At 62.2% G+C, this 57,671-nt stretch carries 46 protein-coding genes, 1 tRNA gene and 8 pseudogenes (2 of these 55 cut by a window edge); 32 read left to right on the forward strand and 23 right to left on the reverse strand.

Translation table 11 applies throughout. The features are described 5' to 3' along the window. From modB to H9K75_RS06730, 4 genes are all read left to right on the forward strand, one after another. Positions 1 to 640, forward strand: the 3' portion of a protein-coding gene (gene modB / locus H9K75_RS06715) for a molybdate ABC transporter permease subunit (protein WP_187725180.1). Its footprint begins 38 nt before the window's first position; 640 of the gene's 678 nt are visible here — the last part of the coding sequence; the start codon falls outside the window, past its left edge; its stop codon occupies positions 638 to 640. Next, the gene (gene modC / locus H9K75_RS06720) at positions 637 to 1,743 is read left to right on the forward strand and encodes a molybdenum ABC transporter ATP-binding protein (RefSeq protein ID WP_187725181.1); all 1,107 of its coding nucleotides are present in this window, start codon (positions 637 to 639) and stop codon (positions 1,741 to 1,743) included. The genes modB and modC overlap by 4 nt, the downstream gene beginning before the upstream one ends. Positions 1,744 to 1,964: 221 nt before the next feature. Then, entirely contained in the window at positions 1,965 to 2,594 is a 630-nt protein-coding gene (locus tag H9K75_RS06725; RefSeq protein ID WP_187725942.1) for a TRAP transporter small permease subunit, read from the forward strand. A 20-nt stretch (positions 2,595 to 2,614) separates the two neighbouring features. Beyond that, on the forward strand, positions 2,615 to 4,456 hold the full coding sequence (locus tag H9K75_RS06730; protein ID WP_187725182.1) for a TRAP transporter large permease: 1,842 nt from the start codon (positions 2,615 to 2,617) through the stop codon (positions 4,454 to 4,456). A gap of 171 nt (positions 4,457 to 4,627) precedes the next feature. Here the strand turns inward: H9K75_RS06730 and H9K75_RS06735 are convergent, their stop codons facing one another. The 4 genes and pseudogenes from H9K75_RS06735 to xseB all read right to left on the reverse strand — a co-directional run bounded on the left by H9K75_RS06735 (position 4,628) and on the right by xseB (position 9,103). Next, positions 4,628 to 5,710, reverse strand: coding sequence for a TRAP transporter substrate-binding protein (locus H9K75_RS06735; protein WP_187725183.1), 1,083 nt, complete (start codon positions 5,708 to 5,710; stop codon positions 4,628 to 4,630). A gap of 271 nt (positions 5,711 to 5,981) precedes the next feature. After that, on the reverse strand, positions 5,982 to 7,868 hold the full coding sequence (gene dxs / locus H9K75_RS06740; RefSeq protein WP_187725184.1) for a 1-deoxy-D-xylulose-5-phosphate synthase: 1,887 nt from the start codon (positions 7,866 to 7,868) through the stop codon (positions 5,982 to 5,984). 83 nt (positions 7,869 to 7,951) lie between these two features. Then, entirely contained in the window at positions 7,952 to 8,857 is a 906-nt protein-coding gene (locus tag H9K75_RS06745) for a polyprenyl synthetase family protein (RefSeq protein WP_187725185.1), read from the reverse strand. Positions 8,858 to 8,864: 7 nt separating this feature from the next. Next, positions 8,865 to 9,103, reverse strand: a pseudogene (gene xseB, locus H9K75_RS25035) (exodeoxyribonuclease VII small subunit). A 334-nt stretch (positions 9,104 to 9,437) separates the two neighbouring features. On the opposite strand from xseB, the gene H9K75_RS06755 reads away from it, so the two are divergent. From H9K75_RS06755 to H9K75_RS06775, 5 genes are all read left to right on the forward strand, one after another. Then, on the forward strand, positions 9,438 to 10,580 hold the full coding sequence (locus H9K75_RS06755) for an aromatic ring-hydroxylating oxygenase subunit alpha (RefSeq protein WP_187725186.1): 1,143 nt from the start codon (positions 9,438 to 9,440) through the stop codon (positions 10,578 to 10,580). Positions 10,581 to 10,645: 65 nt separating this feature from the next. Then, positions 10,646 to 11,557 carry a DMT family transporter gene (locus H9K75_RS06760; protein ID WP_187725188.1) on the forward strand — a complete coding sequence of 304 codons (912 nt, stop codon included), beginning with the start codon at positions 10,646 to 10,648 and terminating at the stop codon, positions 11,555 to 11,557. Between the two features lie 151 nt (positions 11,558 to 11,708). Then, a complete protein-coding gene (locus tag H9K75_RS06765) occupies positions 11,709 to 12,611 on the forward strand; it encodes a sulfurtransferase (protein ID WP_187725189.1) in 903 nt (300 codons plus the stop codon). A 94-nt stretch (positions 12,612 to 12,705) separates the two neighbouring features. After that, positions 12,706 to 12,984: a BLUF domain-containing protein gene (locus H9K75_RS06770; protein ID WP_187725190.1), complete on the forward strand. Its 279-nt coding sequence runs from the start codon at positions 12,706 to 12,708 to the stop codon at positions 12,982 to 12,984. Further along, complete coding sequence (locus tag H9K75_RS06775) at positions 12,978 to 14,186, forward strand: hypothetical protein (protein ID WP_187725192.1); 1,209 nt, start codon at positions 12,978 to 12,980, stop codon at positions 14,184 to 14,186. Before H9K75_RS06770 ends, H9K75_RS06775 begins: the two co-directional genes overlap by 7 nt. A gap of 100 nt (positions 14,187 to 14,286) precedes the next feature. Here H9K75_RS06775 and H9K75_RS06780 read toward each other — a convergent pair whose 3' ends face one another. From H9K75_RS06780 to xdhC, 8 genes are all read right to left on the reverse strand, one after another. Next, complete coding sequence (locus H9K75_RS06780; protein ID WP_187725193.1) at positions 14,287 to 15,723, reverse strand: NAD-dependent succinate-semialdehyde dehydrogenase; 1,437 nt, start codon at positions 15,721 to 15,723, stop codon at positions 14,287 to 14,289. A 265-nt stretch (positions 15,724 to 15,988) separates the two neighbouring features. After that, positions 15,989 to 17,467 carry a DEAD/DEAH box helicase gene (locus H9K75_RS06785; protein ID WP_187725194.1) on the reverse strand — a complete coding sequence of 493 codons (1,479 nt, stop codon included), beginning with the start codon at positions 17,465 to 17,467 and terminating at the stop codon, positions 15,989 to 15,991. Between the two features lie 110 nt (positions 17,468 to 17,577). Further along, entirely contained in the window at positions 17,578 to 18,453 is an 876-nt protein-coding gene (gene ypfJ / locus H9K75_RS06790; RefSeq protein WP_187725196.1) for a KPN_02809 family neutral zinc metallopeptidase, read from the reverse strand. Positions 18,454 to 18,675: 222 nt separating this feature from the next. Beyond that, entirely contained in the window at positions 18,676 to 19,242 is a 567-nt protein-coding gene (dcd, locus tag H9K75_RS06795; protein ID WP_187725197.1) for a dCTP deaminase, read from the reverse strand. 137 nt (positions 19,243 to 19,379) lie between these two features. Then, the gene (gene guaD, locus H9K75_RS06800; RefSeq protein WP_187725198.1) at positions 19,380 to 20,678 is read right to left on the reverse strand and encodes a guanine deaminase; all 1,299 of its coding nucleotides are present in this window, start codon (positions 20,676 to 20,678) and stop codon (positions 19,380 to 19,382) included. Between the two features lie 88 nt (positions 20,679 to 20,766). Further along, complete coding sequence (locus H9K75_RS06805; RefSeq protein ID WP_187725199.1) at positions 20,767 to 21,873, reverse strand: BMP family ABC transporter substrate-binding protein; 1,107 nt, start codon at positions 21,871 to 21,873, stop codon at positions 20,767 to 20,769. Between the two features lie 126 nt (positions 21,874 to 21,999). Beyond that, complete coding sequence (locus H9K75_RS06810) at positions 22,000 to 23,226, reverse strand: urate hydroxylase PuuD (protein ID WP_187725200.1); 1,227 nt, start codon at positions 23,224 to 23,226, stop codon at positions 22,000 to 22,002. Positions 23,227 to 23,466: 240 nt separating this feature from the next. Next, positions 23,467 to 24,288, reverse strand: a complete 822-nt coding sequence (xdhC, locus tag H9K75_RS06815) for a xanthine dehydrogenase accessory protein XdhC (protein WP_226858581.1) — start codon at positions 24,286 to 24,288, stop codon at positions 23,467 to 23,469. A gap of 319 nt (positions 24,289 to 24,607) precedes the next feature. Between xdhC and H9K75_RS06820 the strand changes: the two genes are divergently transcribed. Next, positions 24,608 to 25,060, forward strand: coding sequence for a hypothetical protein (locus H9K75_RS06820; RefSeq protein ID WP_404826433.1), 453 nt, complete (start codon positions 24,608 to 24,610; stop codon positions 25,058 to 25,060). Positions 25,061 to 25,088: 28 nt separating this feature from the next. Here the strand turns inward: H9K75_RS06820 and uraH are convergent. Continuing rightward, positions 25,089 to 25,438: pseudogene (gene uraH / locus H9K75_RS06825) on the reverse strand (hydroxyisourate hydrolase). Between the two features lie 94 nt (positions 25,439 to 25,532). Between uraH and H9K75_RS06830 the strand changes: the two are divergent. The 4 genes and pseudogenes from H9K75_RS06830 (at position 25,533) to H9K75_RS06845 (ending at position 30,318) form a co-directional block, all read left to right on the forward strand. Next, positions 25,533 to 26,210, forward strand: coding sequence for a GntR family transcriptional regulator (locus tag H9K75_RS06830; RefSeq protein WP_187725202.1), 678 nt, complete (start codon positions 25,533 to 25,535; stop codon positions 26,208 to 26,210). Positions 26,211 to 26,223: 13 nt separating this feature from the next. Beyond that, positions 26,224 to 27,182 (forward strand): annotated as a pseudogene (gene puuE / locus H9K75_RS06835) (allantoinase PuuE). 30 nt (positions 27,183 to 27,212) lie between these two features. Then, positions 27,213 to 28,988, forward strand: coding sequence for a 2-oxo-4-hydroxy-4-carboxy-5-ureidoimidazoline decarboxylase (uraD, locus tag H9K75_RS06840; protein WP_187725203.1), 1,776 nt, complete (start codon positions 27,213 to 27,215; stop codon positions 28,986 to 28,988). 61 nt (positions 28,989 to 29,049) lie between these two features. Beyond that, positions 29,050 to 30,318: a M20/M25/M40 family metallo-hydrolase gene (locus tag H9K75_RS06845; protein ID WP_187725204.1), complete on the forward strand. Its 1,269-nt coding sequence runs from the start codon at positions 29,050 to 29,052 to the stop codon at positions 30,316 to 30,318. Positions 30,319 to 30,347: 29 nt separating this feature from the next. On the opposite strand, the pseudogene H9K75_RS06850 reads toward H9K75_RS06845, so the two are convergent. Then, positions 30,348 to 31,322, reverse strand: a pseudogene (locus H9K75_RS06850) (LysR family transcriptional regulator); the annotation flags it as partial. 127 nt (positions 31,323 to 31,449) lie between these two features. Between H9K75_RS06850 and H9K75_RS06855 the strand changes: the two are divergent. From H9K75_RS06855 to H9K75_RS06875, 5 genes and pseudogenes are all read left to right on the forward strand, one after another. Beyond that, the gene (locus H9K75_RS06855) at positions 31,450 to 32,658 is read left to right on the forward strand and encodes an MFS transporter (protein WP_187725205.1); all 1,209 of its coding nucleotides are present in this window, start codon (positions 31,450 to 31,452) and stop codon (positions 32,656 to 32,658) included. A gap of 251 nt (positions 32,659 to 32,909) precedes the next feature. After that, positions 32,910 to 34,396, forward strand: a pseudogene (locus H9K75_RS06860) (nucleobase:cation symporter-2 family protein). 201 nt (positions 34,397 to 34,597) lie between these two features. Beyond that, positions 34,598 to 36,894 (forward strand): annotated as a pseudogene (locus tag H9K75_RS06865) (NADP-dependent malic enzyme). Between the two features lie 172 nt (positions 36,895 to 37,066). Then, entirely contained in the window at positions 37,067 to 37,711 is a 645-nt protein-coding gene (locus H9K75_RS06870) for a TetR/AcrR family transcriptional regulator (protein ID WP_187725206.1), read from the forward strand. A gap of 35 nt (positions 37,712 to 37,746) precedes the next feature. Then, positions 37,747 to 39,461, forward strand: a pseudogene (locus H9K75_RS06875) (acyl-CoA dehydrogenase family protein). Positions 39,462 to 39,708: 247 nt separating this feature from the next. Here the strand turns inward: H9K75_RS06875 and H9K75_RS06880 are convergent. Next, a complete protein-coding gene (locus H9K75_RS06880) occupies positions 39,709 to 40,656 on the reverse strand; it encodes a hypothetical protein (RefSeq protein ID WP_226858582.1) in 948 nt (315 codons plus the stop codon). On the opposite strand from H9K75_RS06880, the gene H9K75_RS23660 reads away from it, so the two are divergent. The 3 genes from H9K75_RS23660 to H9K75_RS06890 are packed head-to-tail and all read left to right on the forward strand — an operon-like array spanning position 40,646 to position 43,268. After that, on the forward strand, positions 40,646 to 40,912 hold the full coding sequence (locus tag H9K75_RS23660; RefSeq protein WP_226858583.1) for a hypothetical protein: 267 nt from the start codon (positions 40,646 to 40,648) through the stop codon (positions 40,910 to 40,912). The two genes, H9K75_RS06880 and H9K75_RS23660, sit on opposite strands and share 11 nt — an antisense overlap. Continuing rightward, entirely contained in the window at positions 40,864 to 41,523 is a 660-nt protein-coding gene (locus H9K75_RS06885; RefSeq protein ID WP_187725208.1) for a response regulator transcription factor, read from the forward strand. Before H9K75_RS23660 ends, H9K75_RS06885 begins: the two co-directional genes overlap by 49 nt. Then, positions 41,520 to 43,268 (forward strand): sensor histidine kinase, encoded by a 1,749-nt coding sequence (locus tag H9K75_RS06890; protein WP_187725209.1) that lies wholly within the window; start codon positions 41,520 to 41,522, stop codon positions 43,266 to 43,268. Before H9K75_RS06885 ends, H9K75_RS06890 begins: the two co-directional genes overlap by 4 nt. A 180-nt stretch (positions 43,269 to 43,448) precedes the next feature. On the opposite strand, the gene H9K75_RS06895 is transcribed toward H9K75_RS06890, so the two are convergent. The 3 genes from H9K75_RS06895 to H9K75_RS06905 all read right to left on the reverse strand — a co-directional run bounded on the left by H9K75_RS06895 (position 43,449) and on the right by H9K75_RS06905 (position 45,341). After that, the gene (locus H9K75_RS06895; protein ID WP_187725210.1) at positions 43,449 to 44,030 is read right to left on the reverse strand and encodes a YceI family protein; all 582 of its coding nucleotides are present in this window, start codon (positions 44,028 to 44,030) and stop codon (positions 43,449 to 43,451) included. A gap of 113 nt (positions 44,031 to 44,143) precedes the next feature. Next, positions 44,144 to 44,734, reverse strand: a complete 591-nt coding sequence (locus tag H9K75_RS06900; RefSeq protein WP_187725211.1) for a YceI family protein — start codon at positions 44,732 to 44,734, stop codon at positions 44,144 to 44,146. A 40-nt stretch (positions 44,735 to 44,774) separates the two neighbouring features. After that, positions 44,775 to 45,341, reverse strand: a complete 567-nt coding sequence (locus H9K75_RS06905) for a cytochrome b (protein ID WP_187725212.1) — start codon at positions 45,339 to 45,341, stop codon at positions 44,775 to 44,777. Positions 45,342 to 45,654: 313 nt separating this feature from the next. On the opposite strand from H9K75_RS06905, the gene H9K75_RS06910 reads away from it, so the two are divergent. Next, positions 45,655 to 45,744: transfer RNA gene (locus H9K75_RS06910), tRNA-Ser, on the forward strand. Between the two features lie 88 nt (positions 45,745 to 45,832). On the opposite strand, the gene H9K75_RS06915 is transcribed toward H9K75_RS06910, so the two are convergent. From H9K75_RS06915 to H9K75_RS06930, 5 genes and pseudogenes are all read right to left on the reverse strand, one after another. Next, entirely contained in the window at positions 45,833 to 46,624 is a 792-nt protein-coding gene (locus H9K75_RS06915) for an enoyl-CoA hydratase/isomerase family protein (protein ID WP_226858584.1), read from the reverse strand. Between the two features lies 1 nt (position 46,625). After that, entirely contained in the window at positions 46,626 to 47,591 is a 966-nt protein-coding gene (locus tag H9K75_RS06920) for a Bug family tripartite tricarboxylate transporter substrate binding protein (protein ID WP_187725213.1), read from the reverse strand. A 62-nt stretch (positions 47,592 to 47,653) separates the two neighbouring features. Continuing rightward, the gene (locus tag H9K75_RS23665; protein ID WP_264293988.1) at positions 47,654 to 48,163 is read right to left on the reverse strand and encodes a zinc-binding dehydrogenase; all 510 of its coding nucleotides are present in this window, start codon (positions 48,161 to 48,163) and stop codon (positions 47,654 to 47,656) included. A 226-nt stretch (positions 48,164 to 48,389) separates the two neighbouring features. Continuing rightward, positions 48,390 to 48,656: pseudogene (locus tag H9K75_RS25045) on the reverse strand (alcohol dehydrogenase catalytic domain-containing protein); the annotation flags it as partial. 4 nt (positions 48,657 to 48,660) lie between these two features. Further along, positions 48,661 to 49,845, reverse strand: coding sequence for a CaiB/BaiF CoA transferase family protein (locus H9K75_RS06930; protein ID WP_187725214.1), 1,185 nt, complete (start codon positions 49,843 to 49,845; stop codon positions 48,661 to 48,663). 185 nt (positions 49,846 to 50,030) lie between these two features. On the opposite strand from H9K75_RS06930, the gene H9K75_RS25460 reads away from it, so the two are divergent. The 9 genes from H9K75_RS25460 to H9K75_RS06965 form a co-directional block, all read left to right on the forward strand. Beyond that, positions 50,031 to 50,705 (forward strand): acyl-CoA dehydrogenase family protein, encoded by a 675-nt coding sequence (locus tag H9K75_RS25460; protein WP_404826411.1) that lies wholly within the window; start codon positions 50,031 to 50,033, stop codon positions 50,703 to 50,705. Beyond that, positions 50,702 to 51,190, forward strand: coding sequence for an acyl-CoA dehydrogenase family protein (locus H9K75_RS25465; protein ID WP_404826412.1), 489 nt, complete (start codon positions 50,702 to 50,704; stop codon positions 51,188 to 51,190). The genes H9K75_RS25460 and H9K75_RS25465 overlap by 4 nt, the downstream gene beginning before the upstream one ends. 34 nt (positions 51,191 to 51,224) lie before the next feature. Further along, a complete protein-coding gene (locus H9K75_RS06940; protein ID WP_187725947.1) occupies positions 51,225 to 52,289 on the forward strand; it encodes a hypothetical protein in 1,065 nt (354 codons plus the stop codon). A gap of 20 nt (positions 52,290 to 52,309) precedes the next feature. Next, a complete protein-coding gene (locus tag H9K75_RS06945) occupies positions 52,310 to 53,461 on the forward strand; it encodes a CaiB/BaiF CoA transferase family protein (protein ID WP_187725215.1) in 1,152 nt (383 codons plus the stop codon). 81 nt (positions 53,462 to 53,542) lie between these two features. Continuing rightward, a complete protein-coding gene (locus H9K75_RS06950) occupies positions 53,543 to 54,247 on the forward strand; it encodes a TetR/AcrR family transcriptional regulator (protein WP_226858585.1) in 705 nt (234 codons plus the stop codon). 194 nt (positions 54,248 to 54,441) lie between these two features. Further along, a complete protein-coding gene (locus tag H9K75_RS06955; protein ID WP_187725216.1) occupies positions 54,442 to 55,464 on the forward strand; it encodes a ligase-associated DNA damage response exonuclease in 1,023 nt (340 codons plus the stop codon). Further along, positions 55,461 to 55,730, forward strand: a complete 270-nt coding sequence (locus H9K75_RS23675; RefSeq protein WP_226858586.1) for a hypothetical protein — start codon at positions 55,461 to 55,463, stop codon at positions 55,728 to 55,730. The genes H9K75_RS06955 and H9K75_RS23675 overlap by 4 nt, the downstream gene beginning before the upstream one ends. A gap of 175 nt (positions 55,731 to 55,905) precedes the next feature. Then, a complete protein-coding gene (locus H9K75_RS06960; protein WP_226858587.1) occupies positions 55,906 to 57,129 on the forward strand; it encodes an ATP-dependent DNA ligase in 1,224 nt (407 codons plus the stop codon). Between the two features lie 17 nt (positions 57,130 to 57,146). Then, positions 57,147 to 57,671 carry the 5' portion of a ligase-associated DNA damage response DEXH box helicase gene (locus tag H9K75_RS06965; RefSeq protein ID WP_226858588.1) on the forward strand. The gene runs 2,076 nt beyond the window's last position, so the window shows 525 of its 2,601 coding nt (coding positions 1-525); it begins with the start codon at positions 57,147 to 57,149; its stop codon lies beyond the right edge, outside the window.

The raw sequence follows: 57,671 nt of genomic DNA on the forward strand, positions 1-57,671 counted from the left end.
CACGCTGCGGCTCGCCGGACTCACCACCCTGCTGCTGCTCGTTCTGTGCACCCCGCTGGCGTGGTGGCTCGCACACACCCGATCACCGCTGCGCTCGCCGATCTCGGCCGTGGTCGCGTTGCCGCTGGTGCTGCCGCCCACGGTGATCGGCTTCTACCTGCTGATCCTGCTGGGACCGCAGGGCTTTGTCGGTCAGACCATGCAATCGATGGGCATGAAGCTGCTGCCATTCAGCTTCAACGGCCTGTTGATCGGCTCGCTCATCTACTCCCTGCCGTTTGCCGTTCAACCGCTGCAACGCGCATTCGAGGCGCTGGGCCGTCGCCCTATGGAAGTCGCTGCCACGCTGGGCGCCGCGCCGCTCGACCGCTTTTTCAGCGTCGCCTTTCCGATGGCACGCACCGGTTTTCTCACGGCGGCGGTCATGACGTTCGCGCATACCGTCGGTGAATTCGGCGTGGTGCTGATGCTCGGCGGCAACATCCCGGGCCAGACGCGGGTGGTTTCCGTGCAGATCTACGACCACGTCGAGGCACTGGAATACGCGCAGGCCCACTGGCTTGCGGCCGGCATGCTGGTGTTCTCGTTCATCGTGCTGCTGTCGATTCATCTGTTGCAACGCCCGCAGCCGCGCTCATGAACAGCCACGACACCCCCGCCTCCAACGAACGGCGTCTTCGGGCACGGTTTCAACTGGCGCGCGCTAATTTCGGCCTGGACGTCGATCTGGATTTGCCGGGCCATGGCGTGACCGCGCTGTTCGGCCCGTCAGGCTGCGGCAAGACTACGTGCCTGCGCGCCATGGCCGGTCTTGAGCGCGCGCAGGGCAGCATGCGCGTGAACGACGAGGCCTGGCAGGACGACGCGCGCGGCCTCTGGATGCCCACGCACAAACGCCGACTCGGCTATGTGTTTCAGGAAGCCAGCCTGTTTCCACACCTGAGCGTGCGGCAGAACATCGAGTACGGCATGCGCCGCACCCCCGCGCCCGAACGCAAGGTGGCGCTCGAGCAGGCCGTGGAACTGCTCGGCATCGCGGCGCTGATGGACCGCCGCCCCGACACGCTCTCGGGCGGTGAGCGCCAGCGCGTGGCGATTGCCCGCGCGCTGGCGGCCAGCCCGCAACTGCTGCTGATGGACGAGCCACTGGCCGCGCTCGACGCCCAGCGCAAGCTCGAGGTCCTGCCCTATCTCGACCGCCTGCATCGGTCGCTCGACATTCCGGTGATCTACGTGAGCCACTCCCCGGACGAGGTTGCGCGACTGGCCACGCACATGGTGTTGATGGACGCGGGCCGGGTCATCGCAAACGGTGCGACGCAATCCCTGATGTCGCGCCTCGACCTGCCGCTCGCGCATGGAGACACCGCGAGCGCGCTGATCCGCGCTGCGGTGCTGAGCCACGACCCGGCGGACCAGTTGCTCACGCTCGAGAGCGCCGCCGGGCTGCTGCACCTGCCGACCGCACGACCGCACGCCATCGGCGAAACCCTGACGCTGCGCGTGATGGCCCGCGAGGTGAGCCTTTCGCGAGCGCCACTGCAAGACAGCAGCGTACTCAATTCACTGACGGCGCGCATCAGCGCGATCACGCCGGAAGGCCCGGGGCAGGTGCTGGTGAGCCTCGACGCATCGGGCGTCACGCTGCTCGCGCGCATCACGAGCCGCTCCTGCCGGCAGCTTGCGCTTGCGGTCGGCGATACGGTTCATGCACACATCAAGGCCGTGCTGCTGCTGGATTGACCCAAATATTTCAGGGCATTGGGCAAGCCGAAGCCGTTGCGTCACTGACAGACGATGTCCGGTGTTCTGTGCAGAACTACCTAGGGGAATGCACTGTCATGTCCCGTCACCCCAGCACCTAGACTGCTCACTACAATTGCGATCCGCGTGACCCGGTCATCCGCACCTCTGATCGAGGAGGAATGTCCGTGCTCGACGCCCAAGCCTTTCCCGGAGAACAAATGCAGGCTTTACTTGCCCTATCCCGAGCCATCGACCGGCTCAACGCCTTCATCGGCAAATACTCGATCTGGCTGATCTTTGCCGCAACCTTCGTGAGTGCCGTGAACGCGGTCGTCCGGAAAGTCTTCGACTACAGTTCGAACGGCTTTCTCGAAGTCCAGTGGTATCTCTTCGCCTGGTCATTTTTGATCGCCGCCGGCTACACGCTGCTGCATCGCGAGCATGTGCGCATCGACGTGATCAACAGCCGCCTGTCCAAGAAGACCCAAGTCTGGATCGACATCATCGGCTTCGCCTTTTTCCTCACGCCACTGTGCCTCACGATTCTGTACCTGAGCTGGCCGGTGGTCATGCAGATGTACAACTCGGGCGAAATGTCGGGCAACCCGGGCGGCCTGATCCGCTGGCCCGTGTGGGCCGCGATCCCGGTCGGCATCACCCTGCTGCTGCTGCAGGGCATCTCCGAACTCATCAAGCGCATTGCCTTCCTGACCGGCGACGGCCCCGATCCGATGGGCAAGCTCTCCGACAAGAGCGCCGAAGAGGAGCTTGCCGAGGCGCTGCGCGCCGAGGCCGAGCGCAAGGAAGCCGAAGCCGCGGCCGCCATGGCGGCTCCTGCAAAACGATAACGACAGCGGGAGTCTGACGAATGGAATTCATTACAACGAACTACGCCCCGATCATGTTTGCGGGGTTGATCGCGTTTCTGCTGCTGGGTTTCCCGGTGGCATTCAGCCTCGGCGCCGCCGGCCTTGCCTTCGGTTTTCTGGGTATCGAACTCGGCGTGTTCCCCTCCTCGGTGATGGCATGGCTGCCGCAGCGCCTCATCGGCATCATGGCCAACGACACCTTGCTGGCCGTGCCGTTCTTCACGCTCATGGGCCTGATCATGGAGCGAAGCGGCATGGCCGAGGACCTGCTCGACACGGTGGGCCAGGTGTTCGGCCCGCTGCGCGGCGGCCTCGCGCTCGCCGTGATCTTCGTCGGTGCCTTGCTCGCGGCGACCACCGGCGTGGTCGCCGCTTCGGTGATCTCGATGGGTCTGATCTCGCTGCCCATCATGCTGCGCTACGGTTATGACCGTCCGCTGTCCGCTGGCGTGATTGCCGCATCGGGAACGCTCGCGCAGATCATTCCACCATCGCTCGTCCTGATCCTGATGGCCGACCAACTCGGCAAGAGCGTTGGCGACATGTACAAGGGCGCGTTCATTCCCGGCTTCATGCTGATGGGCATGTATGTGCTGTGGGTGGTGATTCTCGCCATCTTCAAGCCGCAGGCCGTGCCAGCACTGCCACCCGAGGCCCGCATCTACCGCGAAGAAAATGGCAACGCAGGCTACACCTCGCTTGCCGTGGTGATGCTGGTCTCGACGGGCGTGGCGATTTTCCTCGCATCCCACATGGCCGACGTGCACACCTGGTGGCAAGGCAAGGAAGTGCTGGACGTTCCGACCGACGAGAAGGTCGTCACCGCGATGTGCGGAGGCACCTTCATAGCGTTCGTGATCGCGAGCCTGAACAAGGTCTTCAAGCTCGGCCTGCTCTCCAAACTGGCCGAACGCGTGACCTTCGTGCTGATCCCTCCGCTGCTGCTGATCTTCCTCGTGCTCGGCACGATTTTCCTTGGCATCGCAACACCGACAGAAGGCGGCGCGATGGGCGCGATGGCGGCACTCGTCATGGGCTTCGCGCGCAAGCGCCTCAACATGAAGCTGCTCAAGCAGGCGTTGGCATCGACCACCAAGCTCGCGAGCTTCGTCATGTTCATCATGATCGGCGCAACCACGTTCAGCCTGGTGTTCCAGGCGGCCGACGGCCCCAAGTGGGTCGAGCATCTGCTGACCGGGCTGCCCGGCGGCCAGATCGGCTTCCTGATCGTGGTGAACCTCATGATCTTCTTCCTGGCCTTCTTCCTCGACTACTTCGAGCTGTCGTTCATCGTCGTGCCGCTGCTCGGCCCGGTGGCCGACAAGATGGGCATCGACCTGATCTGGTTCGGCGTGCTGCTGGCGGTGAACATGCAGACCTCGTTCATGCACCCACCGTTCGGCTTCGCGCTGTTTTTCCTGCGCTCCGTCGCACCGGACAAGCCTTATGTGGATCGCATCACGCACAAGGTCATCCAGCCCGTCACCACGATGCAGATCTACAAGGGCGCGATTCCCTTCGTGCTGATCCAGTTGATCATGGTGGGCGTGCTGATCGCGTTCCCGGGCATCGTGACGGGAGCGCTCGACAAGGTCGAAAAGGTCGACATGAATGCCGTCGGCACGGAGATGCTGCAGCAACTCGACAACAACGAGGGCTATGGCAGCGACGAGCCGACACCCGCCAGCGAGCCCGCCGAAAGCCCGGCGCCCGATGCCTCCGACCCAACAGCCGAACCAGCCGCTGGCGAGCCTTCTGCGGCTCCTGCCGACGGCGGTTACGGCTCCGACGATCCCATGAAAGCCTTGCAGGACGCGGCGGGTGCAAGCCAGGCCAAATAAGGTATCCGGTCAATCAGGCCCACTCTTCCAACAAAGCCGGACAGCGCACGCTGCCCGGCTTTTTGTTTGCCCAAGCCAAACGGATGGGCGCCGAACAACAATGATCATCCCAACAAAAAAACGCGGCCTAAGCCGCGTTTTTGTTGAAGTCAGATGTGTGCTGAAGGCCAATCAGATCTTCACCGAGTTCATGTACTGGTTGAACGGGAACTCCGAGAAACGGTTCCACAAGATCTGGTCGCGCTGGAAGGCGCGCATGTCCTGGTGGATCTTCTTGAACTCGGGCGACTTGCCTTCGTGCTCGGCAAACACTTCCATCGAGGCCTTGAAGCCTGCGTCCATCACGGCCTTCGGGAATGCCTTCAACTGGGTCTTGTTGGCCACGAGGCGCTTGATGGCGATCGGGTTCACGGTCTGGTACTTGGCGGTCATGTCCGCCGCAGCCCAGCGGGTTGCGGCTTCGAGGATGGCCTTGTTTTCCGGCGACAAAGCGTCGAACTTCTTGCGGTTGACGAAGAACTCCAGATCGGCGGAGCCTTCCCACCAGCCGGGGTAGTAGTAGTAGGGAGCGACCTTGTTGAAGCCGAGCTTTTCATCGTCGTAAGGACCGACGAATTCCACGGCGTCGAGCGTGCCCTTTTCCAGAGCCTGGTAGACGTCACCGGCAGGCATGTTCTGACCGACCACGCCCAGCTTGGCCATCGCCTCGCCGAACACACCGCCGCCCAGGCGCATCTTCAGGCCCTTGAGGTCGGCCACGCCCTTGATTTCCTTGCGATACCAGCCGCCCATCTGGGTGGTGGTGTTGCCAGCGCTGAAGGTGCGGAAGTTGTACTTCTCGAAGAACGCATCCAGCAGCTTGCGGCCATTGCCGTGGTCCTTCCAGGCGTTCATCTGCAGCGTGGTCAGGCCGAAGGGCACCGCACAGCTGAACGCGAAGATCGGATCCTTGCCGGTGAAGTAGTAGGCAGCCGACTCGGCCATGTCGATGGTGTCGGCCTGCAGCGCATCCACCACGCCGAAGGCGGGCATCAGTTCGCCAGCAGGGTGAACGGAAATTTCAAACTTTCCGCCCGACATGGCCTTGGCGACGGCAGCCATCTTTTCCGCGCTGCCGAAGATCGTGTCCAGCGATTTGGGAAAGCTCGATGCCAGACGCCAGCGCACGGCGGCCTGCGCGTGGACGGCGGGGGCAACACCCGCTGCGAGCACGCCAGCGATACCGGCCTGCTTGATGATGGAACGACGATCCATGGATTTCTCTCCGAACTGTGTAGTTGCGTTGATAAGGTCAACAACGTGATGACTGGTCATAGTCACATCACGTATTGCGCTCGACCAATGTAGACGATTGCTGACGTGATATGCGTGCGCCGATTCTAAAAAAATTGTCATGCAACTCCGCAGCGGGTTTTCCCCTGCGTGTGGTACTTGGGCCCCACCCATTCAGGGCATGACATGGAGCGCACGCAAAAAAGCCCGCAGCCGGTTCAGCCTGCGGGCCTTGAGGAGGAAAGCTCGTGGCTCAGGCCACCTTGGACGACGCCTGGCGCGCGCCGAAACGCTTCTCTATGGATGCCTGAATACCTTGCGCATCCAGCCCCTGCAGCGACAGCAGCTTGGCCGGGTCGCCATGCTCGATGAACACGTCGGGCAGGCCCAGTTGCAGCACCGGGCGCAGCACGCCTGCGGCGTTGAGCGCCTCGGTCACGGCACTGCCCGCGCCGCCCATGATGCTGCCCTCTTCCACGGTGACCAGTTCGTCATGGGAGGCGGCGATTCGCAACAGCAATTCGGTATCGATCGGCTTGGCCCAGCGCATGTTGACGACGCTCGCATCGAGCGCCTCGGCCGCCTCGAGCGCCGGATACAGCAGGCTGCCGAATGCCAGAATCGCTAGCCGCCGCTTGCCCTCGCGGCGCACTTCGCCCTTGCCAAACGGCAGGCCATCCAGCTCGGCGAGCGGCGCCACGCCAACGCCCGAGCCGCGCGGATAACGCACCGCGACCGGATGGTCCTGCTCATACGCTGTGGTGAGCAGTTGCCGCAATTCACGTTCGTCGGCGGGGCACGCCATGCTCATGTTGGGAACGCAGCGCACGAACGAGATGTCGTACGCGCCCGCATGCGTCGCGCCATCCGCACCGACGAGCCCCGCGCGATCCAGCGCGAACACCACCGGCAGGTTCTGCAGCGCCACGTCGTGAATCAACTGGTCGTAGGCGCGTTGCAGGAAGGTCGAATAAATCGCGACCACGGGCTTGACGCCCTCACAGGCCATGCCGCCCGCGAAGGTCACCGCGTGCTGCTCGGCAATGCCGACGTCGTAATAACGCGTGGGAAATTTGCGTTCGAACTCAACCATGCCCGAGCCTTCACGCATCGCCGGCGTGATGCCCACGAGGCGCTCATCCTTGGCCGCCATGTCGCACAGCCATTGGCCGAACACCTGGGTGAAGGTCTGCCTGGGCGGCGTGGCCGGTTTGACCAGGCCCACTGCCGGATCGAATTTGCCCGGGCCGTGGTAGGCCACCGGGTCGGCCTCGGCGAGCTTGTAGCCCTGGCCTTTTTTGGTGACGACGTGCAGGAACTGCGGGCCTTTGAGGCTCTTGATGTTTTCAAGTGTCGGGATCAACGAGTCGAGATCATGACCATCGATCGGGCCGATGTAGTTGAATCCGAACTTCTCGAACAGCGTGGCGGGAACCACCATGCCCTTGGCCTGCTGCTCCAGACGCTTGGCAAGTTCGAGCAAAGGCGGCACGGGCTTGAGCACCTGCTTGCCGACGTCGCGCGCCTTGGTGTAGAACTGGCCGCTCATCAACTGCGCCAGATAACGGTTGAGCGCACCGACGGGCGGGCTGATGCTCATGTCGTTGTCGTTCAGGATGACCAGCAGGTTCGCGTCGGCCACGCCCGCGTTGTTCAGCGCCTCGAACGCCATGCCCGCCGTCATCGCACCATCGCCGATCACGGCAATACCGAAGCGGTTTTCGCCCTTCTGGCGCGCCGCGAGCGCCATGCCGAGCGCGGCGGAAATGCTGGTGCTGGAATGCGCCGTGCCGAAGGTGTCGTATTCGCTCTCGGCGCGGTTCGGAAAGCCCGCGAGTCCACCCAACTGGCGCAGCGTGGACATGCGGTCGCGGCGACCCGTGAGAATCTTGTGCGGATAGGACTGGTGGCCCACGTCCCAGACGATGCGGTCGGCGGGCGTGTTGAACACCTTGTGCAGCGCCACCGTCAGTTCCACCGTGCCGAGGTTGGAAGACAGATGCCCGCCCGTCCTGGAAACGCTCTCCAGCACGAACGCCCGCAGTTCATTGGCAAGCGTCTTGAGTTCCGCGCGCGACAACCGACGCAGATCGGCCGGGTCGTTCACGGTCGTCAACAGGGGATAGGAGTTCGTGGACATAGTGGGGGTCTTCTCGCCTGCCTCGACCCGCGTGGCACGCACGGGCTGATTCGGCCTGTTATCTGCTCGTTATATTCGGTTCATCAATGGCTGCGGCGCACCAGTGCATCGGCCAGTGCCGTCAATGCGCGTGTATCGGCGAGGCCCGACTGCGCGAGCGCTGCATGCGCCTTCGCGCGCAACTCCTCGGCCAACTGCTGCGCGCGTTCGAGGCCCAGCAGCGACACATAGGTCGGCTTGTCGCTCGCGGCATCCTTGCCGGCGGTCTTGCCCAGCGTCTGCGAATCGGCCACGACGTCGAGAATGTCGTCGACCACCTGAAACGCGAGCCCAATGATCGCACCATATTCCAGCAGGGCCTTGCGCGCCGCAGGCGTGGTGTCGGCACACGCGGCGCCCATCATCACGCAGGCCTGGAGCAGCGCTCCGGTCTTCAGGCGATGCATGCGGCTCAACTGGTCTTCGGTGAGTGCCTTGCCCACGCTCGCAAGATCGATGGCCTGCCCGCCCGCCATGCCCTCCGCACCGGCGGCGCGTGCCAGCAAACGGCACAACGTGGCCTGCATGGCCGGGGGCACGCCTTCATCGGGCGTCAGAAATTCAAACGCGAGCGCTTGCAGCGCATCACCGGCAAGCAGGGCCTCGGCCTCGCCAAACCGGACATGCACCGTCGGCTTGCCCCGGCGCAGCACGTCGTTGTCCATGCAGGGCATGTCGTCATGCACGAGCGAATACGCATGGATCAGTTCCGCCGCACAGGCCGCGCGCAGCGCCGCATCGCGCAGACCCTGCACGGCATCGGCCGCCGCGAGCACGAGCAACGGGCGCAGGCGCTTGCCGCCATCGAGCACGGCATAGCGCATCGACTCACCCAGACCCGCAGGCGCGTCCGCGCTCACCCAGCGCGAGAGACAGTCTTCCACCTCGGCGAGGCGCGTGGCTTGCCACGTCTTGAAATCGAAATCAGCGGCTTGCACTACGGAATCCATCGCTGCATCACTCCTGCGTCCACGACTGTAGCTTGCCGTCATCGAGCACCTTGATCTGCTCCTGCACCGCATCCAGCCGCGAACGGCAGAAGGTCAGCAGGCTCGCGCCACGCTGGTAGCCAGCCAGCATCTGCTCAAGCGGCATTTGACCCGACTCGATCTGCTCGATGAGTTGTTCGAGTTCTTGCAGCGCTGCTTCATAGCTGGCGGGTTCTTGGGGACTGCGGCCGCAGGTGCCTTGGGCATGGATGGGGAGGGCGCTGAACGCACGGTTGAAAACCGGTCATTTTAGGCGCTGTGCTTTTGGGGCGTGGCGTTTGGCCTGAAATCCGTTCCGGATCACGATCACCGTGCCGCCCCACCAAGGCGATCACTCGCCTGACACGCATCCAGCGATAGTCGCCCTGCAAAGGCCCGATCCGGACAATTCACTTACTGTGACCCCGGAAATAACCCCACCGCCTATAATCCCATTTCCGCATCGAACCGGCTTTGGGTAACTGCCTTGGGCCGGTTTCGTTTTTTCCAGTCAGCGCATACGCGCACCCTCCCTGTGGGGAGTCTTTAGGTCAGGTCACCCATGTCTGATTTAAGTCTTCAACTGCAGCAGGCCGCAAGCCAACTTCCAGTTTCCACTTATTTTGACGAGGCGCTTTTCAAGCGCGAGCTGGAGACGATCTTCCAGCAAGGTCCCCGCTATGTGGGGCACCAACTCGCCGTACCCAACCCGGGTGATTACTACGCACTTCCGCAGGAAGGCGAAGGTCGCGCGCTCGTGCGCAACGCCCAGGGTCAGGTCGAACTGATTTCCAACGTCTGTCGGCACCGGCAGGCCATCATGCTCAAAGGTCGTGGCTCGCTGCAGGGCAACGACAAGGGCCACGCAGGCGGCAACATCGTCTGTCCGCTGCATCGCTGGACTTATAGCCCCGGCGGTCAACTGCTGGGCGCGCCGCATTTTTCGCACGACCCGTGCCTGAATCTCAACAACTACCCGCTCCAGGAATGGAACGGCCTGCTGTTCGAGTCCAGCAACGGCCGCGACGTGCGCGCCGACCTCGCCGGGATGGGGCCGCTGGCCGAATTGAGCTTTGACGGGTTCGTGCTCAGCCATGTGGAAATGCACGAGTGCAACTACAACTGGAAGACCTTCATCGAAGTCTATCTGGAGGACTACCACGTCGGCCCGTTCCACCCCGGTCTCGGCAATTTCGTGACCTGCGACGACCTGAAGTGGGAGTTCGCCAAGGAGTACTCGGTGCAGACGGTCGGCGTCGCGCCCACCTTCGGCAAGCCGGGATCCGAGGTCTACCGGATCTGGCAGGAGGTGCTGCTCAACTACCGTGACGGCAAGCTGCCCGAGCGTGGCGCGATCTGGCTGACCTACTACCCGCACATCATGGTGGAGTGGTATCCGCACGTGCTCACGGTCTCGACGCTGCATCCGGTGAGCCCGACGAAAACCATGAACATGGTGGAGTTCTACTACCCCGAGGAGATCGCCGCGTTCGAGCCCGAATTCGTGGCCGCGCAGAAGGCCGCATACATGGAAACCGCCATCGAGGACGACGAGATCGGCGAGCGCATGGACGCGGGCCGCAAGGCACTGCTCGAGCGCGGGGACAACGAAGTCGGCCCGTATCAGAGCCCCATGGAAGACGGCATGCAGCACTTTCACGAGTGGTATCGCACGAAGATGGGTGCGGCGCTCTCCCGAGAGTGATGGCCTGGTCTCGCTGACCCCGGCGACCAGCCGCACCGACTCGCCGTTTCTGGAATCGATCACACATGCATGCGCTCTGGATGGTCCTGGCAGCCTTTTTCTTTGCCAGCATGGGTGTGTGCATCAAGGCCGCCTCGCCCTATTTCAGCCCCGCTGAAATGGTGTTCTATCGCGGTGTGATCGGCATGATGATGATGGTCTGGCTCGCGCGCCATCAGCGTCTGTCGCTCAAGACCCGCTACCCCGGCATGCATGCCTGGCGCAGCCTGATCGGCGTGGCGTCGCTCGGCGCCTGGTTCTATGCGATTGCGCACCTGCCGCTGGCCACCGCGATGACGCTCAACTACATGAGCAGCGTCTGGGTTGCGGTGTTTCTGGTCGGCGCGGCGCTATGGACCTGGCGTCCCTCGCCCGCCAATCCCAAGCCGCCGCTGCAAGGCTCGCTGGTCGCCACCATCATCGTCGGCTTCGTCGGCGTGATCCTCATGCTGCGCCCCAATCTCAATCATGAACAGGCGTTTGCGGGCATGCTCGGCCTGATGTCCGGCATGGCGGCGGCATTCGCCTACATGCAGGTGGTCGCGCTGTCGCGCGTGGGCGAGCCCGAAACGCGGACCGTCTTCTATTTCGCGGCGGGCTCGGCGCTCGCGGGCGGCGCCGCCATGCTCATCACGGGCATTTCGCCGTGGGCCGACTGGAATACGCTCTGGCTCATTCCCATCGGCGTGCTGGCCTCGATCGCGCAGCTGTGCCTGACCAAGGCCTACGCGCAGGCGCGAACCTCACGCGAGACCCTGGTGGTGGCCAATCTGCAGTATTCGGGAATCATCTTCGGCGCGATCTCGGGCATGGTCTTTTTCGGCGACAAGATCCCGCTGATCGGCTGGTTCGGCATGTTCCTGATCATCACCAGTGGCATCGCCGCAACCGTGCTGCGCTCACGCAGCGCGCCGGATGCGCCGAGCGAGGAACGATAAGGCTTTCAGCCACATTCCACGCCACGCGTGCGCAATGGGCGCCGATTGCGTCAAAATGGTGCATAGGCAGCAGGAGTGAGTTCGCCACCGGTGGGTGCCGGCGCCCGCTCCATGCAGATTCCTGTGCTCCGATACCGACAACGATCCCGATATGGCATACACCACGCTGATTCAAGTTCCCGAGTTGCAGAGCCTCATGCAGAGCGGCGCACCATTCATGGTGTTCGACTGCACTTTCGATCTTGCCAATTCTTCTTCCGGCGAGTCTCAATATCTCGACCTTCATATCCCCGGTGCGGTCTTCGCCGATCTGGACCGCGACCTGAGCGCCAAGCACGGCGTGCGCGGTGCCGACGGCACCATCCTGTTTGCCAGCGATGCGGACCAACCGGCGTCCGGCGGTCGCCACCCGCTCCCCAATCGCGAACGATTGGCCACCTGGTTGAGTGAAATCGGCTTCTCCAACGACATGCAGGCCGTCGTCTACGACCGCAACGGCGCGAACTATTGCGGGCGCCTCTGGTGGATGCTCAAGTGGGCAGGACACGACGCCGTTGCCGTGCTCGACGGCGGACTGCAGGCCTGGCAGGCGGCGGGCAACGCCGTCGAATCAGGTGAGGCGAACCATCATTTCCAGTCAAACTTTGAATTGAATCCGCCGCTGGTTCGCCTCGTCGACGCCGACGATGTTCTGCAGAACATCGGCAATCCGGAACAGACCGTGATCGACGCGCGGGCCGCCGCACGCTATCGCGGCGAGGTCGAACCACTGGACCCGGTGGCCGGACACATTCCCGGTGCGCTCAATCGTCCATTTACCTCCAATATCGGAACTGACGGTAAATTCAAACCGGCGGCGCAACTGCGCGAGGAGTTTGACGCGCTGCTGAAAGGCCGGGACGGTGCGGGAGTCGTGCATCAGTGCGGTAGCGGAGTGAGCGCCCTGCCGAACCTCATCGCGATGGAAATCGCCGGTTTGGGTAGAACCGCGCTGTATGCAGGCAGTTGGAGCGATTGGTGCAGCAACCCTAATCGACCTGTCGAAAGAAATTAACGACAGAAAGATCACAATCCTTGGTGTTTTTAGGTGTATCTTTGCGTAACGTAAATACATTTTCGTTACTTTTGTGTGATCTATTTGGAAATACATGCAAGTAGTCTGCTATTTCGGCAAGGCAGCACGCCAAGGCAAAGTGGCCCTGCCCCCTGACAGTCTGTTGACGGCAAGCGAAGAATTTGCGCGTCGCAACGAACTCACGGGGTTGCTTGCAATCTCGGATGGCTATTTCCTTCACGTGCTGGAGGGAAGCGATACGGCGGTGCAGAGCCTGGTGGGGCGCATCGCCGCGTTCTGGATCAGGAATCGCCCACGATCCTCTTTGAACGGCCGATCACCGAGCGCAGCTACGGGCAGTGGAGCGTGGTGATCTCGCATGGCTCTAAACACCGTGCCGATGCGGCAGAGCGGCTCGCGCAAACCCGGCGCTTCCTGGACGACGACGCGGGAAACGCGGCCGACCCGTTCCGCTATTTCCTCACGCCCAATCGCGCCAGCCCTTCGGTCACCAGCGCCCATCCTGTAAGGCAGGTCGCCATTTTCAGCAACTCGGTGCTGTGGTTCAACCCGATCTTCAGCCATCTCTCGGAACGCTTCGGCACCCAGGCCTGCGCGCTCAAGGTCTCCAACACCGGCAAGGATGCGGACAGCTACCCGCTCGACTATGCCGACGTGGCGGGCGACTCCGCAGGACCGGTGCGCATCGTGGGCATCAGCGAGGGGCTGCTCGCCTCAACGCTGTCACAGCCGCTGCTGGAAAAGATCGAGCTGATGGTGTTTCTGATGCGCCGCAGCGGTCAGGGCACGGACACCGAATTCGTGGCACGCGCGCTGTCGCATCCAGTGGTCCAGCGTTGCAAGCCACATGTCTTGTTCGTCACGCCGGGCGGCAGTACCGCGCTGTCGGAGATGCTGCATAAGATGGTGGCCGACGCGGGCCTGCAATCCACGGAGACCCGAGGTTCGGTGCTGATGGGTGGCCCTACGTGGAAGGCGATTCACGAACAGCTCATCACCATGGAGCCACCACGGCCACGCAGCGACCAGCAGCAAGCGCAGGAGCCCATCACCGACGTCGATCTGATGCTCGATCCCGAAACGCACGAGCCCACCATGATCGCGCCGCTGGTGCCCGAAACCGAAATCAGGCGGGCACCACCCCAAGGCAAGAAGAAAAATACCGCGCCCAAAGATTCTTCGGTCCCCGAACGGCCTGCCGATCTCTCGGCGCCCGCGCTCAAGGACATGCTCGAGCGCCTGATGCACGGCCTCCACACCTCGGCCTGGGCCGGCTGGCTGGACACGCGTGCGCACACTTTCGCGGCGCGCACCAGCAATGCGCCCAACGCCGCGATCCTCAAGGTGCTGGCCGAGACGGTCAGCAGTGACATCAACCACCTGACCCGACGCGGCGAGGCGATGCGCGAGATGATTTCGACCTACTCCGAATATCACGAAATCATGGTGCCGCATCCACTCGATCCAACGCTGGTGCTGTACCTGTTCGCGCGACTCGACGATCTGCCACTCGGCGCGCTGCGTCGCCTGATCCTCGATGACCTGATGGATTGAGCGGTCACGCTCGCGCGATTTTTTCCCGCGAGTTCCTCGGATGCAGAAACGACAACGGACCTTGCAAGCAAGGTCCGTTGTCGTTTTGTGCCCGCCGCGGTCAGACGTTGGTGATCGAGATCGCGCGCGTGTTCAAACAGGCTTCCAGTGCTTCCGGGCCGCCTTCCGAGCCGTAACCCGAATCCTTGATGCCACCAAATGGCAGTTCGGCGGATGGCGTCGCGGGCTGGTTGATCCACAGCATGCCGACCTCCACACGCTGCGACAGCAAGTGGGCGTTCTTCAGCGAGCTGGTGAACGCATAGCCCGCGAGACCGAAGGCGAGGCGGTTGGCTTCCGCGATCGCGGCATTCAGGTCGGTGAAGCCCTGCACGGCGGCCACGGGACCAAACGGCTCGTCATTGAAGATGCGCGCCTTGGTCGGCACGTTGTTCAGAACCGTCGGTGCGTAGAAGTTGCCGCTCGTTCCAATGCGCTCGCCGCCGGTCAGCAGCTCGGCACCGTTTTCCACCGCATCGCTCATGAACTCGGCCATGGCGGTCAGGCGGCGCGGATTCGCAAGCGGACCCATCTGCGTGCCTTCGGCCAGACCATCGCCCACCTTGAGGCCCTGCGCATACTTGGTGAGCGCCGCCACGAAATCGGCACGCACGTCTTCGTGCACCAGAAAGCGAGTGGGCGAGATGCAGACCTGCCCGGCATTGCGGAACTTGGCACCCGCCGTGGATTTCACCGCCAGCGCGATGTCTGCATCATCGCAAACGATCACTGGAGCGTGACCACCCAGCTCCATCGTGACGCGCTTCATGTGCTGCCCCGCAAGGCCCGCGAGCTGCTTGCCCACCGGCGTGGAGCCGGTGAAGGTCACCTTGCGTACGATGGGGTGCGGGATCAGATAGCCCGAAATCTCGGCGGGGTTGCCGTACAGCAGATTGACGACACCCGCAGGCACGCCCGCGTCCGCAAATGCCTTGATCAAGGCCGCAGGACTGGCAGGTGTTTCTTCCGGTGCCTTGACGATCACGGCACAGCCCGCCGCCAGTGCCGCACCGAGCTTGCGCACGACCTGATTGATCGGGAAATTCCAGGGCGTGAATGCAGCGACCACGCCGACCGGGTCCTTCACCACGAGCTGGCGGACCGCAAGGTTGCGCGACGGAACGATACGGCCATAGACGCGCATGCCTTCGTCGGCAAACCACTCGATGATGTCGGCAGCGACCAGCGCCTCGCCTCGCGCCTCCACATAGGGCTTGCCCTGCTCCTGCGTGAGCATGTTGCCGATCACATCGGCGCGCTCACGCATCAGCGCTGCCGCGCGGCGCATGGTTTTCGCGCGCTCGAAGGCGGGAATGTCGCGCCAGACTTCAAAGCCCTTTTGGGCCGATGCCAGTGCCGCATCCATGTCGGACTTGCCCGCATGCGCGACGCGACCGATTTCCTGACCATTCGACGGGTTGAAGACTCCCAGCGACTTGCCATCGGCGGCATCGCGCCACTGGCCGTCAATGAAGAGTTGGGTGTTGGGATAGCTCATGCATTTGCTCCTGAAAAAAGATGAGTGGCCTTGGAAAAGCGCAGATGCCTGTGCGGGTGCAGACACCGTGAGCGACTTTCTCAGCCCTTCAATATAGGTCAGAAGCGTTGTCCTTGCTGAGGCTATGTGTCAGCAAGCCTGCAATACGGGGCAACGGCAAGACGGGTAAATCACGCCCCAAAAAACCATCGGCGCAGGGCCTGGGGGCCACTGCGCCGATTGGTGCGGGTGCTCACTCAACGTGCAACCCCGGGTGGGTCGCAAATTATTGCGTCGAAGAGGTTTCGGTCATGGGCTTGAACAATGCCGCGACCTTGCGCTTGGACTTGATGTTCGCCGACACCCCGCCGCGTGCGGGCTGCGCCTTGGCGGCTGCCTCCCAGGTTGCGGGTTCGGCATTTGCCGCGCTGGCTTCGTAGGGCTTGTCGAAGAACGGGTCTCTCGAAACCGAGGACTGGCGATAACCGCCGCGGTTGTCGCGACCTTCGCGGTGACCTCCACGCGAGTGAAAGGACGAACCACCACCGCCCGAGGGGCGCGAATCGTCTTCGTCGCCACCCCATGCGCGGCGACCATCGTTGAAGCGGCCACGGGGACGCTCATCGTCCAGCTCCAGCGCCTCCACCTCGATCTTTTTCTTGATGAGCTTCTCGATGTCGCTCACGAGGCGCGTGTCGTGCGAGGTCACAAGCGTGACCGCGAGTCCCGACGCGCCAGCCCGGCCCGTGCGGCCGATGCGGTGCACATAGTCTTCGGCGTTGAACGGCACGTCGTAGTTGAACACCGCCGGAACATCCTTGATGTCCAGACCGCGCGCGGCCACGTCGGTGCAGCACAGCAGATTCACTTCGCCGCTCTTGAACGATTCGAGTGCCTTCAGGCGCTCGTCCTGGCTCTTGTCACCGTGCAGCGCCACGGCCTTGAGACCGTCGCGCTCCAGCGCCCGCGTGAGGCGCGCGCAACCGAGCTTGCTGTTCACAAAGATGAACGCCTGATTGACGCCGCGATCCTTGAGTACCTGCTTGATGGAGCGGCGCTTGTCATCGTCCGTCGAAGCGTAGAAACGCTGCTCGACCGTTGAGGCGGTCTCGTTCGGACGCGCGACTTCGATGGTGATCGGGTTTTGCAGATAGCTGCCCGCGAGCCGCTTGATTTCGGGAGAGAACGTGGCCGAGAACAGCAGCGTCGTGCGTTGCTTGGGCAGATACGACAGGATGCGCTGGAGATCGGGCAAAAAGCCGATGTCGAGCATGCGGTCGGCCTCGTCGAGCACCACGTATTCGACCTGATTGAGGACCGCGTTCTTGGCCTCGATGTGATCGAGCAGACGACCCGGCGTCGCCACCAGCACCTCGACGCCCTTCTTGAGTTCGAGGGTCTGCGGCTTCATGTCCATGCCGCCAAACACCACGGTGCTGCGCAGCTTGGTGTACTTGGCATACATCGCAATCTGCTGGGCGACCTGATCGGCCAGCTCGCGCGTGGGCAGCAGCACCAGAGCGCGCACCGGGTGGCGCGCAGGCGACGCGGAACTGTTTTCATGTGCGAGCAGCCGCTGCAGCAGCGGCAGCGAGAATGCCGCCGTCTTGCCGGTGCCGGTCTGCGCGGCACCCATCACGTCTTGGCCCGCCAGCACGACCGGAATGGCCTGCTCCTGAATGGGCGTCATGAACTCGTAGCCCATGTCGGCTACGGCGCGCTTGAGGGGTTCAGCCAGCGCGAGGGAAGAATAGGCTTGTGTCATTAAGCCACTATTGTCGCACTTTGCCGGAAATTGCGGGTTTTCCATGTTCCGCGCCCCGCCATTTCTCTGGCAAAGGGCGCGAAATCCAACACATCGTCAAGCGACCCGGATCACAGCGACTGCGTATTGAACGTATCGCAGGACTGCACGCTGCCGGTCTTGAGACCGGTGGTGAACCAGCGCACGCGCTGCGCGCTCGATCCATGCGTGAACGCATCGGGACGCACGCCGCCGGTATGCTCGCGCTGGAGCTTGTCGTCACCGATCGATTGAGCGGCGTTGATGGCCGACTCGATATCGCTCTGATCAAGCCAGTTCTTGGCCTGTTGAGAGTGATTCGCCCAGATGCCGGCATAGCAGTCGGCCTGTAGCTCAAGGCGCACGGACAGTGCGTTCTGGTCACGCTGGCTCACGCGGCCACGCATGTTGTCCACTTTTTCGGTGGTGCCGAGCAGCGTCTGCACATGGTGTCCGACCTCGTGAGCGATCACGTAGGCACGGGCGAATTCACCGGGCGCGCCCAGTTGGCGGCTCATGGTGTCGAAGAAGCCCATGTCGAGATAGACCTTCTGGTCACCGGGGCAGTAAAACGGACCCATGGCCGATTGGCCCGTGCCGCAGGCCGTGGGCACGACGCCCCGGAACAGCACCAGCTTGGGCTCGCGGTATTGCGCGCCGCCCTGCTTGAAGATGGCGGTCCACACGTCCTCGGTCGATCCGAGCACGGTCTGGACGAACTTGGCCTGCTGATCGTCGGCAGGCGGCGCCTTGGCGGGCCCCTGCTGCTGCACCTGCTGCTGTTCACCGCCACCGGAGAGCACGCCAATGGTCGTGAGCGGGTTGATGCCGAACACGCCCCAGCCAATCAGGGCGACCACCACGGTGCCGATGCCGATGGAGCGGCCACCAATCATGCCGCCGCCACCGCCAGATTCTCCACGGCGATCTTCCACATTGCTGGACTCGCGATTGCCTTCCCATTTCATTGTCTTATCTCCGGTATTAACTGCTGGGCCTGCTGGCCATCCTGGGGTGACGCATGTTACGCCTGTCGCGTCGCCCCACAACGGACAACGCTGCATCGTGCTTACGAAACGCAGACGCCGATAGCGAAGTTGACAATAATTTGCCCCATCGGGCTCGTAGGACGCCCACGCGTTTTCACCGCGCCGCGGAGAATTTCGGTGGGGCTACGGGCTGAATCGGCTTCAGGCCTTGGGCAGGGTGACGCCGACCTGACCCTGGTATTTGCCGCCGCGGTCCTTGTAGCTGACCTCGCACACCTCGTCGCTCTCGAAAAACAACACCTGCGCGCAGCCCTCGCCCGCGTAGATGCGCGCGGGCAGCGGTGTGGTGTTGCTGAACTCCAGCGTCACGTAGCCTTCCCATTCGGGCTCGAACGGCGTCACGTTGACGATGATTCCACAGCGCGCGTAAGTGCTCTTGCCCAGGCAGATCGTCAGCACGTTGCGGGGAATGCGGAAATACTCGACCGTACGGGCAAGCGCGAAGCTGTTGGGCGGGATGATGCAGGAATCGCCATGGAAATCCACAAAGCTCTTCTCGTCGAAATTCTTGGGATCGACCACCGTGCTGTGGATATTGGTGAACACCTTGAATTCAGGCGCGCAGCGGATGTCGTAGCCGTAGCTGCTGGTGCCGTAGCTGATGATCTTGCGTCCATCGGCCTGGCGAACCTGCCCCGGCTCGAACGGTTCGATCATGCCCTCAGCCTCGGCCATGCGGCGGATCCACTTATCGCTCTTGATCGACATCCCAGTCACTCCTTGCACTTTCATGTGGCGGCGACCGAGCGCCCCACGACACTATCAAAAATATAGCTTTGCACACCCCGTGTGGTGGTGCGCCTTGCAGACCGCTATTCTGACCGCAAACCTTCACGCCCCGGGCATCACGCGATCACCGTGCGCTCGATCAGTCGATCATCACCGAGCACGATCATCGCGAACAGCAGTTCGTCCAGATTGCGTGCCTGAGAGGTGCGGCGCGCGAGCAGCGCGGTGGCCTGCGGATCGAGCACCACGAAGTCGGCCTCGCAGCCGGGCTGCAGATTGCCGATCACGCCATCGAGTCCGGCGGCACGCGCCGCGCCCGCCGTGTGCCGCCACCACAGTGTCTGCGGATCGAGCGACTGGCCCCTCTTGGCATGCCCTTCGCGGCCCACGTAGTACGCCGCCAGCATGGTGTGAAACGGGCTGAAGCTCGTGCCACCGCCCACATCGCTCGCCAGTCCGTAGCCAAAACCTGCGGCATCGGCCTTTGCGAAATCGAAATATCCACTCGACAGAAACAGATTGCTCGTCGGACACACCGCCGCCACGGCACCGCGTTCACGCATCAGCGCGCGGTCTTGGTCGTCGAAGTGAATGCAGTGCGCGTAGACCGAGCGCTCGCGCATCAGGCCGAACTCGTCATACACCGACAGATAGCTGCGCGCGGCAGGAAACAGCTCGCGCACCCAGCGAATCTCGTCGTGGTTTTCCGCCACGTGCGACTGGATCCACACATCGCCGTACTGCGCCGCAAGCTCGCCCGCGCCGCGCAGTTGCGCCTCGCTGCTCGTTGGAGCGAAACGCGGTGTGATCGCATAGCCAAGACGGTGCTTGCCATGCCATCGGCGGATCAGCGTTTCGGTGTCGATCAGCGATGGTCCGGTGGCGTCGCGCACGCCATCGGGCGAATGGCGATCCTGCAGAACCTTGCCCGCGATGATGCGCATGCGGCGCGTCTCGGCCTCGGCCATCAGCGCGTCCACCGAGCCCGGATGCGAGGTACAGAACGTGACCGCCGTGGTCACGCCATTGCGTAGCAGCTCATCGAGAAAGAACCTCGCCACCTCTGCCGCATAGGCCGGATCGGAAAAACGCGACTCATGCGGAAAGGTGTAGTTCTCCAGCCAGGGCAGCAGGCCATCGGCGGGCGAGCCGATCACATCGGTCTGCGGGTAATGGATGTGCAGATCGACAAAACCTGGGGCGATGATGCGGCCCGGAAGATGTGTGACGTCCTCGGCCAGCTTCGTCGCATTTTTATCGCCCACGTATTGCGGACTCAGCGCGCTCCAACTGCCTGCCGCGACGACGCGCTGCACGCCCGCGGCATCGGGCGCGGTGGCGAGCAGGCCATCCTGTTCGTAGAGCGCCTCGTCCGATGGAGTGAAGCGCAGGAGTGCGGAGCGGTAGAGGGGCATTTTTGGAGTTTATTTCTCTATGCGCGGCGTGAGGGACATGGGTATGTGCGCAGCGTTTTCATCTCCATATCATATGGACTCCCGCTTGCTATTTTTTCCGGGGCTGAACGCCTTCCGCCAGCCAGTCCATCTTGAGGATTTCTTCGTCGCTCAGTGCCCGGCCTGCGGCGATCCGGATGGTGCCCTGGTTGTCGCGGATGGGGGCCTTGGCGGCGCGGAAGGGTTGCAGTTTTCCGGCGACCATGTCCTTTTCGAGGCTCTTGAGTTCCTCGCGCACTGCGCTGGGGATCCTGGCGTTGAAGCCGTCGAGGCGAATCATTCCCTCACGCACGCCGGCCCAGGTGTTCTGGCTTTTCCAGGTGCCGGTGGCGACGGCCTTCACGCGGTCAGCGTAGTAGTTGCCCCATTGATGCGTGACGGCGACCAGTTGCGCGTCCGGACCCACGTGCTGCATGTTGGAATGAAAGCCGATTGCATATTTGCCGCGTTCCTGCGCAGCGGCCATGATGGCTGTCGACGCGACCTGAAAGGCCACGACGTCAACACCCTCGTTGAACAGCGCCATCGCGGCTTCGCGTTCCCGGGGTGGGTCGAACCAGACGTCGAGCCAGACCACCTTCACGACCGCCTTCGGATTGACCGAGCGCATTCCGAGTGCAAAAGCGTTGATGCCCTGCATGACCTCGGGAATCGGAAAGCCAGCGACGAAACCGGCCACGCCGGTGCGGCTCATGCGGCCCGCGAGCACGCCCGAGAGGTAGCGGCCCTCGTAGTAGCGGGCATTCGCGGTGCTCACGTTGTCGGCGCGCTTGTAGCCGGTAATGGATTCAAACCGGACGTTCGGAAACTCCTTGGCGACGCGCATCGTCGGCTCCATGTAGCCAAAACTCGGCGTGAAGATGATGTCGTTGCCCGACGCCGCCAGGTCGCGGATCACGCGCTCCGAGTCCGGGCCTTCGGCCACGTTTTCGACAAAGGTGGATTGCACCGCCTTGTCGCCGAGCAGCGCCATCATTTCCTTTCGCCCGGCCTCGTGCTGGTGCGTCCAGCCCGCGTCGGCGATGGGCGAGACATAGACAAACGCGGCCTTCACCGGCGGCGCGATTTTCGCGGGCGACTCGGCATGAACTGCGGAAATGGGAGATAAAAATGAAAAACAGGCGGCCGCGAGCGCGGCAGCGAGGTTTTTGTACATGGTGTTCCTCTACATGGTCCCGGGCAATGCCGAATGGGCGGCACGCCGATGAAATATAAAAAGGAAAGGCTGCGGGACAGCAGCCTTTCCGGGTCTGGGGCGCCAATTCTAAGCGCAGGCACTGACTCAGGGCGCAGTCGGCGCTCCGCCTTCGTACCAGCGCTTGAACATGTCGCGCTCGGCATCGGTCAGGCCAGCGGGATTGCCGAACGGCATCTTCTTGAGCTGAACGACCTGGGTGTAGATCTGCTGCGCATGGCTTTTGACCTCGTCGGGCGTATCCAGCATCACGTTCTTCTGCGCGATGGTCTTGGCGCTGTGGCAGACCATGCAGGCCTTCTCCATCACGGCGTGGATTTCGTTGTAGCCCGGAACACTGGGAGCCGCAGGCGCAGTGGCCGCGCTGGCGACGCGAGCAGGCGCTGCGGGCTTGAGCCACGCGGCAACGCCGATGATCACCAGCACGCCGACCAACGCATAGGGCCAGGGATGGCCATTGCGTCCCAGCTTGAAGCCGTGGCGCAGCACGAAGAACTGGCGGATCGCGGCACCCGCGAACATCATGAGGATCAGCACCAGCCAGTTCTGCGCGTGGTTGTAGAGCCAGCCGTAGTGATTCGACAGCATCGCGAACAGCACCGGCAGCGTGAAATAGGTGTTGTGCACCGAGCGCTGCTTGGCGCGCTTGCCGTGAACCGGATCGACCGGCCCGCCGGCGCGCAGTGCCGCAACCACCTTGCGCTGGCCGGGGATGATCCAGAAGAACACATTGGCGCTCATCGAGGTGGCAAGCATCGCGCCCATCAGCAAAAACGCGGCCTGGCCCGGGAAGATGTGGCAGGCGAGGAACGACGCAATGCACACCAGCACGAGCACCAGCGCGCCCACCACCGCGTCGCCCTTTTTGCCTTGGCCGAACACGCGGCAGATGCCGTCATAGAGCAGCCAGAACACCACGAGAAACGCGAGCGCGGACATGATCGCCATGCTCGTCGACATCGGGTCCGGGCTGGCCGGGTTGACGAGATAGATCCTGGCATTCCACAGATAGGACACGGTGAGCAACGCAAAGCCCGAAAGCCAGGTCGTGTAGCTCTCCCAGTAGAACCAGTGCAGGTGATCGGGCAGCCTGGGCGGCGAGACGTTGAACTTCACCGGGTGATAGAAGCCGCCGCCGTGCACGGCCCAGAGTTCGCCGGAAACGCCGTCGCGCTTGAGGTCTTCATCGACCGGCGGCGTGAGGCTGCTGTCCAGAAAGACGAAATAGAACGAGGAGCCGACCCAGGCAATGGCGGTGATGACGTGAAGCCAGCGCAGCAGCAGGTTGGCCCAGTCGAGAAAGTAGCTTTCCATAGCTCTCAATCCTGGCGACGCGGGTGGTCGCCGTTGGGCAATATCGGGGGCGACATTGCTTTTTTCCTGCTCACCACTGCGGGCGCTCTGAGCAGTCATCTGGCCGCGCACCTTGGTTCCGGATGGACCTGGGCACCGCTGCGACCGATTTTGTTGACGGAAAGTGTATACAAAAACTAAGCAACCACTGGAAACGCTGACCTAGGACATACCCTTGCCAGCAAATCTCCGTTGCCCCTTTCATGCCATGTAGATCGATTGCAACAACTGCGCCGCCACGGCGACGGCAATCACCTCGGGTTCCTTGCCCGAAATGCCGGGCACACCAATCGGACAGGTGAGGTGCGCAATCTCGGCATCGCCGAAGCCGCGCTGACGCAGGCGGCTCTCGAACACCGCTCGCTTGGTGGCGCTGCCGATCAGCCCGACAAAGGGCAGATCGCCCTGCTCTCGCTGGCGCCTGAGGCAGGCGGCAACGATGTTCAGATCCTCCGCGTGGCTGAAGCTCATGATCAGCACACGTGTGCCCGCAGGCAGATCGCGCACGGCGGCCTCGACCGGATCGGAATGTTCGCAGCGCACGCGCGGCGGCAGCAGTTCCGGGAACACGCTGTCGCGACTGTCGATCCAGTGAACCGCAAACGGCAGCCTGGCCACTACGTTCACCAACGCATTGCCGACGTGGCCGCCGCCGAACAGCGCGAGCGAATGCAGATCCGGCTGAAGCCGCCGCTGCAGCGCCGCGCCGTGCTCGGCGCTCACCCGTTCAAAACGCAGATGCACCACGCCACCGCAGCATTGCCCCAGACTCGGGCCAAGCGCCCAGCGCCTGACAAAACCGGTTTCGCCAGCCGCAAACCCAGTGGCCAGCAGGTTGCGAGCCAGCGCAATCGCCTCCAGTTCCAGATGCCCGCCGCCAATCGTGCCCAGCACCAGAGGCCCGCACACCGCCATCCACGCTCCGGCCTCGCGCGGCGCGGAGCCCTGCGTGGATTCGACGGTCACGAGACAGGCTGGGGCTGTTTGCAAATGCTGCAACAGGCGTTGAAGTGCTACGGGCACGAACAAAAATCTCCGTAATTCCGGATAATCAAAAAAAGCGGGCTGATAGAACAAACCGACTGTCCGTATTTATACAAACAAAATGCCTGTCATCCAGCCACCCCATGCCCGCGCTGCACGCGCCGCGCGCAATCAACGCTTCGCCTGGCTTTTCGTGCTGCTCGCGGCATTGGGCGTGGCACTGCTGATCGGCTATGTGGAAACGCGCCACCCCAAGCCGCGGCCACCTGCAACACCCACGCCCACGCAGCCCGCACCTCCCGGCCCGGAGATCCTGCCGCCGATCACGCCACCCGCATCGTCGCCCGAGTCGCCGCCCATCGTCGTGCCGCCCGAGCAGCAGGCCTCCGCCCCCAAGCCGATCCCCAAGCCCGCGCCCAGGAAACCCGCTCCCAAACCCGCGCCAAAACCCAAGCCGGTACCGGATAATGCCTCGCAAGCCACCACGCCGCGCGCCTACCGACGGGACGCCGCCCGCCACATCTATTCAAAAAATGCCGCGCGCATCTACAAGGGCAAGCTGCAACCGCTGCTCTATGCCATCGGCGTGCTGCAGGTGAGCATCGACAAAAACGGCGAAGTCCGCAGCCTGAGCTGGATGCGCGCCCCCAACCACGCGCCCGAAGTGATCCAGGAAATCGAGCGCACAGTCCGCGCCGCAGCTCCCTACCCCGTTCCCGCGAACATGGACGGCGTGGTCTACACCGACACCTGGCTATGGGACAAATCCGGCAAGTTCCAGCTCGATACGCTGACCGAAGGCCAGCTATAGACAGGCACGAGCGAAGAAAACCCGGTCTTCAAGACCCCCGATACGTCGAATAACTCCAGGGACTCACCAGCAACGGCACGTGGTAATGCTGATCCTGCCGCGCCACCCCAAAATCCAGACTCACCTTGTTCAGAAAATTGGGCTCGGGCAACGCCACATCGAGGGACCGAAAATAGGCCGCCACATCGAACGTCAGCCGATACGTTCCCACCTTCAACGAGGCGTTATCGAACAGGGGCGCATCGGTGCGTCCATCATGGTTGAGCGTCAGGCTCTTGAGCAGCGTCGCCTTGTCGCCCTCGGTGCTGAAGAGTTCCACCGCCATGCCGCAGCCGGACGGCCATTCATGGTGTCGAGAACGTGAGTGCTAAGGCCCATTGGGATAACTCCTTAAACGTCGGGTGGATTCGACTATATCTCTGTCGACCAAAAGTGTATACAATTTTTGTAAACCCGAGAGGAAGATATCGAGATGGAAACGTCCTCCACCAGCACCATTGCCGATGCGCTCACGCGCGCCATCGTCGAGCACCGGCTGCTGCCCGGCACCAAGCTGGGCGAGCAGAAACTTGCCGACCACTTCGGCGTCTCGCGCACGCTGGTGCGGCAGGCGCTGTTCCAGCTTTCGCAGAACCGCCTCGTGACGCTGGAGCCCGCGCGCGGCGCCTTTGTCGCCACGCCTTCGGTCGATGAGGCCAAGCAGGTGTTTGCGGTGCGGCTGATGCTCGAATCCGCGATGACGCGTGATTTTGCAAAGCAATGCAGGCCCGCGCAGATCAAGGCGCTCAAGGCCCACATCACCGCAGAAAAGAAGGCCATGGAGCGCAATGACGTGGGACAGCGCACCGAACTGCTCGGGGATTTTCACGTCGTCATGGCCGAACTCATGGGCAATGCGGTGCTCGCGCAAATGCTTGGCGATCTGATCTCGCGCTGCGCGCTCATCACGCTGATGTATCAGAGCACCACCGCCGCCGAACACTCGCACGAAGAGCACGAGGCCATCGTCGCCGCGCTCGCCGACAAGGATGCCAACACCGCCGTGCGCCTGATGCAGGAACACCTGCGGCATGTGGAAGAAGGACTGATCTTCGACCGCGATCTGCCGACCAGCGATCTGTCGATGGCTCTTTCCGCCGTGACGAACTGACCTCATCCGCACCATGACCTACGACGCCAGCGCCCCTACCCTCGCGACCTGATTGGCTACGGTCGCGGCACGCCCGATCCGCAATGGCCGGGCAATGCCCGCGTGGCCGTGCAGTTCGTTCTCAACTACGAAGAAGGCGGCGAAAACTGCGTGCTGCATGGCGATCCGGCGAGCGAGCAGTTTCTGTCGGAGATGTTCAATCCGGCCGCCTATCCCGAGCGCCACATGAGCATGGAGGGCATCTACGAATACGGCTCGCGCGCGGGCGTGTGGCGGATTCTTCGTGAGTTTGAAAAGCGTGGCCTGCCGCTCACCGTGTTCGGCGTCGCAACCGCGCTGCAAAAGCACCGTGAGGTTGCGCAGGCGTTCGATGAACTGGGGCACGAGGTTGCCTGCCATGGCTTGAAGTGGATTCACTACCAGGGCGTTCCCGCCGAGATCGAACGCGCGCACATGGCGCAGTGCATGGAAATCTTCGCCGAACTCTACGGCAGCAACGGCGACCATGGTCTCGGCTGGTACACGGGCCGCGACAGTCCCAACACGCGCCGCCTCGTGGCCGACGATGGCCGTTTTCAGTACGACAGCGACTACTACGGCGACGATCTGCCGTTCTGGATGACCGTGCAGAAAACCGATGGCGGCAAACACCAGCAACTGATCGTGCCCTATACGCTCGACGTGAACGACATGCGCTTCGCGCTGCCACAGGGGTACTCGCACGCCGATCCGTTCTTTCAGTACATGAAGGACACGTTCGACACGCTCTACGCCGAAGGCGATCCAGCCGGCGACAACGCACCGAAGATGATGAGCATCGGCATGCATTGCCGGCTGCTCGGTCGCCCTGGCCGCATCACCGCGCTGCAGCGCTTCCTGGACCATGTCCAGCAGCACGACAAGGTCTGGATCGCGCGGCGCATCGACATCGCGCGCCACTGGGCCGGACGCTTTCCCGCGCCGCAACTCTGAGCAACCGCCGACCGAACAGGAAGCCACGCCATGACCCTGACCCTAGCCCAGCTCCACAGCGCCGACGTGGCCGAGGCCACGCAACTGCTCGACGGCATCTACGAACACTCGCCGTGGATCGCCGCGCAGGCGATGAGCGAGCGCCCGTTCAAATCGCTCGCGCACCTCAAGCATGCGATGGCAACGGTCGTGAACACGGCCAGCGCGCAGGCGCAACTCGACCTGATTCGCGCTCACCCCGAACTCGCGGGCAAGGCCATGGTCTCGAAGTCGCTGACGGCGGAGTCGACGCATGAGCAAAGCAAGGCCGGTCTCACCCAATGCACGCCCGAGGAGTTCGCGCGCATTCAGCAGCTCAATGCCGACTACAACGCGCGCTTTGGCCACCCGTTCATTCTGGCGGTGCGCGGTGCGCGCGGAACCGGCCTGTCCAAGCAGGAAATCATCGACACGTTCGCGCGCCGACTCGAGAACCATCCGGACTTCGAGCGCGCCGAAGCGCTACGCAACATCCACCGCATCGCGGAAATCCGCCTGAACGACAAGTTCGGCGTCGAGCCCACGCTCGGCAACGACGTCTGGGACTGGCAGGAGCGCCTCTCGCAGCACACCGACCCGGGCTACGAGGAACTTGGACAGCTCACGGTCACCTACTTGACCGACGCGCATCGCGCCTGCGCCCAGCGCATCAGCCACTGGATGCGCGACTGCGGTTTCGATGAAGTGGAAATCGATGCCGTCGGCAACGTCGTTGGCCGCTACAAGGGCGCGCACGACAACGCCAGATATTTGATCACCGGGAGCCACTACGACACCGTGCGCAACGGCGGTAAATATGACGGGCGCCTCGGCATCTTCGTGCCGATGGCCTGCGTGCGCGAATTGCATCGCGAGAATCGGCGTCTGCCCTTCGGCATGGAGGTCGTGGCGTTTGCGGAAGAGGAAGGCCAGCGCTACAAGGCCACCTTCCTCGGCTCCGGCGCGTTGATCGGCGATTTCAGGAACGAGTGGCTCGACCAGAAGGATGCCGATGGCATCACGCTGCGTGAGGCCATGCAGCATGCGGGCCTGTGCATCGACGACATTCCCAGACTCAAGCGCAATGCCGCCGACTATCTCGGCTTCGTCGAAGTGCATATCGAGCAGGGGCCGGTGCTGAACGAACTCGATATTCCGCTCGGCGTGGTCACGTCGATCAACGGCGGCCAGCGCTACGTCTGCGAGATGACCGGCATGGCAAGCCATGCGGGCACCACGCCCATGAACCGCCGCCGCGATGCCGCCGTCGGCGTGGCCGAACTGGCGCTGTATGTGGAGCAACGCGCCGCGCAGGATGGCGACAGCGTGGCTACCATCGGCCAGCTCAACGTGCCCAATGGTTCGATCAACGTCGTACCTGGCCGCTGCCTGTTCAGTCTCGACATGCGCGCGCCCACCAATGCGCAGCGTGATGCGCTGGTGGCCGACATCCTCGCCAGGCTCGATGAAATCGCCAGGCGCCGTGGCCTGCACTACAAGGCCGAACTCGCCATGAGTGCCAGCGCCGCGCCCAGCGCGCCCGAATGGCAAAGGCGCTGGGAAAACGCGGTGGATGCGCTCGGCCTGCCGTTGTTCCGCATGCCCAGCGGCGCCGGGCACGACGCGATGAAGATCCACGAAATCCTGCCGCAGGCAATGCTGTTCGTGCGCGGCCTGAATTCCGGGATCAGCCACAACCCGCTCGAATCGACCACGTCGGACGACATGCAACTCGCTGTGGATGCGTTCAGCCATCTGCTTGAGCAGCTCGCGCGCGAACACGCCTGAAGGCTGCGGCCGCCCTGCTCCCAACAACCCCACACGAACACAGACACGCAAAGGAACGCCCATGAATCAGGATCGCCAAGCCACCTATGCTGCGCTCGATGCGTGGATCGACCAGCATTTCGACGAACAGGTGCGCTTTCTTCAGGCCCTCGTGCAGCTACCGACCGATACGCCTCCGGGCAACAATGCACCACACGCCGAACGCACGGCGGAACTGATCAAGCCGTTTGGCTTCGAGGCCGAAAAGCACGTGGTTCCCGAGCACGAGGTAAAGGACTACGGCATGCAGTCCATCACCAATCTGATCGTGCGACGCCCGTATGGCGATGGCGGCAGGACCATCGCGCTCAATGCGCACGGCGACGTCGTGCCACCGGGCGAAGGCTGGGTGCATGACCCCTATGGCGCGGAGATCGATAACGGCAACATGTTTGGCCGCGCCACCGCCGTGAGCAAGAGCGATTTTTCGTCCTTCACATTCGCCGTGCGCGCGCTCGAAGCCGTTGCAAGGCCCAGCCGGGGCAGCGTCGAACTGCACTTCACCTACGACGAGGAATTCGGCGGCCTGCTCGGCCCCGGATGGTTGCTCGACAAGGGCCTGACCCGACCCGACCTGATGATCGCCGCGGGTTTCAGCTACGAGGTGGTGACCGCGCACAACGGTTGCCTGCAGATGGAAGTCACGATCCACGGCAAGATGGCGCACGCCGCCGTGCCGCACACCGGCGTCGATGCCTTGCAGGCCGCTACCGCCGTGCTCAACGCGCTGTATGGCGAGAACGTGAAATACCGGCAGGTGACGTCCCAGGTCACCGGAATCAAACACCCGTATGTGAACGTCGGCCAGATCCAGGGCGGCACCAACACCAACGTCATCCCCGGCAAGGTGGTGCTGAAGGTGGACCGCCGCATGATCCCCGAGGAAAACCCGGCCGAGGTCGAAGCCACGATCCGCAAGGTGATGACCGATGCCATTGCGGCCTTCAACAAGGAGCATGGCTTCGCGGGCGAAGACGCGGTGCGGATCGACATCAAGCGGCTGTTGCTCGCCAACGCCATGACGCCGCTTGCAGGCAACAAGCCGCTGGTCGATGCGATCCAGGCGCATGGCGAAGCGGTGTTTGGCGAAAAGCCTGCCGCCGTCGGCACGCCGCTGTACACCGACGTGCGCCTCTATGTGGAGCGCGGCATTCCCGGGGTGATCTATGGTGCGGGTCCGCGCACGGTGCTTGAATCGCACGCCAAGCGCGCCGACGAGCGCGTGAACCTCGAAGACCTGCGCCGCGCAACCAAGGTGATCGCACGCTCGCTCGTGGACCTGCTGGCCTGAAGGCGGTCAGCGCCCGAGAAATTCCTCGGCGGGCCGACTTCTGCATGTCGCAGATCGACATGCTCCTTCAAATAATCCAGCACCACGCGGGTGCGCAGCGGCAGGTGGCCCGGCTTGCCGACGTACAGCGCGTGGATCGGTTCGAGGTCTCCGGGGTTGAAGTCTTCGAGCACGGCCTGTAGCCGTCCGGCCTGCAGATCGTCCCATGCGTGATAGAGCGACAGGCGCGCCAGCCCCGCGCCCTGGATCGCGAGCTTGCGCATGGCCTCGCCGTCGTTCACGCGCAGCGTCTCGCCCATGCCGACCGGAGAACGCTCCTGCGTGCGGTGATCGCACAACGGCCAGTGCGGCACGGCACGCGGGTAATTCCAGCCGATGCGCACATGGTGCTGAAGGTCGTCCGGATGGCGTGGTCTGCCCATGCGCTCGAGATACGCCGGTGCGCCAGCAATCAACTGGCGCGTGCGGCCGAGCAGGCGCGCCACGTTGTCCGACGACGGCAGACGGCCCCAGCGAATGGCGATGTCGGCGCGTGCTTCGATGAGATCGACCACATGGTCGGTGAAGCTCAGATCGAACACCAGTTCGGGAAACGTCTGCATGAGCGCCGGCAGCAGCGGCACGAGCAGTACCTGCCCGGTCGAGGTACTGGCGTTGATGCGCACCACGCCGCTCGGAACACTGCGCGCGGTGACCGAGGTTTCGAGTTCGTTGAGATCGGCCAGCACGCGCTTGCCGTTTTCAAACAGCTTGCGCCCTTCCGCCGTGAGTTGCAGATGGCGCGTGGAACGCTGCAGCAATTGCACGCCCAGCCGCGCCTCGAGCCGCGCGACGATCTTGCTGACGGCGGACGGCGACACCTCGCGCTTGCGGGCCGCCTCGGAGAAGCTGCCAAGTTCCGCGACCTGCACGAAGACCTCCAGCTCGCCCGAGCGATTGACGTCTGCGTTGATTGGCCTCGCGAAGGCAGGCGATGCGGAAACGGGCGATTGCGGGCGATTCATGACACTCCTGATGGCGATTTATTCCATCATGGCACAAGTCCGTTTCCATTGTTCCGTCTAATCAAAGCACGCAAAAGCGTGCACAGTGGCAGCCTTCACCCGGACAACCACAAGGACGGTATTCATCATGCCCGCCTCTCTATTGGCATTGGCCGCCGGTGCATTCGGCATCGGCACGACGGAATTCATCATCATGGGCCTGCTCACGCAAGTGGCGCAGGATCTGCATATCAGCATCCCCACAGCGGGCACGCTGATCTCGGGCTACGCCATCGGCGTGGCCATCGGTGCGCCGGTGCTCACGCTCGGCACGCGCGACTGGCCACGCAAGCGGCTGTTGCTGGCGTTGATGCTCATCTTCATCGCGGGCAATGTGGCGGCGGTCTTCGCGCCGAGCTACGGCTGGCTGATGGCTGCGCGTGTGCTCACCTCGCTCACGCACGGCACGTTCTTTGGCGTCGGCGCGGTGGTTGCGACCGGGCTCGTGTCACCGGAGAAAAAAGCCTCGGCCATCGCGCTGATGTTTTCGGGCCTGACGCTCGCGACGCTGCTCGGCGTGCCTGCGGGCGCCTGGATCGGCCAGCATTTCGGCTGGCGCATGTCCTTTGCCGCCGTGGCGCTGGTCGGGGTCGCAGCGTTCATGATCTTGTGGCTCTATGTGCCGCGCCAACTCGCCATGCCCGCACCCGCATCGCTCAGGCAGGAACTGGCCGTGCTCGGCAACGCGCAGGTCTGGCTGGGTCTGGGCATCACGGTGTTCGGCTTTGCCGGGGTGTTTGCGCTCTATACCTATATCGAGCCGCTGCTCACGCAGGTCACGCACATGAGCAATCAGCTCGTTGCGATCACGCTGCTGGTGTTTGGCGCGGGTCTGGCCATCGGCAACTACCTCGGCGGCAAGCTCGCCGACCGCAGCGGTGCGATGCGCGCGCTGTTCATCACGCTCGCCGCACTGCTGGTCGCGCTGATCGCGGGTCGCTGGACCTTTGGCAGCCCCTGGATCGCGATGACCTACGTGCTGCTGCTGGGCATCGCCGCGTTCATGACGGTGGCTCCGATGCAGATGCAGGTGCTGCAATCGGCTGGCTCGGCAGGCACCAATCTGGCGTCGAGCCTGAACATTTCCGCCTTCAATCTGGGCAATGCCATCGGCGCGTGGGTGGGTGGAGCCATCATCGCGGGCGGCATGGGCCTGCTGTCGCTGAGCTGGGCAGCCGGCACGCTGACGGTGATCGGACTGCTGCTCACGGGCGTGAGTCACTGGCTGGCTCAATCCGGCTCGCGCGGCACCACGCAGGCGCGCGGCAACGCTGCGCTGTGCACGAACGCCAAATGAAGCTGAAACGAACCTGAAACCCATACGCTGCTGATTTCGGCAGCGTGCCAACATGCCAAGCCCCAAGGTCCGAAATGGCCTTGGGGCTTTGTTTTAGTGGCACAACGGCGTCAGGGTTTGCTCGGAGATCTGCGCAGCATCGTTTTGTATACACTTTTTGTATGAATCATTGCGCACAAAAATGATGCCTTGGCGCCTGGCCCGATCCTTGCAACCAGGGCCTGTTCACACAACGATTGGAGTAGCAGCCCATGTCATCTACCGCCCACCCCGTAGACGAGAAACTTCCGCTCGGCAAGCTCACCACGCTGGGCTTGCAGCATGTGCTGGTCATGTACGCGGGGCGGTCGCGGTACCGCTGATCGTTGGCCGCGCGCTCAATCTGGCACCCGAACAGGTGGCGCATCTGATTTCCGCCGACCTGTTCGTGTGTGGTCTGGTCACACTGATCCAGGCCATGGGGGCCACGCAGTGGTTTGGCATCAAGCTGCCGGTGATGATGGGCGTGACGTTTGCGTCAGTCGCGCCGATGATCTCGATGGCGCAGGCCACGGGCGGGCAGGCCGGTGCGGGACTGATTTTCGGCTCGGTGATCGGCGCGGGCATCGTCTCGCTGCTGATCTCGCCGCTCATCAGCCGCATGCTGCGGTTCTTCCCTCCGGTGGTGACGGGCACGATCATCGCGGTGATCGGCATCAGCCTGATGCGCGTGGGCATCAACTGGATCTTCGGCAATCCCGTCGGGCCCACGGCACCATCGGTGCCCAACCCGGAGCACCTGAAATGGCTGGCCGAGGCGCAGGCCAGCGCGGGCGCTCCGGGCTCGTCGTTGCCACCGATCCCCAAGGGCTTCGCCGTGGTGCCGACGGTTCCAAATCCCAAATACGCCGACCTCGCGGGTGTCGGTATTTCGGGCGCGGTGCTCGTGACCATTCTGCTGATCGCGCGCTTTGGCAAGGGCTTTCTTGCAAACATCTCGGTGCTCGCCGGCATCATCGTGGGCGGCATCATCACCGCAGCGTTGGGCCTGATGGACTTTCACAAGGTCGCGAACGCCGCATGGTTCGACCTCGTGCTGCCGTTTGAAATCGCCACGCCGGTGTTCGATCCGGTCCTGATCCTCACCATGTCGCTGGTGATGGTGGTGGTGATGATCGAATCGGTGGGCATGTTCCTCGCGCTCTCGGACATGACGGGCAAACCCGTGACGCAGGACGACCTGACGCGCGGCCTGCGCACCGATGGCCTGGGCACGCTGCTGGGCGGCATCTTCAACACCTTTCCCTACACCAGCTTCTCGCAGAACGTGGGCCTCGTGGCCGTGACGGGCGTGAAGAGCCGCTGGGTCTGCGTGGCGGGCGGCGTGATCCTGATCGTGCTCGGCATCCTGCCGAAGATGGCGGCGCTGATCGAATCACTGCCCACAGTGGTGCTCGGCGGCGCGGGACTGGTGATGTTCGGCATGGTCGCAGCTACCGGCATCCGCATCCTGAGCAACGTGGATTTTCAGAAGAACCGCAACAACGCGATGATCGTCGCGGTGTCGATCGGCGTGGGAATGATCCCGCTGGTGGCGCCGAATTTCCGCCAGTGGATGCCGCATGCAATCCACCCGCTGATCGAATCGGGAATTCTGCTGGCCTCGCTGTCTGCGGTAGTATTGAACATATTCTTCAACGGCACCAGCGGCGACACCTCGGCCGCTGTGCGGGCTGCGGCGCAAGCCGACGCGCACTGAACCCCAAGTGCCAATCCGCATGTCTGAATCCTTTACCCAAGGAAGCTGGCGCAAAGCCCTCACGCTGTAAGGCGTCGGGGCTTTTTGTATTGTTTCGTCACACACATTCGTAGACACCCCATAGGGTTCGACCACATGAAATCGTGCGCGAGCTGAAGTAAGCTCTGTCGGACCTTCACATTGATGAGCAGTGAAAATCGTATGACCCAAAACTTGTCCGCCGCAGAATCGGCACTGCGCGAAGCCGCACTCGAATACCATCGCAACCCCACCAAGGGCAAGATTTCCGTCACCCCGACCAAGCCGCTGTCCAACCAGCGCGACCTGTCGCTGGCCTACTCGCCGGGCGTGGCTTATCCGTGTCTGGACATCCAGGCCGATCCGTCCAAAGCCGCCGAGTACACCTCGCGCGGCAACCTCGTCGGCGTGATCACCAACGGCACGGCGGTGCTCGGCCTGGGCGACATCGGCCCGCTGGCGGGCAAGCCGGTCATGGAAGGCAAGGGTTGTTTGTTCAAGAAGTTTGCGGGCGTTGACGTGTTCGACATCGAACTCGACGCGCGTGATCCGGACAAGATCATCGAGATCGTTGCCGCGCTCGAACCTACCCTGGGCGGCATCAACCTTGAAGACATCAAGGCGCCCGAGTGCTTCTACATCGAGCGCGAACTCTCCAAGCGCATGCAGATTCCGGTGTTCCACGACGACCAGCACGGCACCGCGATCATCTCGAGCGCCGCGCTGCTCAACGGCCTTGAGCTCGTGGGCAAGCAGATCGACAAGGTCAAGGTGGCGGTGTCAGGCGCGGGCGCGGCCGCAATCGCCTGCGTGGACGTGATGGTGGGCCTCGGCGTCAAACGCGAGAACGTTTACATGGTCGATTCCAAGGGCGTGATCTACGAAGGTCGCGCCGGTGGCATGGACGAATCCAAGGCCCGCTACGCGCAGAAGACCGATGCGCGCACGCTGGCCGACGTGGTCAACGGCGCCGATGTGTTCCTCGGCTGCTCGGCGCCCGGCGTGCTGAGCGCCGACATGGTCAAGACCATGGCCGACAAGCCGATCATTCTGGCGCTCGCCAACCCCGAGCCGGAAATCCGCCCGGAACTCGCCAAGGCCATCCGCCCCGACTGCATCATGGCGACCGGTCGTTCGGACTACCCGAACCAGGTGAACAACGTCCTGTGCTTCCCGTACATCTTCCGTGGCGCGCTCGATTGCGGCGCAACCAAGATCACCGAAGCCATGAAGCTCGCCTGCGTGCGCGAGATCGCCGCGCTCGCCAAGGCCGACGTGAGCTACGAAGTGGCTGCGGCCTACCAGGGCAAGGAGCTGAGCTTCGGCCCGACTACCTGATTCCCACGCCCTTCGACACGCGCCTGATCCTGCGCATCGCCCCGGCGGTCGCCAAGGCGGCGGAAGAATCCGGCGTGGCAACGCGCCCCATCGCCGACATCGAAGCCTATCGCGAGAGCCTGACGCGCTTTGTCTACCAGACCAGCATGTTCATGCGCCCGGTGTTTGCCGCAGCCAAGGCCAGCGTGCAGCGCGTGGCCTATGCCGAAGGCGAGGACGAGCGCGTGCTGCGCGCCGTGCAGGTCGCCATCGACGACGGCCTCGCCAAGCCGATCCTGATTGGCCGCCCGGCCGTCATTCAGGCGCGCATCGACAAAGCCGGTCTGCGCATTCAACTTGGCAAGGATGTCGAGATCTGCAATCCGGAAGACGATCCGCGCTTTCGCCAATACTGGGAGGCCTACCACAAGCTCATGGGGCGCGACGGCGTCACGCCCGAGGCGGCCAAGGCGGCCGTGCGCCGCTCCAACACCATCATTGCCGCGCTGATGGTGTATTTGGGCGACGCCGACGCCATGCTCTGCGGTCTGGTCGGCAAGTTCGACGCGCACCTGGGCCATGTGCGTGACATTCTCGGTCTGAACGAGGGCGCAAGCCAGCTCGCCACCGTGAACGCCGTGATGCTGGATACCGGCACCCTCTTCATCGCCGATACCTACATCAACGAAGATCCCACGGCGGAGCAGCTTGCATCGATCGCGCTGATGGCCGCAGAGGAAGTGCAGCGCTTCGGCCTTCCGCCCAAGGTGGCGTTCCTATCGCACTCCAGCTACGGCTCGTCCACGCGCCCATCCGCACTCAAGATGCGCAAGGCACGTGACCTGTTCAGCAAGATGGCTCCGCACATCGAGTGCGACGGCGAAATGCATGGCGATGCCGCGCTGTCCGAGAGCGTGCGCCACAGATCGCTGCTGGACGCCAGCCTGACGGGATCTGCCAACGTGTTGATCTGCCCGAACCTGGACGCCGCGAACATCCTGTTCAACGTGCTCAAGCAGACCGGCGGCCACGGCACGACCATCGGCCCGATCCTGCTCGGCGGCGGCGGAGCAGCCGACGTGCTGACCCCTTCCGCCACCGTGCGCCGCGTGGTCAACATGACGGCACTGGCTGCGGCCAACGCTGCAGGCAAACGCAAGTAAGCCGTTCCGCCTTCCCCGAAACGCCGCGAGAACTCGCGGCGTTTTTTTATGCCGCCTCGCCAGCCTGACGACTTAGCCTGTGGATGGCACGGCGCAGTCAGTGAAAAAATCGACATGAATTCCAAAGAATGAACTATGATTCATAATAACGTGAATCAACATTCATTCTTTCATGGCCTACCGTCAAACTCCGGCTGTCGAAGCCCGCTTGCAGGACAACCGAACCCGCATCCTCCTGGCTGCCCGTGCGCTGGTCAGCGAAGGCGGCTGGCAGGAAGCCCAGATCGCCAACGTCGCCACCACGGCGGGTATCGCCACGGGCACGGTCTATCGTTACTTTCCCTCCAAGGCCGAACTGTTTGCGCAAGTGCTCTCGCGTGTTTCGCAACGGGAGGTGGATGTGCTCGCCGACATCGCGGCATCGCAGGGCACGGCCCACGAACGGCTGCATTCGATGGTCACCACCTTCGTGCTGCGCGCCATGCGCAATCCGCGCCTGGCCTATGCCCTGATCGCCGAGCCCTGCGACAAGGCCATCGACGAGGTGCGCCTTGAATACCGCGCCGCGATCAGCGAGGTGATCCGTTCGGTCATCGCGCAAGGCCAGTCCAATGCGAGCATGCGCCGCGACGTGCGCGCCGACATCGCCGCCACCGTCATCGTCGGTGGCTTCATGGAGGGCCTGATCGGCCCGCTATCGCCGCTCATCAGCACCTCGCAATTGAATGAAGCCGACCAGCGCCTGGAGATCGCCGCGCTGGCCGATCAGATCGCAGCGCTCGCATGCACCAGCGTCGCTGCGAGCCCTTCACGTTAAGCCCCTCCCCTACAACCGCAAAGGAGACAGACAGCATGAACCAGCCCCTTTCAAGCGCCGCCCTCGCCGAGCCGGCCAACCGTTACCAGACGCACGAGGTACGCAATCAGGCACAACCCGCCAATGGCTTCAATGCGTTTTCCGGCGACGCCGTGCTGACCGCTGCCATCGAGCGCGAAGCGCCCTGGGCCGCAGCGCGCTGCGATGCGCTCGGCGCGGTGGCGGGTGATGCGAACGTGCAGGAGCTCGCGCGTCTTGCCAACAAGCACCACCCTGAACTCAAGACCCATGATCGATTCGGCCACCGCGTGGACTGGGTGGACTTCCATCCCGCGTGGCACGAGCTGATGGCGCTCGCATGGAAGCATGAGGTTCCCAACCTCACGTGGCGCACCCATGAACCCAACGGTCACTACGCCCGCGCGGTGCTCTCGTATCTGTGGAATCAGGTCGAGCAGGGAACGGCCTGCCCACCGGCATGGCCTATGCGTCGTATGCGGGATTTTCGGCAGAGCCCGCGCTCGCGATCTGGGCCGAAAAATCAAGGGGTACGCAATACGAATTCAGCCGCCGCGAAGTAGGCGACAAGCCGTCCGTGGTGATCGGCTACGCGATGACCGAAAAGCAGGGCGGCTCCGATCTGCGCGAGACGCAGACCACGGCGCGCTTCTCGCACACCGGCGACTACCACGGCGCAGTCGCCCACTGGTATGAACTCACCGGCCACAAGTGGTTCTGCTCCGTGCCGCAGTCCGACGGTTTCTTCACACTCGGCAAGGTGAACGGCGGCGTGACCTGCTTCTTCCTGCCGCGCACGCTGCCCGACGGCTCGTTCAACCGCTTTTTCGTGCAGCGTCTGAAAGACAAGGCCGGCAATCGCTCGAACGCTTCGAGCGAGGTTGAATACGCCGGCACGCTCGCGATCCGCGTCGGCGAAGAAGGCCACGGCATTCGCGAGATTCTGTCGCACGCTCACCTCACGCGCCTGGACTTCGCGGTCGGCTCCGCCGGGCTCATGCGTCAGGCGCTCACACTCGCGCTGCAGCACACCACCACGCGCAGTGCGTTCGGTACCTCGATTGCCGAGCGCCCGATGATGCTCAATGTGCTGGCCGACATGGCGGTCGAGGTCGAGGCCGCCACGCTGTTTGCGTTGCGCGTGGCCAAGGCAACCGACGGAATGGATCGCGGGGACGAGCACGAACGGCTGCTCGCTCGCGTGGCGACGCCCGCGGCCAAATTCTTCAACTGCTCGCGCGCGCCTGCCATCGCCAATGAAGCATTGCAATGCCATGGCGGCAATGGTTTCATCGAAGAGAATCCGATGGCGCGCCTGTACCGTGAAGCGCCGCTCAACAGCGTGTGGGAAGGCACTGCCAACATGATGTGCATGGACGTGCGCCGCGCGATGCAGCGCACGCCCGAAACCCGCGACGCGCTGCTCGCAGAGTGGCAGAAGCTCGCAGGTCAGGATGCACGTTTCGACCGACTTGTGACCCACACGGGGCGGCTCATCGACGCAGCGCTCGCAGACGAATACCTGGCGCGCCCGATGACCGAAGCCATCGCCCGCACGATCCAGGGCGCCGAGTTGCTGCAACACAGTACCGCGGAAGTGACCACCGCCTTCTTCAACACGCGCTGCGCCGCCGCTGGCAGCGACTGGGGATCGCACTTTGGAACCATGGGAGCAAACGTGAGCGCGGACGCGGCACGCCGCATCGTGCAGCGCGCCGACGTCTTTGGCTGAAGAGGCTTTGAGGGCCGGAGGCCAGCGACATCCCTGATGTCCAGGCAGTCAGTTTTATACAAATGATTTGAATTCAAATCATTTCATAGAATCGACCGCATGCTGCTGCATCTCACCCCCATGGGGCGCATCTTGCGCGGCGCCACTCGGACGAGGGATGGCCGCGACTCGCGAACTGTTCCGTTTCACAAAGAAGAAAGCCCCGCCGTGTCTTTTTGACACATGCGGGGCCACCGTGCTTACTGGATCAGTTCCAGCTCATTTCGATCTTGTCTGGTTCCGTAGTTTCACTCGGACTCTGTGTCCTGATATGGAACCCGGCGTATTTACCGCTGGCACCCAGCCATTGGGTCCACTTGATCAACGAAGAAAGCGTGCTTTCACCCGTCAATTCGAGCTTGCAGGTCTCGATCGTGCCCAGCGGCGTGGTGATGGTTTCCCGTCCGCGATACGTGTACGTCAACGTCGTTTTGACCGCAACCGGGGCAGCTCCCGGCTGTACCGTGACTACATCCACCGTTTGCGTGTAGGTCTGATTGAGCGGAAGCGAAATCGGCACTTCCAATGCCGGCGAAAAGTACGATTCGTTGGGGGCGGACTTCAGCATTTGCGAACCATATTGAACAAACTTGCCACCAATCAAATTGGTGTACGAGTCCCACTCAAGTCCGATGGTGTCGACCGCATGCGTTTGATGCGCACTAACCCCACGGTATGTGACGAGCCCCATCGCCTTGTTGGTCTCCACGCGTCCCTTGGTCGTGATCGACCATGTATTGCCCGCGCCACGGAAGTTGGGGTTGTCCATGCAGCTTGCCGTCTCACCGCCACCCGTGCCGGGATCTACCGGTGCATTGGTGTCAGTGCACTCCACAGCCACATTGCTCACATCCCCCTGAGCCGTGCCCGAGCCATTGGTGACCTTGCAATTCTGTCCATCGGGCTGCGCAGAAACGGTGACCGAATACTGGCTACCCTGCGCGACGACGTTGTTGAACGCGAACTTGCCGTTCTGAAGCGCGCGCAAGTCACTGCCGCCGTTGTTTTGAAGCACTACAGACTTACCCGAACCCAGTCCCGAAACGTTTCCACCGATCACAACGCCCAGCGCCGGATCGGGTGGATTGGGATTGCCTTCGTCGTCATTGTCATCGTCGCCGCAAGCGGCAAGCGACGCCAGAACGATGGCGCTCATCGCCAGTTTGGTGCAGCACTTCATTCCTCGCATTTTCGATACTCCTGTTCGTTATAGACAGATAAACTCTATCGAAAATGAAGCATTGATACATCCTACTCACGTAGGGTTGCCAGATCGATTTCGCCTTGCAATGCTTGACGCTGGTTCGCTATGTTTTGTCGTCCGTTATTGGTTTTTTAGCTACAAGTTCCACCCGCTGTTCTCATGCAAAGTACAAATGAGCAGCCTGCGTCGTTTGGCAGTGCTGCGGTGATCGATGACCACCCGCTCGTCGCCAAGGGACTGGCCGAGTACCTGACTTCGCACTGCCGTTTCGACGACGCGAAAATCTTTGTTTCTGCCAGCGAATTTCTCTCTCGTCCCTTTGAGGAACGTTCAGGATTTTCGTTGTTCCTCGTCGACTTCTGGATCGATCGTCAAGCCGCTTCGAGCTTTCTGACACAGTTGCTTTCGAGTCATCCGCACAGCAGATTGCTGGTGATCAGCGCGGACTCCGGCTCGGAGGTGCCAACCCACGTGAAGTCCTGCGGCGCGCACGGCTTCATCGGCAAGCACGCGACGCCCGATGAGTTCATCAAGGTGGTCCAGTCGGTCATGCAGAAGAAGACCACGTTCAGCATGCCCAACGATGAGGAGAACGGGCCTGCCACGCTGCAACTCGAACTCGTGACCCGCTATGGGCTCACGGAACGCCAGGCCGAAGTGATGTCCCTGGCGATGCGCGGATGGACCAACAAACGCATTGCCGACCGGCTCGGCATGGGGGAGCAAACCGCCAAGGATCACATGAGCGTTGTGCTCTCCAAGCTCGGCGTACGCAATCGGGTGGAGGCCATCGCCCTCCTCGCGGGACAGCGCCTGTGAGCCAACCGCTTGTGAGCGCGGGGGAGTTGCAGCCGCAGACGTCCGAATCGCAACTGAAGCTGCTGACCATATCGCTGAACCGCGTGGTGTTCAGCGTGCATGCCATTCCGCTGGTCGCCATGGTCTTTCTGTTTGCCATGTGGTGGCATCGCTATGACGTTGTGCCGATGGCGATCTGGGCACTCCTGTACGTGGCGGGAGCGCTGGTGATTCGCCGCTGGCAGGCGCGATTCGTGGCCGATTGCGAGACGCGGCCTGCTCATGAAGTCAATGCGCAATGGATTCCGCGCCTCAAGCGCGCAGCCACGATTCACGGCCTCGCGCTAGGCTCAGGCACCTGGCTGGTCGCGATGACCAAGGATCCGATACTCAACATTTTCTGGCTCGTGAGTATCGCGGGAATTCTGGCCATCAACGCCACGCACCAGACCGGAATTCTGAACAGCTTTCTGCGGTTTTTCGCACTGTGCTGGGTGCAGGTCGCCCTCGCCACACCGTGGACGGTGCCCAACTACTCCGGTCTCACGCTCGCTCTCACGGCCATCTACGCGCTGGCGCTGTACCACCATGCCAAGGGCATTCACCGGTTTCTCGTGCAGCAGATGGACCTTGAACAAAAGAGCCTGATACTGGCCATGCAATATCAAAGTGCCAAGGAACAGGCCTTGAGCGCACTCGCCGCCAAGAACAGCTTTCTGATGACGGCCAGCCACGATCTGCGCCAGCCGGTTCACGCACTTGGATTTCTGATCGAGTCGATCTCCTTTCGCAGCACCGATCCGCATCTGCGCCCCGCTCTGACGGATTTGCGCACCGCGGTGAAGGCGGTTCAGATCATGTTCGACTCGCTGCTCGATCTATCGCGCATCGAAAACGAAACGGCGGTAAGAGCGCCCGAACGACTCGACATGAACGCCATCATTGTGGAAACGCTTTCACTCTTTGACGGCGACGCGCGAGCCAGAGGCTTGCGCCTGCGCGCAAAAGTCAGCAGCCGCGCCAAGCATGCGATTGCCGACCCGGTGCTGATTCGGCGGGCGCTGGTGAACCTCGTGCAAAACGCCCTGCGCTACACGCTGGAAGGCGGGGTGCTGATTACGGCTCGCCGATTCGATTCGATGTTGCGGCTCCAGGTCTGGGACACGGGGATCGGCGTGGCCAGCGAGGATCAGACAAAAATCTACTCGCCGCTCTACCGATTGGAAAACGCCTGGCACATCTCCAGCGAAGGCCACGGGCTGGGCTTGTCCGTGGTCGCGCGATGCACCGAACTCATGGGCACTCAGCACGGTCTGCGCTCTCGCGAAGGCAAGGGTTCGATGTTCTGGTTTGATGTGCATGCCGCGCAAGCGCGCGAAGACTCCACGCAATCCGCGCCCCACAGGGATGCAGAGTCGGCCGTGACCGCGTTGCTGCGCGGCCGCTGCCTGATCGTGGATGACGATCCGCTGGTCTCCAACGCATGGGAGCACCTGCTCACCTCGTGGGCCTCGAAGTGCGCAGCGCTGCGTCGGGAGCGGCTGCCTTCGTTCTCGTCGATGGCGGCTATTCGCCCCATGTCATCCTGTGCGATCAGCGGCTGCGCTCGGGCGAAAGCGGTGTCGAGGTATTGGAGGCCTTGTTCGCGCAATGTCCGCAAGCCTGCGGCGCGATGGTCAGCGGCGAATTCAATTCGCCCGCACTCGCGCAGGCCGAGGAATCCGGGTACACGGTTCTGTACAAGCCGGTCGATCCATACATGCTGAGACTGTTGATGGAGCAATGGCTCGAAGGCGCGCCGAACGATTAGGGCCTGTCACGCCACTCTTCGCGCTTGCGCGACCCCGTGGGTTGTTTGAACAGGCCCCATCCCCCATAAGAGACAACAGAAAAGGGCCGGCATCTTCCGACACCGACCCTCACTTGTCAGCCGACTTGAAGAAGAATTACTGCTTCACGGCTTCGATCTGCGCGACGATGCGCACGTTCTTCGGGAAACCGTACTGCACGCCGTAGTCCACGCCGAAGGCGGTGCGGTCGATGGTGGTTTCAAAGTCACCACCGCACACTTCGCGCTTGAGCATCGGGCTTTCGTAGCAGGCGAACTGGTTGGCCTTGAAGGTCACGGGCTGGCTCTTGCCCTTGATCGTCAGATTGCCCGATACCGAAGTCAGCTTGTCACCGTCGAACGTGAACTTGTCGCCCACGAACTTCGCCGTCGGGAATTTCTCGGCGTCAAAGATTTCGGCGCTTTGCAGATGCTTGTTGAACGGAGGCGTGCCCGAGTTGACCGAGTCGATGTGCAGCGTGAGTTCCACCTTGCCGGTCTTGGCGGCCTTGTCGAGCTGAACCGTGCCTTCCTTCTTGTCGAAACGTGCACGGTTGACGCTGGCACCAAAGTGGCTGATCTCGAACGTGGCAAACGTATGTGTCGGGTCGATTGCGTAGGAAGCCGGTTCTGCGTGAGCGGCGGTGCCGATCAGTGCGGTTGCGGCGGCGGCGGCCAGGGCGAGAACGTATTTGCGCATGTGATTACTCCAAAGAAAAAAGTCGCGTCGAAAAATCAGAAATAGTCAAGACAGGGATAAGCCAAGGCGTAACGACATACGTTCACGCGTTCTCGGCCAACCAGCCTGCCTGATCAGAGCTTGGGCACACCGGTCAAAGCCAGCTTGAACTTCACCTGTACGTCGTCGGCCACCATGGACGTGTCGGCCCATTCGTTTTCGCCGATCTTGAAACTCAGTCGCTTGATGGGAAAGCTTCCCTGCGCGGTCGTGGTAGCGCCGCTTTGTGTGAGCGTGACGGGAACCACCACGTCCTGGCTGGCGCCCTTGATGTTCAGCTTGCCGGTCACCTCATACTTGCCCGCGCCCACCGATTTGATCGACGAGGACTGGAATGTAGCCTGAGGGAATTTCGGCACGTTGAACCACACGGACTTCGGCAGTTCCGCATCGGTTTCCTTCACGCCGAGCGTGGCACTCCCGGTATCGATGGTGAACGCCACCTTGCTCGTCGCGAGCTTGGCGGGATCGAACGACACCTGGGCGTCGAACTTCTTGAATTTGCCCTCCACGGGCACACCCATCTGCTTGCTCACAAACGAGATCTCGCTTTGTGCTGGCACAAGCGCCTGCTGCGCCAAGGCGGCTGGCGCGGCCATCAACAACGCAGCGGAACCCGCCACCACGACACCCGCGCTCAACGCGGAAAATTTATTCGTCCACATCACTATTCATTTCTCCTTGAAGGAAAGCGATCCCAGAAACTCAGGTCCGACCCGGCAACATGCGGCCAAGCAGTCCGTCACGGTCAATGACCTGATGCTTCACCACTGCCGCAACGTGCAGCACGACCAGCGCTGCCAGGGCATAGGCGCTGTACGCATGCCAGGGCTTGATCGCCTTGGCCAGTTCCGGATCCACCGGAACAAAATCAGGCAACGGCAGCGCGCCAAGCCAGACAATCTGAAAACCCGAAGCCGAGCTGTAAGCCCAACCAAGCAACGGCACGGCGAGGAACAATGCATACATCAAGAAATGCACGGCATGGTGAGCAAACTGCTGCCACTCCGGCATGGTCGCCAATACCTTGTCAGGCAGTTGTGGCGGACGATGCGTGAAGCGCCAAAGCAGGCGCAGCACGGACAACGCCAGAATCGTGACCCCTGCCCATTTATGCCAGTTGTACAACTTGAGGCGCTGCGGCGAAAACGGCAATCCCGTCATGTACAGGCCCACGCCAAACAAGGTCACAAGCGCCAAGGCCAACACCCAATGAAAGGTCTTGGCCGTCGCGGTGTACCGAGTCGGCCGAATTTGCGAAGCTGCCTGCATGTAGAAAAGTCAATCCATCACGGTCTATTCTTCGATTCCCGGATGGCAGCGCCGCGCTCACGTCATCCAGAGTTCCATCTGTCGATTCATCGATGGCCCAGTCGTTCAATCACCAACCGACCCGAGTCTAGAGTGCGGTGAATGCACGAAGTTTCAATCAGATTGTCGCTTCTATTCAAAAAATATGAATTATTGGCAATTTGCTCAGTGACAGAGAGGGACGCCGCATTCGTCATCCAGGGTTGCAAACCAAAGCGCGAGCCATGCGCCAAACGCTTTCGAACCCCGCCGATTGTGTAGAATACGCGGCTTCGGAGGTTTGGGTGAGTGGTTTAAACCAGCAGTCTTGAAAACTGCCGAAGGGGTGACCCTTCCGTGAGTTCGAATCTCACAGCCTCCGCCAGGACAGAAAAATCAAGCGCCTTTTGAGGCGCTTTTTTTGCATATTGACCGCCACATTTCGCCAAGGCCGATGATCGCATGAAGGCGGCTCACACCCCCGCAAACCTCGGCTTCCGCTTCTCGACAAATGCCCGGTTCCCCTCGATGCGGTCACTGCTCGAATACGGATCCGGTCCCACGTTCAGGCGTAGGGCAGCGGACGCGGGGAGTCCTGCGCTTTTCAGTACCACCGCTTTCATGCGTTGAACGGAGAGTGGTGCGTTCTCGGCAATGCGCTTTGCCAGTTGGTGAACGAAGCTGCGTAGGGCCTTGGGCTCTACCACGTGATTGATCAGGCCGATTTCATGCGCAAACTTCATATCGATCAATCGACCGGTAAACAGCAGCTCCATCGCAATGGCTCGCGGAATCAGTTGGGGCAAGAGAACGCTTCCGAAATTGGCGCCCATGCCGACTCTGGCTTCGGGCAAGCCGATTCTTGCGCCTGTTGCGCCCACTCTCAGGTCGCACGCCAACGCAAGTTCGCAGCCTCCACCTGCGGCCACGCCGTTGATGGCGGCAATCGTCGGCTTTTGGAGCTCGAGAATCACTTCATTGAGGTTGCGCTCAGGACCTTCCATGGGATGTGTCATCTGCCCTGCCGCATCGAGCTCTTTCAGGTCAACACCAGCAGAGAACGCTCTTGCGCCCTCGCCGGTATAGACAATCACGCGGACGTCGCGCCGTGCATTCAGTTCCAGCGATGCCTGCACCAGGCGCTTGAATGTGCCGCGGGTCAATGCGTTCATGCGCTCGGGGCGGTTGATCGTGATCCATCCAACCTGATCTGCAACGACAACGACGACTTCCTTCGGGTCTCCGTCCCCAATCGCTTCGGTCACTTCAGTTCTCCGGCTGGATGCCGGCCGTCTTCATGACTTCAAGCCAGATGCTGCGCTCACGGGCGGCGAACTCCGCAAATTGTTCGGCCGTCATGGTGCTTGGCGTCACGCTGGCGTCGGCCATGCGTTTGCGCACTTCGGGGCGATTGGAGGCCGCAACCAGTGCCTTGCTTACCTTGTTGACGACCTCGGTGCTGGTGTCCTTCGGTGCCCACACTCCGTACCAGCCGGTTACGTCAAAACCGGGCATGCCCGATTCGGCGATGGTCGGGACATCGGGCAATTCAGGCATGCGCTCCTTGGTGGAGACCGCCAACGCACGCATCTTGTGCCCTTTTATTTGCGTCATCACGCTGGCCGCCGTGGAGTACATCATGTCCACGTGTCCACCCAGCACGTTGGTCACTGCGGGCGCGTTGCCGGAGAACGGAACATGGGTCATCTTGACCTTGCTTAGCAGCGCTACCCGCTCGCCTGTCAGATGCGGTAGCGAGCCCAGTGCGCCCGATGCGAAGGTGACGTTCCTGGTCTTTGCGGCTTCCAGCACCTGTTTGAACGACTTGTAGGGTGACCCTTCCGCAACGACCACCAGAATGGGCGCAGATCCAAGCACTCCGACCGGTTTGAAATCCTTCATCGGATCAAAGCTCAGGTTCTTGTACATCCCCTCGTACATCACATGGCCCGAGGTGTTCGCCAGCAAGGTATAGCCATCGGGTTTGCTGTTGGCGACAAAGCGCGCGCCTATGGTTCCCGATGCGCCGGGCTTTTGCTCGATGACGATGGGCTGTCCCAGCGCAGCACCGAACTCCTCGGTCAAAAGCCGCGCGAACGTCTCGGTGGCACCGCCTGCCGCGTAGGGCGAAACCATCACGATGGGACGGCTCGGGTACTTGTTGTCCTGAGCAATGGCGGCAACGCCTGCGGCGCAGATGCAGGCGGCCAATGCGATTCGTCGGAAATTCATGGATGTCTCCTGGTTTTGTGGAAAGCAAGTACTGCGAAATACTGCGAAATGCGATGCTGCGGCTATTCCTGAGGACGCAACACGACGCGCCCGATGACCTCACGCGAGCTGATCATCTGGAAGGCCTGGCGAAACTCGCGAAGCGGCAACACCGCGTGCGCAAGCGGTCTGAGCTTGCCCTGACGCGCCCATTCAAACAGCGTGTCGTAGGCGCGGCGCAGCCTTGCATCATTGGAGGTCGGCACTCCATGGCGCCCCCAACCGAAGTAGTAGCCCCAGTAAACACCGAGAACCGAAATGTTCTTGACCAGCACGATGTTGGCAGGGACAGAGGGAATCTCGCCGCTGGCAAAACCCATAGGGATGATGCGTCCTTCGGGGGCAATGCAGCGAAGGGATTGCTCGAACGTCTCGCCGCCCACAGGGTCGTAGATCACATCAGCACCACGCTGCCCGGTCAGCGCCAGCACGGCGGTGCGCCAATCGCAATCGCGGTAGTTGATGGCATGGTCCGCACCATGCTCTCGGGCAACGCGCAACTTGGCTTCCGATCCCGCTGTTGCAATCACCACTGCACCGAGTGCCTTTGCCACTTCGACTGCGGCAAGCCCACTTCCACCCCTGCCCGTGCACCAACACCACCTCTGAAGGCATCAGGTTGGCTCGCCAACTCAACGCGCCGTAAGCGGTGCCGTAGATGGTCGGAAACTGCGCCCCCGCCTCATAGGAAATATCTGCGGGAAGACTGAATACGGTCTGCTGGGGTGCGACCACTTCCTGGGCATAGCCGCCGCACTGCACTCCCGCGATCACGCGCTCGCCAGTGCTGAACCGTGTGACGTCACTCGCGACCTCGACGATCACACCGGCGACTTCGGTTCCGGCGATGACCGGCAACGGCGCGCGATTCTGGTGTTTTCCCTGCATCACCAGAAGACTCGCAAAGCTCGCACTCGCTGCCTCGACGCGAATTCGCACATGTCCCGGTCGCATTGTCGGCGCGTCGATCTCCTCAAGTTTCGCCACCTCGAAGCCGGCGTATTCACGGCAGACGACAGCCTTCATTTCCTCACTCCTTCGTGGCACCTGTTTCGAACATGCTCTGAATCTCCTGCGAGGACAGTCCTGCCTCACGAAGAATTTCGCGGCTGTGTTCACCGAGATTGGGCGTTGGGCGAGACGGGCCGGGCTGTGTGGCCGACCAGGTGCTCGGTGATTTCATGACGCGGATGTCACCCTCCGTCGGGTGTTGCGAGATACCGAAGAAGCCAGACTTCACGAGATGCCCATCGGAGAGCAGCGAGTCCATGGTTTCGAGCCGCGCAACGGGGATGTCTGCGGCCCCCAACCGCGCGATCCAATCTTCGGTGGTTCGCTCCTTCAATGGGTAGGCCACCAGTTCATACAGCGCTTCGAGATGCTGCGTGCGCTGGCTCATGGTGCGAAATCTGGGGTCGTCCATCGCGCCCTCATGCCCCAGCACTTTGAACAGCGCGTTCCACTGCCGGTCCGTCAACACCATCAAGCAGATCGAGCCATCGCGTGTGGTGAACGGCCGGCGTATGGCGGCATAACGCTGGAACACGGCGGGCCCTTGCGCCGGCTCGAACGTGAGCCCCGCCATGTGATCCGCAAGGACGAGCGATGCGACGGTTTCGAGCATCGGCACTTCGACGAATTGCCCTTGACCCGACCGCAACCTGTGAAAAAGCGCCCCTAGAACCGCATTGGCAGCGCAAATGCCTGTCACCCGATCGGCGATGGCGATGGGCGCATAGCGTGGCGCGTCGCTTGGGCCATGCAACGAGGGGATTCCGGCAGCGGCCTGAATCAGGTCGTCGTAGGCAGGCTTGTCCGCATCGGGGCCACTGCTACCGTAGCCAACGATGTTCACATAGATCAGCGAGGGGTTGATCGCCTTCAGATCTTCATACGACAAGCCCAAGCGTGCGAGGGCCTTGGGCCGGGTGTTCGTCACAAGCACCTCTGCCTTGGCCACCAGCTTCAGCAACGCATCTCTGGCACTGCCCTGTTTGAGGTCGAGCACCAGGCTGCGCTTGCTGCGATTGGCGTGCAGAAACATGGCACCCATTCCGGCATGCCTTGCCGGACCCATGGCGCGGATGCTGTCGCCTTCGGGCGATTCGATCTTGATGACATCCGCACCCATGTCACCCAGAAGCTGAGTGGCAACAGGCCCTGACAGAGCGCCAGTCAAGTCGAGGATCCGGATTCCGATCAAGGGCCCGCTCATGAAATTCTCGTGCCGACGAGTGAGTAAATTGATTGCATACTACCAAGTATTTTAAATACTGCTTTACGCCTATTCATAGCGGGAAATCACCAATCAATACACTTTAATGTTGACTGTCAAACCACTTTTTACAAGTTAGAATACCAAGTAGTATTTTATGTACCCCAGCAACCCGGAGACCTGAAATGACCGTCCTGTGGCAAATGCCTTTGAATCCGGAATCCCTGCGTTGGCAACAGACTGCGGAAAAGCTCACCGCCGAGAAATTCGCCCCGCTGGCCGACTCCATTGATCGCGACCAACGTTATCCCGTCGAACATCTGGGGCCGTTGCTGGAATCAGGCATCTCCGGCATGTTCCTGCCAAAGGCTTATGGCGGCGGCGGTGCCTCGCTGGTGTCGCTGGTGACCGTGGTCGAAGCCATCGCCGCAGGCTGCGGCTCCACTTCGGCGATCATGGCCGCGCTTTCACTGGGTGCGTTTCCCGTGCTGCTCGGCGGCAATGAAGCGCAGAAGCAGGCCCTGCTGGGCGGACTCGCGCGCAAGGGTGAAGCCGTCAACTTCGCGCTCAGCGAACGTGGGGCGGGTTCGGACGCGGCAGCCATCACCACGAGCGCGGTGCGCGAAGGCGATGGCTGGCGCATCCGGGGTGAGAAGTGCTGGCTGGGTAACGGGGGCATTCCAAGCATTTCATTGTGTTTGCGAAAACCAGCAATGAAGAGCGCAACAACATCAGTGGCTTCTGGGTACCGCGCGATACCGAAGGCGCAACCGTCGACTTCTACGAGGACAAGATGGGAATTCGCGGCACCACGACTACCAATTTCAAGGTCGATTCGTGGGTTCCGGATTCCAGCATGATCGGGGAAGAAGGTCAGGGATTGAAGCTGGCCTTGTCCACCCTGAACGTCGGACGCATCGTGGTCGCCGCGCAGGCCCTGGGAATTGCGTTGTGCGCCTACCGTGAGGCCGCCAGGTTCGCGGCAGCGCGCCAAACGTTTGGCCGCAGCATCATCGATCATCAGGGCATTGGCTTCATGCTAGCCGATGCGGCCACCCAATTTTCCGCGGCGCGCATGCTGACGTACGAAGCCGCCAGGGCATACGACGAAGGACGAGACGTCAGCACGCTTGGTGCCATGGCCAAACTCTTTGCCAGCGAGGCATCGCACAAAATATGTGATGACGCGATGCAGATTCTCGCGGGTCGTGGATACGTGAAGCCCAACGTCGTCGAACGCTGCTACCGTGACCAACGCATCACCGAGATTTACGAAGGCACTTCCGAGATCCAGCGGCTGGTCATTGCGCGCGCAGTCAAACGCTCTGCCGACACCCTGTCGTAAACCACCGTATGTCGCTCTGCCGGATTCCATGACCATGCAAGCATCTTCATCTCCCACTCCAGAACCCTCGGTCGAAGCCTGGCGCGCCGTCGCGAGCCTGTACCACGCCTATTTCACGGGCATCGTCCTGTTTTCGGTGTCCAGACTGGGACCGGCCAGGGCCCGGGAACTGGTGTACGAAATATTCTGTCGCCAGCGCAGGGAACGTTTCTTGCCGGGACTGAAAAAGCTCAACATCGATCATCTGCCACCGGCCGTGGCGGCGGCGCAGTACCACTACCTCTCCAATCACATTGGCGGGGTGTCAGTGGAATACATGTACGAATCGGATCGTAAGGCATGGATACGCTATGCCGCGCCACGCTGGATCTGGTCGGGTACCGCGCTGTGCGGCATACCACCGGAGGTCTCGCAGGCCATGCTGCTCGGCTGGCATGCCCAGAACGGCAGCATGCTGAACAATCCCCGTCTTGGATTTGTGTGCACCAAGCAGACGGTCGACGGGCAATCCGGGCTCGAAGGCTATTACTGCGAGTATGAATCCGACCTGCAGCCACACGAGCGGCTGCGGTTTGCGCGGCATGAAGATGCGCCCGACTTCGAGCCCGCCAAAGCACCGCAGTTGCCCATCGAGAACTGGCCTCCCGCGCGACTGGCCAAGGCACATCGCAACTACGCAATGGAGTACGTGCGCTCGGCCTTTCCTACGGCGCTTGAGCTGTGGGGACCGGAAGAAGCAACCCATCGACTGCGTATGGCCGCCAAGATGGTGGGCATGCAGTTCTATCACGAGGTTGCACAAGGCCTCGGCGCAGGCTTTGCGCCAGACGCGGCGGGGTTCGCGCTGTTTCTCGCGGCCCTCGGTGAAGCCCACGGCAATCCCTCGAGCATCGAGCGGCGCGGCAATGCCTGCGTCGTGACGCAAACCGGGTGGGCGTTCCGGGAAGGCTTGGATGAATGGGTTCCCGAACTGGGACTGGCCTGGAATGGGCTGCTTGAAGGAGCCCTCTATGCGCACAATCGCCGCATCCAGATGCAGTTCCATGCACACGAATCATCATCGGGAACCTCCGTTCTGACATGGACACTGCAGGATTGAAAACACGAGGACATCTCAGCATGGAATTCACCAACAACGGCGCACTCCAGGGCATCAAGGTCGTCGACGCCGCACGGGTTCTTGCCGGCCCTTTTGCGGGCCAGATCCTCGGGGATCACGGTGCGGACGTGATCAAGGTCGAAAGCGCCGAGGGCGATGAATGCCGAGGATTCGGGCCACCGTTCATCAACGGCAGTTCCGCCTATTTCAATGCCGTCAACAGAAACAAGCGCAGCGTCGTGATCGACCTTGCGACGGAATCCGGACGCGAGAGCCTGTTTGCCATGCTGGACGATGCCGATGTGCTTCTTGAAAACTTCAAGCTCAGCACCTTGCAGTCCTGGAACATCCCCGACGCCGCCTGGTTCACGCAACGATTTCCGCGGCTCATCCACTGCCGAATCACAGGCTTTGGCGACCACGGCCCGTATGGCGGACTCCCCGGCTACGATGCGGCGGTTCAAGCCATGGCGGGGCTTTTATCGATCAATGGCGACGTCGGGGCGGACCCGGTTCGCATCGGTGTGCCGGTCGTGGATCTGACGACCGGGATGAATGCCGCCATGGGCGTGCTGCTGGCCTTGCAGGCCCGCAATCGCACGGGACGCGGCCAGCTCGTCGACGTCAGCCTCTACGACAGTGCGCTGTCCGTGGCTCACCCGTTCCTGACCAACTACCTGCACTCCGGCAAGGTTCCCGCGCCCACGGGAAACAAGCACGCCAACATCGTTCCCTACAACGTCTACAGGACAGCGACCGTTCCGCTGTTTGTCGCCGTGGCAAATGACCGCCTGTTCGCCAAGCTCTGTATCGCGCTCGGTACACCACAGTTGCCACAGGACCCGCGCTTTGCCTCCAACCGGTCACGCGTCGAGAACCGGGACGCATTGGAGGTGGAGCTAAGCCGCGCGTTCGCGCGCGTCGATGGCGAAAGCTTCGGCCAGCAGCTCCTCGCCCAGGGTGTGCCTGCGGCACCGATCCTGGACATTGAGGCAGTGGCTCGATCCGGGCACGCGCAGTTTCGGGAAATGGTGGTGACTCGCCCGGACTATGTCGGTCCCGGAATTCCGATCAAGCTGTCGGACACGCCTGCAAGCATCCGCAAGCCTCCTCCCGCCATCGGAGAGATGTCACTCGACGCCGTACAAGGCCCATTCGGCAGTTCGGGCTAGGACCCAGGCCGTACCGCGCGCCGGAAAGCGGAAAAAGTACCGGTTAGTATCTCCCGCATTGAAAACCAAAATTCGAAAACCGTGAATCTCCCTCCTGAAGTCTTGAGTTGGCTGGAAGCCGATGACGAGGATTTGCCGAAAGTGCAGAACATGCTTCTGGACGCCGCCGCCAAAGCCTTCACCGTCTACGGCTTCGCTGCGGCTTCCATCGACGTCATCGCGCGCGAGATCAATGCCACCAAAGGCAGTGTCTACTACCACTACCGAAGCAAGGCAGAGCTGTTCTTCGCGGTACACAAGCGGGCTATGCTCATCAACCTGAGAACACAGCTTCCCATCGTCAGCAACACCCGCTTGAGCCCTCTGGAGATGCTGCACGAGATGACGTACCACCATGCCATGGTCATGATGGACTACCTCTACTACCAGCGCGTTACCGTACAAGGGGTGGAACTGCACCAATCGATCAGCACGACACCGTATGAGCGCGAGGCACTCACTCAGGTCATCGCCATGCGCGACGCGTATGAGAGCCTGTTTGACCAAGTGGTTCATGAAGGCGTGATGCGGGGCCAGTTCGAGGTGATCGATGCCTCCGTTGCCAGCAAAGGCATTCTGGGTTCGCTCAACTGGATCACGATGTGGTATCGCCCCCGGGACGGGGAACTTCCGTCCGCCAAACAGCGGATCGCGAAGCAACTGGCACAGCAGGTGACCCACGGCGTAGCTGCGCAGGCGGCGAGCAGCGCGCATGGCGACACCAGGCGCAACAAAGCCAAGGTGTAACGTTTTGAATATCCACGTGACTCGCGGCTCAGGCTGACGCCGCGCGGCATTCACTGCGTCAAGAATGGCCGGATGACGCAACTGGATATACGGCTTGATCGCAATGCCCGGAACAGACTGAGGCCTGTTCGCGCAACCCATCCGAAGACTGCGCGACGCGATCCCCGTGTGTTGTGTGAACAACAGGGCCCGGCGTGAGCGACCTGATCACGCTGACCGATCGCGGCCTTTATTGCGAGGCTGGCGATTTCTTTGTCGACGCGTGGAAGCCCGTGCACCGCAGCTTCGTGACGCATGGGCACGGAGATCACGCGCACATCGGCATGGGCGAGTACTGGTGCAGCGCCGCGAGCAAGGACATCTTGAATTGGCGTCTTGGAGTGCAGAACATCCACACCCTGGACTATGGCGAGCAACGGCGGTTCGGGGATGTGCTGGTCTCTCTCCATCCCGCAGGTCATATTCTGGGATCGGCCCAGATTCGCGTCGAGCGTGAGGGCGAGGTATGGGTGTTCACGGGCGACTTCAAGCGAGAGCCGGATCCGACCTGTGCGCCGTTCGAGGTCGTGCCTTGCGACGTGTTCATCTGCGAGGCCACATTCGCCTTTCCGGTGTACTCCTGGCCCGCGATTGAGCAAGAAATCTCACGCGTTCTGCAGTGGCGCGAACTGTGTGAATCCGAAGGCAAGGCAGCGATTCTGTATGCCTACAGCCTGGGGAAAGCGCAACGCATTCTTGCCGAACTGAACGGCAAGCTTGATCGCCCCGTGTTGCTGCATGGAGCGATGGAGCGTGGGGTCGACGTCTACCGCAGAGCGAACATCGCGCTCGCCCCGACGGAACTGGTGATGAGTCTGCCGGGCGACACGTCGTTTGCAGGCCGACTGGTTCTCGCGCCCCCTTCCGCGCAGGACTCCGCATGGACAAGACGCTTCCGGTCCTTTGAACAGGCGCAGGCCTCGGGCTGGATGCAGTTGCGTGGCAATCGACGCCGGCGAAATCTGCAGCGCGGTTTCGTCATATCGGATCATGCTGACTGGAACGCACTGATAGAGACGATTCGCGAATCGGGTGCACACCGCGTGATTGCAACGCACGGAAATACCGATGCACTGATTCCCTATCTCGAACGTGAACTGGGCGTGCAGGCCGAGAGGTTGCGCACGGCTTATGGCGACGATGAAGAGTTGACGGCGAACGCAGAGAACGTGGCATGAACCGGTTCACCGAGCTGTATCAGACACTGGATCGCGCCGCAGGCAGCAAGGCGCGTGAAGCGGCGCTTCAGTGCTACTTTGAAAATGTCGACAGCGCCGAGGCGAGTTGGGCGATCCATGTGCTCGGTGGCGGCAAGGTCAATACCGGGCGTTATCGCATCGCCAAAACCACCGAGATGCGCGAATGGGTTGCGGAGCTCACTGCACTGCCCCATGGCTTGTGGAAGACAGCTATCGGCAAGTGGGGGACTTGGCGGAAACGCTGACATTATTGGTCTCTGCACAGCGCAACAAGGCAGGAATCGACACCGCTGCGCATGCCAGCGGAGACGGCTGGTACGCGCCCGATGGATCCAACAGGCTTGACGAGTGGATTGAGAATTTTCTGATCCCCTTGGTACCCGTGTCGCCGGAGATCAGAAAACTGGCGGTTCAGGCCGCATGGTTACGGCTTACGATGCCTCGCGCTTTGTCTTCAACAAACTGTTGACCGGCTCCCTGCGCGTCGGAGTGTCGCGCCGTACCTTGCAGGTCAGCCTCGCGCGGATGGCCGGCATCTCCACTGCCGATATGGCGCATCGCATGGTGGGCGAATGGATACCTTCTCCAGAGGCCTATGACGCACTGATGAACACCGAGGTTTCCGCGCAGGCATTGGACAAGCCCTACCCATTTTTTCTCGCATCACCCCTGCCTTCGGCCATCGAGGCATTGGGCGAACCCGGCGACTGGCAAGCGGAATGGAAATGGGACGGCATTCGCGTGCAGCTCGTGCGTCGCAGCGGACATACACCCTATCTGTGGTCTCGCGGCGAAGAACGGCTGGATGGACGCTTCCCTGAACTGGAAGCACAGGCCATGCTGTTGCCGGCCGACGCCGTGCTCGACGGCGAGTTGCTTGCCTGGGACGAGGCAGCGCAGATTCCGCGCACTTTCGTATCCCTTCAAAAGCGGATTCAAAAACGCAAGCCCTCCGCGCGGTTGATGAACGAGGTACCCGTGCGCATCCTGTTCTACGACCTGCTGGAGCTGGATGGAGAAGATCTGCGCTCGCAACCTTTAGCCATGCGGCGCCTGGAATTGGAGCGTTTGCTGGCGCCGTTGCAAGCCGACAATGCGATGCTGGCTCTTTCACCACTGATCCGGTTTGACCATTGGGCTCAACTGACCGGCGTGCGCGACGAATCTGCTGCGCATCACGCGGAAGGCCTCATGCTCAAATCGCTGGCATCACCTTATCAGGAGGGGCGCAGACGAGGAGACTGGTGGAAATGGAAAATCGACCCGCTAACCATCGATGCCGTGCTGATCTACGCGCAAAGCGGAAGCGGCAGACGCAGCACGCTGCATACCGACTACACCTTTGCCGTCTGGAACGCTGAAGGAGTGCTCGTTCCCGTGGCCAAGGCGTATTCGGGCCTGACGGATGCGGAAATCCTCAAGCTCGATAAATGGATTCGCGCGCACACGTTGGAGAGATTCGGGCCGGTGCGCTCCGTCAAGGCCGAACTCGTCTTCGAGCTTGGCTTCGAGGCGGTCAACCGCTCGGCGCGGCACAAATCGGGCGTGGCGGTGCGGTTTCCACGCATACTGCGTTGGCGTGACGACAAGACGGCGCCAGAGGCCGATCAACTGTCCGCGCTGCTCGCGTTGTGCCGCGAGTAGCGAAGATGGAACCACCCGTGCAGGACGCTATTCCCCCGGCGATTTCCTCGCGCGCCGTTGCCAGCGCGCAAAAGGATTGGCGCGCTTGGCTCAAGACGCAGGGCATCTCTGCCGCACGATTTCAGCAACGCGCATGGACGGCATTTCTCGAGGGCCGAAGCGGAATCATCTCCGCACCGACGGGCAGCGGCAAGACGCTCGCCGCACTCGGCGGGCCCGTGATCGCGGCGCTTTCGGAACGCCACGCAGGCGTTGATCCGCACGTCGGCTTTCGCATGTTGTGGATCACGCCGTTGCGCGCACTGGCCACCGACACGCGTGAGCGCATCGTGGGCCCAGTGCAGTCTCTGCTGCCGCAATGGCAAGTGGCGATGCGCACCGGCGACGCTTCCGCGCGCGACAAGCGCCTGTCGCAAGGCACGCAAGCGCAGTTGCTCATCACCACGCCGGAGTCCCTGGCCATCCTCCTGAGCCACGAACGCAGCCTCGATCAGTTCTCCCATCTTCAAAGCATCGTGGTCGATGAATGGCATGAGCTGTTG

Source organism: Diaphorobacter aerolatus (assembly GCF_014489535.1).
Classification (GTDB): domain Bacteria; phylum Pseudomonadota; class Gammaproteobacteria; order Burkholderiales; family Burkholderiaceae_C; genus Diaphorobacter_A; species Diaphorobacter_A aerolatus.

Excerpts from the sequence above, each read along its gene's own strand:
- H9K75_RS06895 (WP_187725210.1), bottom strand. The coding sequence starts at position 44,030 with ATGCGCAAATACGTTCTCGCCCTGGCCGCCGCCGCCGCAACCGCACTG.
- dxs (WP_187725184.1), bottom strand. The coding sequence starts at position 7,868 with ATGTCCACGAACTCCTATCCCCTGTTGACGACCGTGAACGACCCGGCC.
- H9K75_RS06780 (WP_187725193.1), bottom strand. The coding sequence starts at position 15,723 with ATGAGCTATCCCAACACCCAACTCTTCATTGACGGCCAGTGGCGCGAT.
- H9K75_RS23675 (WP_226858586.1), top strand. The coding sequence starts at position 55,461 with ATGAACCGGTTCACCGAGCTGTATCAGACACTGGATCGCGCCGCAGGC.
- H9K75_RS06945 (WP_187725215.1), top strand. The coding sequence starts at position 52,310 with ATGGAATTCACCAACAACGGCGCACTCCAGGGCATCAAGGTCGTCGAC.
- H9K75_RS06810 (WP_187725200.1), bottom strand. The coding sequence starts at position 23,226 with ATGGAAAGCTACTTTCTCGACTGGGCCAACCTGCTGCTGCGCTGGCTT.
- H9K75_RS06770 (WP_187725190.1), top strand. The coding sequence starts at position 12,706 with ATGCAAGTAGTCTGCTATTTCGGCAAGGCAGCACGCCAAGGCAAAGTG.
- H9K75_RS06930 (WP_187725214.1), bottom strand. The coding sequence starts at position 49,845 with ATGAGCGGGCCCTTGATCGGAATCCGGATCCTCGACTTGACTGGCGCT.
- H9K75_RS06725 (WP_187725942.1), top strand. The coding sequence starts at position 1,965 with ATGCAGGCTTTACTTGCCCTATCCCGAGCCATCGACCGGCTCAACGCC.
- H9K75_RS06730 (WP_187725182.1), top strand. The coding sequence starts at position 2,615 with ATGGAATTCATTACAACGAACTACGCCCCGATCATGTTTGCGGGGTTG.
- H9K75_RS06735 (WP_187725183.1), bottom strand. The coding sequence starts at position 5,710 with ATGGATCGTCGTTCCATCATCAAGCAGGCCGGTATCGCTGGCGTGCTC.
- H9K75_RS06885 (WP_187725208.1), top strand. The coding sequence starts at position 40,864 with ATGCAAAGTACAAATGAGCAGCCTGCGTCGTTTGGCAGTGCTGCGGTG.
- uraD (WP_187725203.1), top strand. The coding sequence starts at position 27,213 with ATGACCCTGACCCTAGCCCAGCTCCACAGCGCCGACGTGGCCGAGGCC.
- H9K75_RS06830 (WP_187725202.1), top strand. The coding sequence starts at position 25,533 with ATGGAAACGTCCTCCACCAGCACCATTGCCGATGCGCTCACGCGCGCC.
- H9K75_RS06880 (WP_226858582.1), bottom strand. The coding sequence starts at position 40,656 with ATGAGCGCCATCGTTCTGGCGTCGCTTGCCGCTTGCGGCGACGATGAC.
- H9K75_RS25460 (WP_404826411.1), top strand. The coding sequence starts at position 50,031 with ATGACCGTCCTGTGGCAAATGCCTTTGAATCCGGAATCCCTGCGTTGG.
- H9K75_RS06905 (WP_187725212.1), bottom strand. The coding sequence starts at position 45,341 with ATGCAGGCAGCTTCGCAAATTCGGCCGACTCGGTACACCGCGACGGCC.
- H9K75_RS23660 (WP_226858583.1), top strand. The coding sequence starts at position 40,646 with ATGGCGCTCATCGCCAGTTTGGTGCAGCACTTCATTCCTCGCATTTTC.
- dcd (WP_187725197.1), bottom strand. The coding sequence starts at position 19,242 with ATGTCGATCAAGAGCGATAAGTGGATCCGCCGCATGGCCGAGGCTGAG.
- H9K75_RS06785 (WP_187725194.1), bottom strand. The coding sequence starts at position 17,467 with ATGACACAAGCCTATTCTTCCCTCGCGCTGGCTGAACCCCTCAAGCGC.
- H9K75_RS25465 (WP_404826412.1), top strand. The coding sequence starts at position 50,702 with ATGATCGGGGAAGAAGGTCAGGGATTGAAGCTGGCCTTGTCCACCCTG.
- H9K75_RS06765 (WP_187725189.1), top strand. The coding sequence starts at position 11,709 with ATGGCATACACCACGCTGATTCAAGTTCCCGAGTTGCAGAGCCTCATG.
- H9K75_RS06845 (WP_187725204.1), top strand. The coding sequence starts at position 29,050 with ATGAATCAGGATCGCCAAGCCACCTATGCTGCGCTCGATGCGTGGATC.
- H9K75_RS06940 (WP_187725947.1), top strand. The coding sequence starts at position 51,225 with ATGCAAGCATCTTCATCTCCCACTCCAGAACCCTCGGTCGAAGCCTGG.
- H9K75_RS06760 (WP_187725188.1), top strand. The coding sequence starts at position 10,646 with ATGCATGCGCTCTGGATGGTCCTGGCAGCCTTTTTCTTTGCCAGCATG.
- modC (WP_187725181.1), top strand. The coding sequence starts at position 637 with ATGAACAGCCACGACACCCCCGCCTCCAACGAACGGCGTCTTCGGGCA.
- H9K75_RS06900 (WP_187725211.1), bottom strand. The coding sequence starts at position 44,734 with ATGTGGACGAATAAATTTTCCGCGTTGAGCGCGGGTGTCGTGGTGGCG.
- H9K75_RS06805 (WP_187725199.1), bottom strand. The coding sequence starts at position 21,873 with ATGTACAAAAACCTCGCTGCCGCGCTCGCGGCCGCCTGTTTTTCATTT.
- H9K75_RS06920 (WP_187725213.1), bottom strand. The coding sequence starts at position 47,591 with ATGAATTTCCGACGAATCGCATTGGCCGCCTGCATCTGCGCCGCAGGC.
- guaD (WP_187725198.1), bottom strand. The coding sequence starts at position 20,678 with ATGCCCCTCTACCGCTCCGCACTCCTGCGCTTCACTCCATCGGACGAG.
- H9K75_RS06960 (WP_226858587.1), top strand. The coding sequence starts at position 55,906 with ATGGTTACGGCTTACGATGCCTCGCGCTTTGTCTTCAACAAACTGTTG.
- H9K75_RS06855 (WP_187725205.1), top strand. The coding sequence starts at position 31,450 with ATGCCCGCCTCTCTATTGGCATTGGCCGCCGGTGCATTCGGCATCGGC.
- H9K75_RS06870 (WP_187725206.1), top strand. The coding sequence starts at position 37,067 with ATGGCCTACCGTCAAACTCCGGCTGTCGAAGCCCGCTTGCAGGACAAC.
- H9K75_RS06755 (WP_187725186.1), top strand. The coding sequence starts at position 9,438 with ATGTCTGATTTAAGTCTTCAACTGCAGCAGGCCGCAAGCCAACTTCCA.
- H9K75_RS06745 (WP_187725185.1), bottom strand. The coding sequence starts at position 8,857 with ATGGATTCCGTAGTGCAAGCCGCTGATTTCGATTTCAAGACGTGGCAA.
- ypfJ (WP_187725196.1), bottom strand. The coding sequence starts at position 18,453 with ATGAAATGGGAAGGCAATCGCGAGTCCAGCAATGTGGAAGATCGCCGT.